The sequence below is a fragment of the Brevundimonas sp. genome (assembly GCF_041648055.1).
Lineage (GTDB): Bacteria > Pseudomonadota > Alphaproteobacteria > Caulobacterales > Caulobacteraceae > Brevundimonas.
Genome location: NZ_JBAZPS010000015.1, coordinates 1 through 44,709, shown reverse-complemented (window position 1 = coordinate 44,709; position 44,709 = coordinate 1). Strand labels below are relative to the sequence as shown.

Here is a 44,709-nt window from a genome sequence, read left to right as displayed (position 1 = left end):
ACAGAACCGCGCAGGCCAGCCGGGGCAAGATCCCGTATCGGTTACGGATGGCACATCACGGGCGAGGTCACCTGGCACAATGGCATGACCGGCGGTTTTGCGAGCTGGATTGGCTTTGATCGCGGAGGCGATCGCGCCGTGGTCATCCTCACCAACACGTCCAACTCGGTCGACAGCCTCGGGTTCAGCCTCATGGGTGCAGAATGATCGCCCTGATCTGGCTGGTCCTCGCAACCGCATTCACGGGAGCCTTCGCGGCGTCCGCCAGCAGTCGATCGCGGCTGTTCTCAGCGAAATCCCGCCTGTCTCTGGCGCTCGCCGGGCTGGACGCGGCTGTTACCCTGGTGGTGTTGCACGCCTTCGGCCCCTGGAATGATGTGTCCACCCTTTGGTGGCTGGTCCCGGTGACCATCGGAGCCTTCGGAGTGGGAGCCGCCGTCATGACATGGCCAAACCTGCCGACGCTCAGACCTGATCGTCCGGTCTGGCTCACGATCGTCTTTGGGGTCCCGCATCTGACTTTGCTGTTCGGAATCCTCGGCGTGACCCTGGCCTGATACCGATCGATGATCAAGGCGACACCACCTCCGACGAAAATCCGGGTTCAGACTTGCCCGTAGAACGTCCTGGCGTGCGATGGACGAGGGCCGGTCATGCAGGCGTATCGAGAAACCGGCCCGGCCGCCGCTCACCCTGAGGCAAGGCTTTGGATCAAATTAAAGGTGCTCCGATAGCTGATGTGTCGAACTTCTCTGTTGGGGGATAGCGGACACTGACTTGGAACGGGCCGGACGCTGCTCACCGCCAACAGCGGATCGTGGCAACACCACAGAAGGCGGAGGGTCTCCGGCCCGAGCCCTAGGCCAGGACGCAGAACGCGCATTCCCGAAGCCGCCGCGGCTGTGACTGGCCGGGACCGAGTTCAGAAGTCCTGAATTCGACGAAGTTGGTCGGACGCCGGACTGTGGTTGCCGCTGCAACGGCTCCGATGGCGGAGGTTCGGAACGGGCAAAGCCATCGCCAGCATGACGCCCAGCGGCGACCGGGAATTAGCGTTTATTGCCTGGCCGAGTTAAGAAGCGTTGCCGGAACCGTACCAAAGGAAAGTGCGAGGTCTTTGCGCTGCCCGCACAGCCTCGGCGGATGCAGATTGACTGATGTCAGACCGACCCCGATTCATTGACGGTGCCAGCGGCTACGCGTTCAAGCCGCATGAGATGCCGATCCTCCCCGGGTCGCCGGCCAATCCGGACCATCCGACGGGGCGAAAGATCGCCTATCTGGTGATCGGCGTGTTTCTCGGGCTGGTCGGCGGGGCGCAGAACGGTTTCTTGCTGGCGAACACCGCGGCGCTGCAGGGCGATATGGCCCTCACCCCGGTCGAAGCGGGATGGATCAGCGTCGCCTTCTACGCAACCTACACCTGCGTGAGTATGCTGCTCTTCCGGGTTCGCCAGGAGTTCGGCGTTCAACCTTTCGTCCGCTATGCAATGCTGGGCTTGGTCGCCGCCAACCTCGTGCAGCTGCTCGAGCCAGGCTATTCGGCGGAACTGGCGGCGCGCGCTGTCGCCGGCATCGCAGCCAGTGGTCTCTCCGCCCTCTCGATCTACTATCTGATGCAGGGCCTTCCGGCCGCCGCCCGGATCGGTGCCTTGGTCCTCGGCATCGGCCTTGCCCAAACCGCCTTCCCGCTGGCGCGGGCCATGTCGCCGTATCTTCTCATCGACGGGGATATCACTCGCGCTTTCCAACTGCAGTTCGCGCTCTCCCTGGTCGCACTCGGGGCCGTCGCGGTGTTGAGGCTTCCGCCTGGCTATCGCTCAAAGACCTTCGAGATGCTCGACCTGTTCAGCATCGCCCTGTTCATGGCCGGGGTCACCGCCTTGCTGGCCTTCCTGATCCAGGGACGCATCCAGTGGTGGGAAACATCGTGGCTGGGCGGGGCGCTGGCGATGTCGATCCTGTGCCTGGGCTGTTGTTACCTGATCGAAAGCAACAGAAGGCGGCCCATGCTCGACACGCGCTGGCTGTCGAGTCGGGCCATCCTGGCACTCGCCATAACCGGCGGCGCGGTCCGGATCCTGGTCTCCGAACAGAGCTTTGGCGCCGCGGGTCTGTTTTCGGCTCTGGGGTACGGCAATGAGCAACTGACGGGCTACTATCTGGTGCTCGCCGGAGCCACGATCGCGGGCAGCATCCTTTCGCTCGTGCGGCTGGATCCGAGGGACCTGACCCGACCCATCCTCTTTGCGATTCTCGTCATAGCCATCGCTGCGTTCGCGGATACGCGCACCGGGGTCATGTCCCGCCCGGGCGACCTCTACCTGACCCAGGCGGCGATCGGGTTCGCCGCGGTCTTTGCGATGGGCCCGGTGATGATGGAGGGAATGCTGCGAGCTCTCGCCGCGGGCCCTGCCTATGTGGTCAGCTTCATCGCCGTGTTCTCGCTGTCTCAGACGCTGGGCGGCCTGGCCGGGGTCTCGGCGCTTTCCGCCTTCCACACGATCCGTCTCAAGACCCATGTGATCGACGCGGGCGCCACGCTCACAGCCTCGAATCCCCAGCTTGCGCGCGAACTGGGCCAGGCGACGGCGCGCCTTGGAGCCACGATCTCCGACCCGGCGCTGCAGCAACAAGCAGCCGCAGCCCGCATCGCCCAGGAGGCCGGCCGCGAGGCCGCGGTGCTGGCCTTCAATGATGTCTTCTTCCTCATCGGTTCGCTCGCATCCATTGCCTTTGTCGCAGTCTTCGTGCCCTGGGCGATGAACCGTCTGCGCGGGCGAAACCCTCTCAGCAAGGAACTGGCTTTCCTCGAAACAATGCGCCCCGGGAACAAATGATGGTCAAGACCGACACGAATGAGACACCGGGCACGCCCCGGGAAGCGGCCGCACCCGAGACGGAAGGTCCGGCGGTCGAGGCGGTCGACAGCGCCGACCAGCGCGGCTGGGCGCCGAATATCTCCCGCAAGAAGCTAGGACTCGGCGCGGGCGTGATCGTGGCGGGCGTACTGGCGGCTCTTTATGCCTGGGGGCTCACCCCTCTGAACAGCGGCGCCCAGACGACGAACAACGCCTATGTCCGCGGTCAGACGACGGTCATCAGTCCGCAGGTCGCCGGCTATCTGGTCGAGGTGCTGGTCAAGGATTTTGACCGTGTCCAGCAAGGCCAGTTGCTGGCCCGCATAGACCCGGCCTCCTATCAGCAACGGCTGCAGCAGGGAGTGGCGAACACCGCCGCCCAGCGGGCGACGCTCGCCAACAGCCAGCAGAGTCTGCGCTCGGGCGAAGCGCAGATGCGCTTGCAGGACGCCACGGTCGCGATCGCCAATGCGAGCCTGGAAAAGGCGCAGGCGGATATGCGCCGGATCGATGAGCTGGTGGACGAAGGGTCGGTCTCGCTGCGCGAACGCGATCAGGCGCGCGCCGCCCTTGAGCAGGCGCGGGCCGGGGTTCGACAGGCGGAGGCCCAGCGGGCGATCGCCGCCGAGCAGTTTCGTTCGGTCCAGGTCGGGCGCGGCGCACTTGAGGCCCAGGTCGAGGGGGCGAACGCCTCTCTGGAGCTGGCGCGTATCGAGTTGTCCCGCACCGAGATCCGCGCGCCGCGCGCCGGGCGTCTCAGCGAAATATCGGCCCGTGTCGGCCAGCTCGTCACCGGCGGGTCGCAACTGATGTATCTGGTGCCCGACGATCTATGGGTGACGGCGAATTTCAAGGAAGCCCAGACGGCCGAAATGGCGGTGGGCCAGCGCGCGACCCTGAGGGTCGATGCGCTTGGCGGGGCGAAATTGAGCGGGACGGTGCAAAGCATCGCCCCGGCGGCGGGCAGCGAGTTCAGCCTGATCAAGCCCGACACGGGGGCCGGCAATTTCGTCAAGGTGCCGCAGCGGATTGCGGTCCGGATCCGGCTGGACCCCGACCAGGTGCTGGTGAGGCGCCTGGGCCCCGGCATGTCGGTCGTCGCCACGGTCCATACCGGAGGCGGTCGATGATCATGGCCCGGCTCCCCCGGCTTGCCCTGTCCATTGCCTTGCCGGGCGTGATCGCGCTCGGCGGCTGCGCGCCCCAACTGCGGCCGCTTCCGGCCGGTGTCGCGATCCAGCCGCCGCTGGAATGGCGCACGGCAGTGCCGGACCCGGCTCCTGTGGACCGCCGCTGGTGGGAAGGGTTCGGGGATCCTCAGCTGGCGGCGCTGGTCGAGCGCGCCAGAGCGGCCAATGCCGATGTCCAGCTCGCCGCCGCCCGGGTCGAGGAGGCCCGGGGCGTCGAGGCGGCGTCGCGCTCCCTCCTGTTTCCCACGCTCGAGGGCGGACTGACGGGGGGCGCACGGCGCGAGGTTTCGGCTTTCGGGCAGGGCCAGGATTCGCTGGTGGCCCAGCCGCAGTTCCGGGCCTCTTACGAGGTCGACCTCTTCGGTCGAAACCGCGCCGGAGCCGAGGCGGCGCAGGCCGGCGTCGCCGCCAGCGAGGCCACTGAGGAGGCGGCGCTTCTCTCTGTGAGCGCGGCGACCGCCACCGGCTATGTGACCCTGCTGGCGCTCGATGCGCGCCGGGACATCTTGCGCCGCACGCTTGAAGGACGGGGACTGGCCCTGAAGTTTGCGCGAGACCGCGCCGAGGTGGGTTACACGTCCGAGCTGGAACTGCGTCAGGCGGAAGCGGAGTATCAGGCGACGGCGCAGCTGATGCCCCAGGTCGAGGCCCAGATCGCGCGGCAGGAGAACGCCTTGTCCGTCCTGATCGGCGCTCCCCCGGGAGGTGTTGTGCGGGGTGGTTCGCTCGCTGCCCTGCGCCTGCCGCCTCCCCCCGCGGTGCTGCCGTCCGAGCTGCTGCGCCGACGCCCTGACATCGCGGTTGCCGAATACCGGCTGGCGGCGACGGATGCGCAGATGCGTGCGGCCCGGGCGCGCTTCATGCCCACCCTGGGCATCAGCGCGACGGCGGGTGCCGCCTTCTCCGACCTGTTGGCCGATCCGGTCGCGCTGTGGTCGATCGGCGGCAGCCTGCTGGCGCCGATCTTCAACGCAGGACGACTGCAGGGCGGCTTGGACGTCGCGACGGCACAACGGGATCAGGCGGCGTTTGCCTATCGCGAAACCGTGTTGAACGCCTTTCGCGAAGTCGAGGACCGTCTCGCGGTCCTGTCCAGGCTCAGCGATCAGAAGCGGTCACTGGAAACCCAGCGAACAGCCGTCGCTGACGCCGTTCGGCATGCCCGGAACCGGTACCGCGCGGGATACACGCCTTATATCGAACAGGTCGATGCGGAGCGGAGCCTGCTGGCGGTCGAGCTGTCACTGGCCCAGCTGAATGCGGACGAGCTGAACGCCATGATCGGTCTTTACCAGGCGGCGGGAGGCGCCCCACAGGGCTGACAGCGCTGGTTCCGACGTCGTGGCAGACAGTCGCACCGGCGATAGCCGCCGAAGGCCGACGGCCCAAGTTGCCCTCACGCCGCGGCTCCATCGCCCATATGGCTGCCGAAATCAGGCGATGGGGACGTCTGCAACGGGCGGTCAGCGGACATTGCGCTTGAGCGTGTCGTGGTCATCGTGATGATCGGAACTTGAGGCACCGGCCTCGGCAAAGGTTCTCGAATGGTCGATGCTGGTCCCAGCCAAGCGTGCCCCCCCAGGTTAACTCTGACGGCTCTCTTCCTGCGCTTTCTGCGGTTTGGCGTTTTTGCGTTCGGGGGACCGGTCGCGCAGATCGCCATGATCCGGCGCGAGTTGGTCGATGAGGAGCGGTGGATCGACAGCAGCCGGTTCAATCGGCTGCTTGCGGTCATGCAGGTGCTACCCGGACCGGAAGCGCACGAACTTTGCGTTCACATGGGCATCATGGCTCGCGGTCGCCTCGGCGGGCTCCTGGCCGGACTCGGGTTTATGCTTCCCGGTCTTGTGCTGATGCTGCTGGCAGCCTGGGCCTACGCTGAACTGGCAGGGACGTCGCCGGTTCTTGCAGCGCTTTTCGTGGGGGTTCAGGCCACCGTTCTGGCGATCATTGCCCGAGCCGTGCATCGCATCGGTGAACACATTCTCACGTCGCTTTCGCTCTGGATCATCATGGCGGCGACGGCAGTCGCCACGGTTGCGGGCGTCAGCTTCTGGATCGTCCTCCCGGCAGCAGGATTTTGCTACGCCGGTGTGAACTCAGGTCGTTGGTGGCTTGTCGTCCTCGCCTTGTCTGCGGCGACCTCGACGGGGCTCCTCACACAGTCCAATGCCACCGGGTTTGCTCCGCCGCCATCCGCAGCCATGGCGGCAACAACCCTCGCCCTTTTTCTGGCCGGACTGAAAGGAGGATTGCTGACCTTCGGCGGTGCCTACACCGCCATTCCGTTCGTGCGTGCAGACACGGTGGATCGCGGCTGGACCACAGATGCCCAGTTCTTGGACGGAGTGGGGCTTGCGAACGTGCTGCCCGCACCTCTGGTCATCTTCGCCACTTTCGTCGGATGGATGAGCGGGGGCCTTGTCGGGGCATTGGCGATCACCGCCGGTATGTTCCTCCCGGCCTTCGCCTTCTCAATGATATTCTACGAGCGACTTGAACGTGTCGTAGAGGACCAGCGGCTACAGACCTTCCTCACGGGTGTGGCTGCCGCCGTGGTTGGCGTCATCGTAGTCACCGCGTTCCAGCTTGCGGAAGCGGCTGTGGCAGACACCCCGAACCTTCTACTGACAACCGCGCTCTTCCTCGTCGGTCTGGTTGTCGTCTACTTCTGGAAAAGCGGATACAGCGCACCTGTCGTGCTTGTGACCGGGGCGATCATTGGCGCGATCTTGCTTGGGTGATGCCGCGCAGCCGCTATGGATCGAAAGCGGACATTGGGCTCAAGCCCCAAAGTAGCCGCTTGGCCCTCGCCTCGACGAAGCAGTATCTCGTGAACCGCTCGGCTTGTCCGAATGCTCTAGTGTCCCCGAAAAGCGCTAACTCCAGATCCAGGTGGTCGCGGCCGTGTAGAGCGCAATTCCCGCAACGAGGTTGAACGGGAAGGTTATGGCCAGGGAGGCGGTGACGAAGACCCCCGGATCGGCTTCGGGTGCGGCCAAACGCATGGCGGCAGGAACGGCAATGTAGGATGCCGATCCCGCCAATATGGTCAGAAGTGCCGCATCACCCAGCTCCAGCCCTGCCAGGCGCGACAACACCAGAGCGATGGCCGCGGACACCAACGGGAAACCAAGGGCAAAGCCGACGATGACGACGCTCAGCTTTCGCCCCCCTTCCATAAGTCGCCGCGCCGCTGTCAGGCCGATGTCCAGCAGGAAGAAGCAGAGTGCGCCCTGGAACAGGGATCCGACGAAAACGTCCAGCCGCGACAGGCCGGCTTGTCCCGAAATCAGACCGACAACGAAACTGCCGAGCAGCATGACCGTGGCGGCACCGACAAATACCTCCCGCAGAATGTCCCTGCGCCGTCCCAGCTCGCGCCGACCCGCACCATTCAGCATGATCAGCGCCGTCAGGATGGCCGGGGTCTCCATCAGGGCAAGGACCGCCGCCATATAGCCCCCAGCGGGCAGACCGATCGCCGCAAGGTGCTGCTGCCCGGCTGCAAAGGTCACGACCGAGACCGAGCCATAGGTCGCTGCCAGCGCGCACACAGTGGGTCCATCCATGCGGGTCATCCTGCGCAGGACCAGGATCGCGATCAGCGGCATGGCGGCGCTCAGCCCCAGACCCAGGGCCGCCGCGATGAGGAAATCATCGTTCAGGCCCGCCGCCCTGGCCTCCACCCCGCCCTTGAACCCGATGCAGAGCATCAGATACAGCGACAACGCCTTGGCTACAGGCTCCGGAACAGCCAGATCAGACCGGGCCAGCGCCGCCAGCGCTCCGATGAAGAAGAACAGTATGGCCGGTGACGTCAGCAGCGAGAGGCTGGCGGAGAGATCGGGCATGCGGGGCACCTTGCGAAAGACGCCCGGCCTATGGCTTCGTCCCCGGGCTGGCCAGTTTATTGGATTGATGGACGCTATAACGGATTCAGATGGTACGGCACCTCCGACGCGCGCCGGCATCATGGCTCCCGTGATGCCCCCGACGCGTCGTCAGCGGGCCTGGAACCGTCGCCGCGTATCCAGCAGAACCCAGCTGCGCATCAGCAGCTCCCCGACATCATAGGGTTTGAGAAGGACGTCATTGGCACCGAGTGACAGAGCCCGAAGACGGGCGTTCATGGTGGAATCGGCGGTCAGGACGAGGATGGGCAGGTAGTCGGTGTCGGACGTCAGACGCCGGAAGCTCTCCAGGAACTCGTAACCGTCAAAGCCCGGCATCATGAGGTCCAGAAGCACCAGATCAGGCGTCGTCGCGGTGAAATCGGCCAAGGCGTCGCGTGCATCCAGGCAAGTGACGATGTTTGAAAAGCCCTCGCGGCGGAAGGCGCGGTCCACAAGGCTGAGGTTGGCGGCCTCGTCATCCACCGCCAGGATACGGGCGGCTTTGATGACGGGATCATGCGGAACGATCTTCACTCGGTCTCTCCCTGCGGCAGATTCGAACCCGGCAGGGTCAAGATGAAGACCGCCCCTGACCGGTCCTCCCGGGCCCGATAGACGATGTCACCACCCTGGGCCCGGGCAAGCCCCTTGGACAGCGCCAGGCCAAGACCGGAGCCATCGACACCGCTCCAGCGCTCTGCCTCCAGGCGGTCAAATGGGGTGAACAGGCGGTCGATCAGGCCTGCGGCAATCCCGGGGCCCTCGTCAGACACGGCGATGCAGATGTCGGTCCCGCAAGACGTGCAGACGATGTCCACCAGTCCGCCACGGGCCCCGTATTTGATCGCGTTCGACACCAGGTTCAGGACGATCTGGAGGGTCGCGCGCCGGTCGGCCATCACCGCCAGATCCCTGCCCACGTCAAGGCGGATATCGACCCCCGCCGAGGCCGCCTGGGGTCCGATCAGACCCCGGACATCTTCGATAAGGGGCTGGATCGCCAGGGGTGCCGGAGCGAGCGCGTGGCCGCCGGCCTCGATCTGAGCGATGTCGAGCACCTCCTCGATCATGGCCAGCAGGTGTCCACCTGCCTTGCCGATCTGCTCGACGGCATGAGCCTGATCGTTGGTCAGCGTCTCGCGATCCATACCGAGCAACTGGTTGAACCCCAGAATGGCTGTCAGCGGTGTGCGCAGTTCGTGGCTCATCCGAGACAGAAAGTCAGTCTTGGCCCGGCTGGCGCGTTCGGCCTCGGCGCGGGCCTGGCCAAGAGCCTCGTCCGCGCGGCGGCGTTCGGTCACGTCGCGCGTGACCTTCGAGAACCCGGTCAGGACGCCGTCGTCGTCGTAAAGCGCCGTGATGACGACGTTGGCCCAGAAGCGACGACCGTCGCGGCGCAGTCGCCAGCCCTCGTCCTCCACCCGGCCCTCGCGGCGCGCGACCTCCAGTAGCCGCGCCGGGGTCTCGGCGCGGGTGTCCGCCGGATAGAAGGTCGAGAAATGCTGGCCCAGAATCTCGTCGGCTGACCAGCCCTTGATCCGTTCGGCGCCAGCGTTCCAGCTGACCACCCGGCCGTCGACGTCCAGGGCGAATATGCCGTAGTCCCGCACGCCTTCGATGACGCGGCGATATCGCTCTTCGCCCTCCCTCAGAGCCGCCTCGCGCGACCGCAGCAGGGCGCTGGCCTGCGAGAGCCGACGCGCCAGGCCCCCGATTTCGTCCCGAGCGGCGTCCGGAGTTTCGAGCGGTTCGCCGCGTTCCAGACGCTCCGCCTCCCGTTCAAGTCCGCGGACCCGCCGCACGATGCCGGTGAACAGCAGCTGTGCCGCGGCCAGTCCGCCCAGCAGACCGGCGCCCGCCAGCACGGCACTGAGAGCCCAGGTGCGTCGGCGTTCATCGTCGGCCCTGGCCTGTCGCTGCGCGAGGAGTTCCGCCTCCCGGGCCTGCATGGCTTCGATTTCGGCCCGCAGCTGATCGAGCACGGCCTTGTTGGCGATCAGGGCTCGGGTCACTTCCGGGGCCTGAAGCCCGGTCGAGGTGCCGGCATCGGGCATGGCCGCCAGCTGGGCCAGTCCGTCACGTTTCTGGATGACCAGCCGGTCGACGCGCCGAAGCCGCTGCTGGATCTCGCCGTCGCGCGCCGTGCGCCGAAGCCGGTCGAGCGTGTCAGGCAAGAGCGCCTCGGCCTTGACGTAGGGCTCCAGAAACGCACGGCGCCCGGTGAGCCGATAGCCGCGGACGCCGCTGGCGGCCTCGGCCAGCAGGGCATGGACCTCATGGATATCCCGCTGGATCGCGAAGGTCAGTCGGACCTGGGCCTCGGCCTCGGACTGCGCTCTCCCTGACAGGTGAAGGCCGCCGATGCTGGCCAGGAGAATGGCGAGCGGCAGGGCGACCACGATCAGCCCCTTGGCCCCCAGACCGAGGTCCGCCCACGCCGCTGCCAGGCCGGTTCGACGTCTCAGGCGCGTCACGACCTGGCCCGCGTTGCGAGGACGGCCGCCTGGGTGCGGTCGGTCACGTTCAGCTTGGCGATCAGCTTCTCGACATGGACCTTGACCGTGCCCGGACCGATCCCCAGCGCACGACCGATCGCCTTGTTGGTCAGCCCCTGCGCCACCAGTTCCAGCACCTCGCTCTCGCGCGGGGTCAGTCGGGACAGATCGCTGGGCGACGGGCCAGCGGATGGAGTGATTGCGAGCCGCAGCAAGTCGGTCGGCAAGGCTGTCCGGCCCGCGCCCACAGTGCGGATGGCATGCAGCAGATCTTCGCGTCCCGCATCCTTCAGCACATAGCCCGTCACGCCTGCCGCCAGGGCACTGCGCACATATTCCACCGTGTCGTGCAGGGTCAGCATCAGAACCCGCGTCTGCCCCGCCGCCAGGATGAGACGCGCCGCCTCCAGACCCGTCATCCCCGCTCCGAACCGGATGTCCAGGATGGCCAGATCGACGGCGTCCTCCGCACAGGCGGCGACCGCCGCCTCGCCTGTCGCGACTTCCGTAACGACCTCCAGGTCGGGTTCCCGGTCGATGACGGCCCTCAGACCGGCGCGGGTCAGCTCATGATCATCGGCAATCAGTATGCGCATGTCACAAACCCGCCAGAGGAATGGACGCGCGGATGCTGAATCCACCAGCGACAGGCCCGGCCTCCAGCCGTCCGGCGACCTCCGCGAGGCGCTCCTTCATGATCTCCAGGCCGAACCGTGCGGCGGACGGATCGCCTGTGTCCGAAGGGGCCGCGCCCCCGGTTGTCAGCACGGAAAGCAGTATGGAACTTCGATCCGCCGAGATCGCCAGATCGAGGCTGACCGCCGCGCCGGGTGCATGTTTGGCGGCGTTGTTGAACGCTTCCTGGCCGATCCTGAACAGCAACGTCTCCAGCCAGCCGGGCAGACGTCTGCCGAGGCCATCCGCGACCGAGACCTGATGTCCGGCGCTCTCAAGCCGGCCCGCCTCTTCCCGCAGGGCCGCGACGACGCCAAGGTCGTCAAGGCTGGGTGGGCGCAGTCCTGCTATGACACCGCGCAGATCGGAAACCGCCGTGCGGGCGATACGGACCAGGTCCTGCAGCCTTTCGGCCGCCGCCTCATTGCCCGGCGCCAAATCCAGATGAACCAGTTCGAGATGGCGATGAAGCCCGGACATGGTCTGGGCCACGCCGTCGTGCAGGTCGGCGGAGATCGCCGCGCGTTCCCGCTCCTGGGCATTGACCACGCGCGACAGCACCTGCTCAAGCTCCTTTTCCCGCGCGGCCAGTCGTTCGATCAGGTCCGCCTCCTTGCGACGCTGAAGGTCGACCGTCAGCCGGGCCTCGATCATCTCGACCAACAGGCTTAGTGCCGCCGCATCCTCCTCGTTCGCAAGCGTCTGCGGATTGGACGGGGAGGAAAACAGCAGGCTGACGCCGACACGGCCTCGCTCGGCCAGCGACTGCAGCGGGATGGCCAAACCCCCGTCAGCGACCGTGAGCCCACCCTCGACCAGCGACCCCGTCCTGAAGCCGGCAAAGCGCGCCGCCTTCACGGCGGCCGCGTCGATCGCCGCATCAAGCCCGTCGCGGTCTGCGGCGGCCAGTTCGCGGCTGACCTCGATCAGCAGTTTGAGCCGGGCCGCGCGCGCCTGGGAGTCGCGAAACAGGGTCCGGACGTCCAGCCCCGATAACGTTCCTTCTGCCTGCACCCGCCGATCCTCCACAACCGAGGCTGCTCTACCAAACCCGTGAGCCGCTGTCGTATGCCATACGGCATAGGTCACGCGGCCAGCCGTCAGGCTGATGTGCGCTTGGCCGTGAACCCGCACCTTGTCTCATCGCCGCCGTCGCGGCTCATGAAAGGACGACATGATGCGCAAGATCTTCACCGTCACCGCTGCCACCGCGCTGTTGTTCGCTGGCTCCGCGATGGCCCAGTCCAGCGCGGCCACGACCTCGGACGGAAGCTACCCCGTAGCGAACCTCAGCCCCTCTGCTGCCGCCGCCCCGATCACGATCGCCGAGGTCGAGGCTGCGCAGCGGGCCTGGGGTGCGGCCCTGGTCGCGATCTCCACCGAATACAAGACCAACGGCCAGGCCGCCGCCACCCGCCTGGCTGGCCAGGTTCTTGACGCGGCCTACGGCTACAGCCTGGGGCCCGTCGCCTTCAAGCCGACCCTGGCCCATGGTGGCACGACCTTCCGCACGACCCGCGAGGGCGCGCTGGCCTATTTTGTCGGTGGAAATCCGAGCTTCTCCGGTGACACCGGCTTTGCCCTGAAGGGCTGGCAGTCCTACCAGATCGACAACGCCGCCGTGGTCATCAATGGCACGACCGCCATCTCGACCGGCAACATCATGCTGACCAACGACAAGGGCGAAGTGACCACGGTCAACAAGACCTGGGGCTGGGTGCGTGACGCAGACGGGGCCCTGCGCATCGTCCTGCACCACTCTTCGCTGCCCTTCGACCCGGACTGAATATCCAGGAACGGCCGCGCCGGATCTGCGCGCGGCCGGAATCCTTGCTGCCTTCCAGGGGGAAGGATTTCGCCGCCGTAGATGCGGGCGCGCCCTTGCCTGCCTTTTTCAGGATTTCGCCATGCGCTGCTTCAGGACGGCCCTTGTGGCGGTCGGCTTCATGCTTGCGCTCGCCTCGCCAGTCCTCGCACAGGACGAAGCGGGCGAGCTCTGGTTCAACCCGGCCTTCGAGACATCGCTCGACGACCGCACCACCGTCGAGCTGGAAACGGCCCAGCGGCTGCGCAGCGACCCGCGCAACGACACCTTTTTCGCCCGCCTGTGGCTGAAACGTGAAGACAGCCAGGGTCGGGACTGGAACGTGGGTATTGAACAGAACTGGACCGGCCCGGACGAGCGCGAAGTGCGCCTGCTCCAGCAGGTCGGCTACGACTGGGGTCCGCTGGAGTTCCGCACAAGGCTGGAGCAGCGGTTCGTGAACGTCGACCCCCAGACGGGCTGGAGAATTCGCCAGCGGTTGGGTTCGACCCTGCCCCTGACAGGGGATGCAGACGGATGGGCTCTGACCGGCAATGCCGAGCTTTTCGTCACGCTGCGCAGTACGGAGCCCGGAGGGCAGACCGGCCTGACGGGCCTGCGAACCTTCGTGGGGTTCGAGCGCGGCCTTGGCCGCTATGACGTCAGCCTGGGCTATCTCAGGCAACAGGACATTCGGGACAACTCCGAAGACCGCATAGGCCACGCGCCATACATTGGCGTGACGGTCGACTTCTGACATCGCACAGCGTGGACCGGCCACCTGATTTCCGTCATGAAAGCTGGCGTTGCCATAACGGATCCTGATGCGATGACACAGCGGCTGGTCAACCTCGACATCGACCTTCTGCGCGCCTTCGTCACGGTGGCTGAAACAGGCCACTTCACCCGTGCGGCAGGTTTGCTGGGCCGGTCCCAGCCCGCCGTCAGCCTGCAGATCCGGCGTCTGGAGGACCAGTTGCGGTCGCCGCTGCTGGATCGCTCGGGGCGCAGCGTCACACTGACCACCGAGGGTGCGACCCTGTTGCCACAGGCCCGCCGCCTGGTGCGGCTGAACGACGAGATCCTGTCCACCCTGGGCGATGGCGACCTGGAGGGCGAGGTGAGGTTCGGTGCCCCGGAGGATATCGCCACCATCCACCTTCCGGCCATTCTCGGGGCCTTCGCGCGCAGTCATCCGCGGATCAAACTGTCGGTGACCTGCGACTACACCGCCAATCTGCTCGATCAGCTCTCGCGCGGCCTGGTCGATCTGGCCCTGATCAAGCGCGAGCCCGTCGGGCCCGAACTGGGCGTGAGGGTCTGGAGCGAGCCGCTGGTCTGGGTCGCTCTGGACGCCTCCGTGCTGGAGGTGTCGCCGCTTCCCCTCATCGTCGCACCGGCCCCGGACATCTACCGGAAGCGGGCCCTGGCGGCGCTGTCAGACGCTGGCGTCACCTTCAGGCTGTCCTTCACCTCCCCCAGCCTTGCCGGCCAGATGGCGGCGCTGCGCGCCGGCCTCGGCGTCGGCGTCCTCCCGGCAGCCATGGCCCCACGAGACCTGATTGTCCTGCGCACAGGTCTGCCGGTCCTGGCCGATAGCGAAATCGCCCTGGTTTCCGCACGTGGCGCGGGCGGACCGTCAGCTCTGCTGGCCCAGGAAGTTCTGCGCGCACTCGAGCGCGGTCCGTCTTCATCATGACGCATCGTTATGGGCTGCATCACACCTTCTGATTGGTGCGTGGGACCCTGCTCTGGCATTTTCATGAAGCACTCCGGGCCCCTCTGACGATCGTCGTGATCGTGATGTCGGTTTGCATCGGGCGCGCCCGATCCAGGGTCCGGCCAAAGACACCTCGTCAGAAACCGGACCTGGATTGCCGCCCCGTTCTTAAACGGAGAGGCTGAATGTCCATTGTACTGGAACGTCGTCTGCGAGGCGTCCATGCCCTGCTTGAAATGGCGCTGCGAGACGAGCGCTCACGCCCGCGCCCCAGCGATCTTGTGGTCGCCGGAATCAAGAAGAAGAAGCTGTCGATCAAGGACCAGCTCCTGGCGCTTGATCGGCGCACCCGGGCCACGGCGCGATAGCGCCCAGGGTCGGCTGCCGTATCCCCTCTCGGCAGTCGACCCGCACGCGCCCTTGCCGACCATCACACCTCGCGAACAGGTTCACATGCCCACCCTTCACATCCCGGCCCGGCCAGGGTCGTCGGACGCGCTGTTCGACGTCTGGACGCCCGACAATGCCATTCAGATGGACGCCGTCGTTGCGGCCTGCGTCCTCGTGGCCCAGGCCGACGGCCGGGTCACGGTCGAAGAGCGTCAGGCCATGGTCCGCCGCATGCGCACATCGCCCTTGGTCACCGTCTTCGACCTGGATGAAATCCTGAGCGCCTTCGCCGTGCTGAACCAGCGGTTAGACCACGATCTGGAAGACGGCGAAGCCCGTGCCGAGGCGGCGATTGCCGCGCTGGACAACCAGCCCACGTTCGCGCGTCTGCTCGTCGAGACGGCATGCTCGGTCGCCAACGCCGACGGCGGTTTCGATCCTGCCGAGTGGCAGGCCATCGTGCGAATCTGCGACTTGCTCAGCCTCGACCCGGCCGACTTCGATGTCGCCCCGACAGCGCAGGCCTCTCCATGAGCCTGCCTCCCATCACGCGCCTGACCGAAAGGGCATGGCACACACCGGCCACCCAGATGACGGCCCGAACAGCGACGCACCGCAGCACACCGACGGATCGTCCGGTCGATGCCCCTCACGCCCTCGGCCGGGACTGCGCCTCGCGCCAGCCCAGCCGGCACACCTTCGACATCCGCGTCTGATCGCGATCAACAGTAGAAACACGCACACATGGAATTTCTCACGCAAGACGTCCTGACCAAGCCGGTCTGGATGTGGGCCTCCTTTCTGGCCCTCGTCGTCGTTCTGCTCGTCCTCGACCTGGGCGTGCTCCACAAGAAGCACCGCGAGATCGGCGTACGCGAGAGCCTGCTGATGTCGCTGGGCTATCTGACCCTGGGCGTCGGATTCGGCGGCTGGGTCTGGTACAGCCTCGGGGCACAATCCGGCATCGAATACCTGACCGGCTTCGTGGTCGAGAAGTCGCTGGCGATGGACAATGTCTTCGTCATCGCCATGATCTTCGGCTATTTCGCCATCCCCAGGAAATACCAGCATCGCGTGCTGTTCTGGGGGATACTGGGCGTCATCGTGCTTCGCGCCATCATGATCGCGGGCGGCGCAGCCCTCGTCTCCGAGTTCGGCTGGATCCTCTACATCTTCGCCGCCTTCCTGATCCTGACCGGGATCAAGATGATCGCCATGGCCGACAAGTCCCACGACCTGGCCGACAATCCCCTGCTGCGCCTGCTCAAGCGCCGGCTGCGGGTGACCGACGAGCTTCACGGCGAGCGCTTCTTCGTCAAACTGCCGGATCCGAGAACGGGCAAACTGGCCACCTTCGTTACGCCGGTCTTCATGGCGCTCATCATGATCGAGATCGCCGACGTGATCTTCGCGGTCGATTCCGTCCCGGCCATCTTCGCCATCACGACCGACCCCTACATCATCTACACCTCCAACATCTTCGCCATCCTGGGCCTGCGCGCCCTGTACTTCGCCCTGGCGGCCATCATTCACCGCTTCGCCTATCTGAAGCAGGCTCTGGCCGTGCTGCTCATCTTCATCGGCTCAAAGATCTTCGTGGCCGACCTGATGGGCTGGGAGAAGTTTCCGGCCGCCATCTCGCTGGGCGTGACCTTCGCCATCCTGCTCGTCGGGGTTCTCTCGTCGCTGTGGAGAACGCGCCACCCGGTCAGGCCGGAGACCCTCCCATGACCCTGCGGCCCGACGATCCCCTGCTGCAAGGATACCGTCGCTTTCGCACGTCGGTCTGGCCCCGCCACGCGGAACGCTACGCCCGGCTCGCCCGGCGCCGCCAGCATCCGGGGACGGCCGTGGTGGCCTGCTCGGACGCCAGGGTCGATCCGCAGACCATCTTCGATGCCGAGCCGGGGGAACTGTTCGTCATCCGCAATGTGGCGGGCCTCGTCCCTGAGTACGCGCCCGACGGCGGCTGCCATGGCACAAGCGCAGCGCTGGAGTATGCGGTCAGAATCCTGAGGGTGAGGCGCATCGTCCTGCTCGGTCACGCCCGATGCGACGGCATCCACGCCATGATTCACGGCCCCTTGCGAAGGGCTCCGGATTTTCTCGGGCCGTGGGTGGATATCGCCGAGCCGGTCATGTGGCCCATCCCGGACCGGCAGCCCGGCCAGACGCTCGAGGAAACGATCGAGGTCGCCGCCCTTCGCCTATCGCTGGCCAACCTGCGGACCTTTCCATGGATCCTCGACGCCGAACGATCGGGTCAGATGACCTTGTCAGCCTGGCGCTTCAGCATCGCCACAGGTGAGCTCAGCGAACTGTGAAACGTGTACACCCGGCGCGTTACCGACCCGGCTTTCTGTCCATCAGCGTCGCCCTTTCCCTCAGCGTCTGAATGACGACCGGACGGGTGCCACAGGCTGCGTTGCTTTCGAAGCCGCCGACGCGCCCGGCACTGACGGTAGGCGGCAGATGGGCATGAATGTCTGGACCCGCGATGGCTCGCCTTCCCCATCCGGCATAGGCCGAGAGGCGAGCCAGGCGGCCCATTTCAACCCGCGTCATTTTTGCCAGGGTGTCGTCATGTCCACACACGCTCGAACACCGCTGTCAAAAATGATCAGACGCCTTGGCGTGCGGAGCGCCCAGCTGACTTTCGTAAGCCTCAGCCTGGCAGCCTCTCCAGTTGCGGCCGATGGGCGTGCCGGACCAGGCCCGTCCAGTTTCCAGGTTGACCGGACAGACAGCGCTTCGCTCCCGATGCAGGAAGACCCGAGCAACACGACTGAGCGGTACCGCTCCGCGACCTGCCTCGCCGACACTCAGGCGATTGTCTTGTTTGACCGGCTGGACCGCGACAGCGACGGCCGGTTGACGCGGGCCGATAGTCGCCGCCGCGAAGCCGGACGCGATCGGATCAGAGTGATCGCGTCTGATCGGCACACGCCTCGCTTCGACCTGGATGGCGATGGTATCGCGACCCGACAGGAGGTCGTCGCAGCGTCGTCGTGCGCCAGTCTGATGCGGCAAGGTCAGATGCAGACTGCAGACGAGGCATCTCGTAATGCCCAAGACCGTGAGAGGCCCGCAGATTGACGTCTGCAGATGTCCTGATTGTGGACCATGACACATCTGTGCGAGCGGCGACGGCTGAGATTCTTATGCGCCGGATCGGGTGTCGTATCACCTACGCTGACGCCGATCTTTCGCAGGTGACTCATCACTGCCAGAAACGCGCGCCGGATCTGATCATCGTGGACGACTGGTCTGGCGGTCGCCGCACCGGCCTGGCGCTGGCCCTGCAGATCCGCGTCAGTCACCCGCGCGTTCCGCTGCTTCTCGTCTATGATCGAGACTGCAGTGTCGCACTGGAAACCGTCATGGCGGCTGGCATCCAAGGGTTCGTCCTCAAGGGTACAAACCCCGATCTGCTTATTGCATCAGCCCGCGCGATCCTGGCCGGAGAGACCGCATACCCGCCAAGCCTTTTGCCCAGCGACGCTGCGGATTGATCCCATCAACCTTGCCTTTTCACCTTGCGATGGTCGAGCCGACCGTGCCCCGTGCGGTAGTCATTTCGGGTCCTTATTGCGCGGATCATCGATTCACATTGGTCGCGTGTCGCGCGCCACGTCATGATGAAGGTCGATCCGGGCCCCTCTGGCGATCACGGTGATCGCGATGTCGGATATCGGGCGCATTTGCGGTCGGATCCTGAGCCTTTCGAAGATCCTCCCCGCGTCGCTCCCGGTCAAAGGAGAGCCGCAATGGATGTTCAGTCCTTCAAGCCGATGCGCCGCTACAGCGTCCTGCTCGCTCTCAGTCGCTCTGAAACTGTTTTGCGGCTGTGGAACAAGCGGCTTCCGTCACACCAGGCTGTTGCACAGAAAACAGTCGTCTCGGGCGAGCCAGGCTCGACCTCATATCCTTCACCAAGACCACACAGGTCACAATGACCCGTAATGTCCGCTTTGGGTCGAGGCCGTGTAAAAACGTGCTGAGCTGCGGCTGGGCGGAGGTGCCAACGAGGCGCAGAGCGCCTCCTTCTCAGCCGCCACAGTCGAAGCTCCGGCACCCACGGACCTCCGCCTTTCGCTTGTCGGACGCTGGACGGGTGCGCTGGGCTACTGCGACTACCAGTCGGACCGGCTATTCGAGATTCCAGTCACCACGACCATTGAGGCTCTTCCGGATGGGGTCACCCTGATCCGCCGCTCCCTGTTCGACGACGGCCCGGACAGGCCAGTCTGGATCACCACCGTCAGCCTTGACGACCGCACCGCATCAGCAGCGACCTCGGCCGCCTTTCGCGCCGGTGGCCCGGTCGAGCCGCTTGTCGAGACCATGAACACGCGCGACTTTCGCGACGCGACCCACTGAACGATCGTCTATCGGACGATCGGCATCGATGGTGACGCGCCAGCCGAAATCCGTGTCACCGCGCCCCTCGACGGCCTGACCCTTCTGTCGGTCAAGGATGTCCGGCCGGTCGGTGCCGGCGACGACGCCTGGCCTTCCGGAACCAGACACGCATGACCCGTGACCCCGAGTAAGCCAAACAAAGGCAACAGGTCATCCGGCCGGATGCGTGCTGTGAGGGGGTAATGCGCAATCAGCGAACACATGATCACGGCGAGTAGGCGGACAGTCCGAAAGTCGCCAGCGGGTCACTCTCGGGTTCTTGCAGCGCAGTCCCGGAATGTCCGCTCCGGGTTGAAAGCGGTCTTTGACATCCTGGCGACGGCTGGTGCCGTTGTCTTCATCGGCAGGGAAAACGCTCAACCATCCAGGCGCGTACGGCCTGATTGACCGTTTGGCCTTGCGAGGCCGCCGGCACGGCTCTCATCCGGGCCACGAAGTCGTCAGGTGAAATATTCGTCGTCCCCGGGATGCAGAACGGCGGCGGGAGACCGGCTGCGCGAGCCCGAGTCTCCTCAGCTCTGGCCGCCTCGATGGAACTGGTCGTGACACTCCAAGCCCGGCGGACCGATGGGCGAAGCAGCGCGGTCGGGTTGCGCGGCGCGCCAGCAGAAATGGCGTTGTATTCCCGAACAGTCATCGCGGCTTGCGCAAAGACCGACTGCACAAGGAGGCACTGGAGGACGATTGATGTGGCGGCGATAAGCGCAAGACGGGTCATCGAAGCGGTCCTTATTCGGAGGCTTAAGACGCTACTGATGATGCGGCAGAAGCAGACGCGGACCCCGGAAAACATCCCTGCCGTGTCAGACCGCGAATGGTTGTTAGCGCAGAGAAAGCTATGCCTTGATGCGCGTGCGTCAAATGGAAAATTGGCTCGTGACGATGCCGTATCCTTGCCGTTCGCGACTCCAACGGGTGGCAACTGAGCAGCGTCCGCTTTGGATCGACAGCGGACAGGCGTCTCAGGCTGGTTACCCGAAGTCGATCCTCAATGTTAGAGTGCGGCGCACGGCGAAGGGCAGAGACCCGAAAGGGTACCAGAGGCTAATGCCGACAGCGCCCAGGGACCTGGGCACCGCCCGCGTTAAGCCTGTGCGTGGGCCTTGGCTCCGCCGTACACCCAACGTCCGCACCGGATCGAGAGCGGACGGTTCACGATGCCATGTTCCTCGTGATGGTGCTCAACTATGTCGATCTAGCAGCAAAGGAGAAAGTCTATCAGAAGCTTGCCATTTCGCCGAAGGACGGTGCGCGCCTAGGCCCTGCGCCCCCTGCCCTGGCTGCGCTCGGTGGAGACACGTTGCCGTTGGACTGACAGCACCTTGTCCAGAAACCTGGCGTGCAGCGCTGCCGTCAATCCTGCAAAGCCGGCTCCTCTGGGACGTAGCGCGGCAGACTGCCTTTCTCCGTTCTCCTCTTGCTCGCGCCCGCCATCATTCAGTCCGGAGGCGCGGAACGCCTGTTTGAAGTTATTCCGGTATTTGAGATACCCTCACCCGTGAAGCCTGCTCACCGGAATGGTCATTCGCAGCTTGAGACCATCAGGCTCCCACGACCGTTCGATCGTCGCGCCGAGCTGAAGATTCACACTCCTGTCGAGCAAGGTCGTGCCAAAGCCCGTCCTGACCGGCACAACGACATTTGCGGCTCCGCATTCCCTCCAGTCGATGACGTAGGCTTCGTCCTTCACGACCGTCGACACGTGCACCGTGGCACCAGGCATCGCCAAAGCGCCGTACTTCAACGCATTCGTCCCCAGCTCGTTGAAGATGAGCGCGAGCGGCGTCACCGTTTCCGGGCCAATGGAGTGATCCTGGCCTGAGAGCGTGAATGCGCTGGTGGCGTTGTCGAGACCATAGGGGTCGAGCAGTTCGCGCAACAAACCGTGGACGGTGTTCCCCCTGCCCTGCACACGGTCCTGGTGCTCGCCGTAGACATAGGCGACGGCCTTGCCGAGCCCGCCCAGACGTGTCCGAAGGGTGCTGGCAAATGCCCTGGACTCCGGATTCGCCCTTGCTGACAAACCGATTACACCGTCAACGATCGTAAAGAGATTGGCGATGCGGTGCGCGAGCTCGCGGGCTACCAGCGTTCGCTCGCTGGCGACGTACACCTCGCGGGAAACGTCTCTCGAAATTGCCAGGAGCGACGCGATATTGCCATCCGTGTCGTGAACCGGGGAGACCAGAACGTCCCAATGCTTGTGCGTACCCCTGGCGGTCGGACAGTCAGCCGAGAAGCGCGCGACTGATCCGGCTGCCGCCTTGGCAACCGCAGCCTCCAAGGTCGGCCGGTGAACTACGGGCCAGAGCGATGCCCAGTCAGAACCCTCGAGCGCACTGAAATCCTCTATTTCCATCAGGCAAAGGCCCTCGGGATTCATCGACGAAAGGCGACCGTCGAGCGTAAGAGACTTCAGGCAGTCAAGGCTGCTGTCGAAGGGGCCCTGCGCTTGCACAGGGTCACACCTCGTCTGCGCCATGTCAGTGTGTTCATCCAGTATCGCACTCATAGGATCCACCGCCGTGCCAAGCCGAGACCGAACATGAGGGCGCAGGGCGCCGCGAATGACGACGGTTTATTAAACCGTCTGAACGAGGGAATCCAGCGATCTGTGAGATGGACGAGTGCTACAACTCCGACGACCCCTTGGCCGGGATGGTCGATTGCTTCCGACAGTTCAGGACAAGCTGAGCCGTTTGTCGCACTGATCCCTGTATTGGAGCGTGTTCGGGCCCGAACCGGCATGGCTGACACTCGCACGCGAGCAAGTCGGCGTGCGCGTGATCGTCAGAGCAAGCACTGCCGGATCATCTGGGACGGATCCAGAACGGCCTGGGCCAAGGGCCGGGACGGAAGGTCAATCCTCACGAAACGCCGTGTGCGCGACGTTCGTAGCCGGCCTGAGGCTGCAGATCGGACGCTCTGCATGTCAGCTCTGGGAGGGAGGCGGACCTGAGGTCGGTGTCTAATAGCGGGCGACCCGTGTCCTTCGCGAAACCAAATCAGTGCCCGTTTTTTATTGTGCACCGAATGGCTGTGGCCCGTCATCAGCCTATTCCCTGATTACTTTTTCATAAATAGACCGGTCAACAACGCCTTAAAACTTACACTCTATACTTAGACGTTACAGGCTGATGCCAGTCAGAGATGAAGTTGCCCCTGGCGCATGGCGACATACACCGCCTCGCTGCGTGAGGTGACTTCCAGCTTTCGGTAAATCGCCTTGACGTGATTGCCCACAGTCAGGGGCGATATGCCAAGCGAGCGTGCGGCTTCCTTATAGCTTTGCCCGCGAGCGAAAACGGTCAGGAGTTCGACCTCCCGGCGCGTCAGGCTCTCTGCCGCGACGGCCGGAGGCGACTCCTCAACGTCCGACTGGCGCAGCCGATCCAGCAGGTAGACGGCGGCGGACGCGCTGATCGGGGCACCGCCCATCAGGGTTACATGGATGCCGTCCAGAATGGTTTCCGGCGCGCTGTCCTTGAGCAGATAGCCGTCGGCGCCTGCCCGTAGAGCCGCCACCACGGTGTCGCGATCCCCGAAGGCTGTCACCACCAGAACCTTGCAGTCCTGGGCCGCCTTCAGCGTCCTGATGAAATCCAGCCCGCTGCCGTCGGGAAGCCCGATATCGGTCAGGACCAGATCGACGTTTCGCTCGAGAATGGCCTGCGCTTCCGCGATGGAGCCCGCCTGGGTGTCCAGCGCCAGACCGGGATCGCTAAGGATGATCTCGACGAAATGGGCGGCCACATTCACGTCGTCCTCGAGCAGGGCAATGCGTCTGGGCTCGGTCATGACCTGTCCGGAGTGGCATTGAGCGGCAGGACGAGGACGATCGTTGTGCGATTGGCCTCGCGGTTGCTTTGGAGGCTGGCTCCGATAGCGGCGGCCCGCGACTGCATGTTGCGCAGTCCATGTCCGGATCTGGCCGCGTCACCCATCCCGTGAGGTCCATTGTCGCTGATCGACAGGCGGACGCCGCCGTCAGGCTCGGGTGCCACCACAATCTCGAGACGGTCCCCGCCAGAATGCTTGAGCGCATTCGTGACGGCCTCTTGCAGGATGCGGAAAACCTGCAGGACAGCCCGGGGCGGATAGTCCGGCAGGGGCGTATCAAGCAGGGTCGTCCAGGTGAAGGCAAAGCCGGCACGCTCGACAAGCGGACGCGAGCGTTCCTGAAAGGTGGTCAGGGCGGACGCCAGGGATTCACCGACGGAGTCCATGGAGTCGATCATCAGCCGCATCTCGTCGATGACGGATTGCAGGCCCTCGGCCATAGAGGCGGCATCGACCTTGCCGCGACGGGCGGCGAGCAGCATGCCCATCAGTTGACTGCCCAGACCGTCGTGCATGTCGCGCATGATGCGCCGCCGCTCCTCCAGATGCGCCTGCTGACGGAACAGTTCGCTCTCGCGGGCGCGGGCTATGGCCAGCTCCGCCTCGCGCGCCTCGAGCGTTTCGGACAGGTAGGTGTTGAGGCTGACCGTCGACTGGAAAAGGCGGAAGTTGCGCTGAACAAAGGCCACGATCAGTGCGAACAGCAGGACCGGCGCAGACTGGACGACATACTGCCCTGTGTTCAGGCCCAAGTGCTGACCCAGGGCATCCAGCACGATGCAGACGGCGATGATGCTCATCAGCGCCGCTTCCAGAAGCCGGGTTTCACCTGAACGAAACGCGTGCCAGCCCAGGCGTACCAGCACCCCGGCCCCGAGCGCCGTTGTGTACCAGGTCCAGATCTGGGCCGGGACATCGAACCCTTCCGGCATGGGCCGATAGACGAGCCAGAAGATGCTGATCAGGACGAACACCAGCCAAGAGGCCACCACGACCCGTTGCAAACCGCGTGAAGGCCGCCCCGTCCAGGTGTCGACAAAGCCCAGCAAGGACGCTGACAGCAGGCTGTTCAAGCCGAAGAACAGGACCATCCGCAGCGTCCCGCCGATCGGCTGATCCAGAACAAGGGCATAGGCCGCCAGGCCGGTCCAGGTGAAGCAGACCGTGGCCAGCCAGCCAGCAAACAGACGATTCTCCGCGCGCCAGAACAGGAGCACGGCGAATAGCCCCAGAAGGAAGGTGGTCCAGCCCGCGATCAGGAAATAGTCCCCCTGCTGCCACAGCCGGCGTGCGGCCCAGGGCTGGACCTGATCGATCGGGGCGAGGATGGGGGGATAGAGGTCGGTGTAGGGATAGCCGTCGCGCACGATCACATAGGCGATGGTGTTGGAGCCTGCCCTCAACAGTCCCGACGGGATGCGAACGACCTTGCCCTGCTGACCCTGGAAAGTCTGGCGACCGAACTTCAGGCTGCCGTCGGCGACCACAATCGACCCGTTCACAGCAACCAGCATGTTGTCGACCTGATGATAGGTCAGCATGCCCAGCCCGCGAGCCGGTACGGCCTCCAGGTCGAAATTCATCTGCAGGGAGGCATAGACCGGCTCGCAGCACAGGGTGTGGGGCAGGTTCACCGGGGAATGCGCCGCGCCCTCGGCGGCCTCCAGGGACGGGACCTCAAGTGAGGCTATGCGTGCATTGGTCAGCTCGATCTTGTCGAGGTCTCGCGAGGGAGGAATCGACAGAAGCGGCTGGTAGACCGCAAACCAGAACGCCGCCTGGACGACGATGACGGTGATCGCAATCCGCGTCAGGCGCTGCAGACGATCGGTATTTCCAGCCATGCCCCCCCCAGCTTTAATCCGACACCCCCGCCGCGACCCGTTGGTTTGCCAATCACGGGCGACCCAAGCGCAACAACCGATGTTCGGCGACCGCCATATACGTGGTGGTAGCCATACGGCCAAGCTGAGTCCTATCAAGGCCATAGTCGACATAACGTCGCTCCATGAACCTGCTGAGGATCCATCATGAAAACCATCGCACTAGTCGCCGCTTTGGCCACGCTTGTGGCTGGACCCGTTGCCGCCCAGAACGCCGGGCTGACCGCAAACTATGGCGAGATCAGTCTGCGCTCGGGCTTCACCCCCGACCCCTACCGCGTCCAGGTCACGGCCGGCGGTTCTGTGAATGGCGGTGCCCTGCCCGGCTCGTGCACGGGCATGATCAGCGAGGCCCCCGATTTCGAGGTCAGTTATTCCGCCGGCAGCCTGCCGCTGGTGTTCCGCACGCTGTCGTCGTCGGACACGACCCTGATCATCAATGGCCCGGATGGCAGCTGGTCCTGCGATGACGACAGCTACGGCGACGGGGACGCCGAAGTGCGCTTCAACCGGCCCCAGAGCGGCACCTATGACGTCTGGATCGGCACCTTCGGCGGCGGCACATCGTCCGCCACGCTGCTGATCACCGAAACGCCCTGACGGCGGTCGAGCGGGGCTGGCCATGAGGCCAGCCCCGCCTCCGCGACCCAGCAACATCGTCCATTCGGAGGGCTGTCATGCCTCGAAACACAACCGTGGTGACGCGGCGCAACTACCTGCAGCGGCTTGGGGACAGCCTGGTCGGCACGCTGATCGGCATCGTCCTGATCCTGGCCAGTGTCGCCGTTCTCTTCTGGAATGAAGGGCGCGCCGTCGAGGCAAGCCGCGGTCTGGCTGCCGGCGAGCGCGTGGCTATCGCCTTGTCCCAACCGACCGTCTTGCCGGCGAACGAAGGCAAGCTGGTGCACCTGACCGGTCCGGTCGTCACCACTTCGACCCTCACCGATCCGGACACCGGGGCCGTCTTCCCCGCAGCCCTCGGGGTGCAGCGCAGGGTCGAGATGTTCCAGTGGATCCAGACCGCGTCTTCGCAGACCCAGGACAAGCTCGGGGGCACTCAGGAGACCACGACCACCTACAGCTATGCGCCCGGCTGGAGCGACACCCCCCAGGACAGCTCGACCTTTGCAGAGCCCCAGGGACACGCCAACCCCACCTTTGGCTTCCGCTCCCAGGCCTATTTCGCTGCCGACGCCAGGCTGGGTGGATTTACCCTTTCACAGAATGTGCTCGAGCAGGTCCCGGCTGAAACGCCCATACGCCCAGAAATCATCCCGCAAGGCTGGACGCAGACAGAGGCAGGGCTTTATCGCGGCACCGGCTCCGCCGCTTCACCCAGAATCGGCGACATACGCGTGACCTATCAACAGCTGCCATCCGGCACTGTCATGTCCGCTCTGGGGGAGCAGTCGGGCGGTGAGTTGGCGGGATGGACGCCGCCAGGGAGCCGTTACACCCTGCTGAAGGCACGGGCGGGGTCGTTCTCGGCGGCCGCCATGTTCGCCGATCAGAAGTCCAGCGAGGGGCTTGCGACCTGGGTCCTGCGGGGCGTCGGATATGGGATGGCGATCGTCGGCTTCCTGATGCTTCTGGGTCCCCTGTCTGCGCTTGCGAATGTCGTGCCCTTCATAGCCACCCTGCTGGGAACGGTGTCCGGGTGGATAGGGTTCGTGCTGGCCACAGTTATAACCGTGGGCACGATCGCCCTGGCCTGGCTGGCGGTGCGTCCGGTCCTTGCGATTGGCCTGCTGGTCGCCGGTCTGGGTCTGTGGCTGGCCGTGCGGATGCTTGGTCGAACTCCGCCGGGCCTTTCCAAGGGCTCAATATCCCAGCGGCATTGACGGGGCAAAGGCGCGCTCCGGCCCGGGATGGAGGGATGGGTTGGATCGCAGCCTCTGGCCTGCGCCATGACCTGCCCCGAAAGCGGCAGACTCTGCCAGTCGTCCTGGTCGCTCGATTGGCTCTGTCACCAGTCTACCGCCATAACGGTCGCTCGACACGCCGGTTCTTCGTGATGTGGTCCCTGCCATGCTGCGTCGGACCAAGAGGAGAAGGGTCTTGCCATGGCATCGATAAGGACGCCGCGGGCTGAACAGGCCGCTGTCGATCCCCCCCAGATCGCTGAACCGAGGTCCTTTGGACGCTCCAGTGGCTGTCCCTTCCAGATTGCGACCTTGCGTCAGAGCCCTGCGGCTGTCTCAGGGCCGTTTATCGAACCTGAACAGGCGCTGGGCCTGAGAGGTATTGCCCCGCTTGAAGACCCCGTCGTCCAGCAGATGATGAGCCGGACGGAACATTGAAGCCCAGGCACTCCCCGTCATGGCGATGCCTGGAATAGACCTGCTACAACACGCAGGCCAACCCCTCAGGCAGCGGCACCTCGTGCGGCAACGCCTGGCCGACCTGCTTCAACCGCGAGACTGAGACCAACCCGGTGTGTCGTCGGTAAGCTCTTTGGACCCTGGAACATGCCGCAGTCGATCAGCAGGCGCCGGCCGGCGAGCTCAAGCAGCATGCATGAGCCGGTGACACATTCGGCCGCACCGTGAAACGTGAGGCGGGCGGTCATGTCGGCGGCATCCTCACGGGCATGCTGGATGAGGGGGTCGGGGACCATCACGGCCGACATGTCAGTGGGCCATCAGAAGACTGGGCCCGCTCACGCGATGAAGCAGGCTGCGCGTGGCTCCCCCGAAAAGGGTCTCCTGCAATCGGGAATGGCCCCAGGCCCCGGCGACGAGCAGGCCAACCTGCTGCGCCTCGGCCATGGCTGCCATCGCCTCCCCGTCCCTGGGGCCTTCGACCAGTGTCAGGGTCCCCGACCCGACACCGTGAAGCTTCAGATAGGCATTGAGGCGGTCCACATCGGGATCGGCGACCGTGCGGTCGAGGGTCCTTTCGCACTGCAGGATATGGATCGCACTGGCCATAGCCAGCAGCGGCAGGGCAGCCCGCACGGCCCGGCCCGCTTGAGCGCTCCCGTCCCAGGCGATGGCCGCATCACCGGACAGCGTATCCGGATCGCCCCGGGCGATCAGGATCGGAACCCGGTCACCGAGCAACGCCTGGCTGACCAGATGATAGGCACCCCCCGCCTGCACCTCCTCCTGGGACAGGATGACCAGATCGCACAGCGGCGTCTGTCGGGACAGCGCCAGATCCGGCCTCAGCCCCCGGGAAAGCACGCAGAGCCTGGGGACACCCTCGCCCTCGCCATAGACGACATCGACCGCATGGGCCGCTTCGCGCGCCGCCTGCTCGATCTGGCCCTGAAGACCTCGCTCCGCAGCGGCGAGCTCCGCGACGGCCTCGGGCAAAAGGACGGCTCCCAGCGTCAGCCCCATGGCGACCGTATCGGCTGCCGCGTCCGGATAGACAGGCAGCACATCGGCATGCGCCCTGTGCTGACCGGCAATCCAGGCTCCAAAGTCCAGGGCCGTCCGGTCTTCCGGGCTCCCCGAGGCGAGGACGAGTATGCGTTTAAGACTCATGAGGCGTCTCCCTTGGGAAGGGCTTGTCGGCGCTTGTCAGCCCGGCCGCCTTGATCGACATCAATCGCTCAGAAGAGGTGGGAGACCGAGCCTGGCCCGGCCCGCCCTATCGAGAAGACTTCCGCGTCGCTCCGCCCGCCGGCCACGCCCACGGCGGAAATGATCGCGGGTCGGAACCGCATGACGGCCACCGCATCACCGGAAGGACAGTAGACATGGAGCCCGGGATAGCGGGCGATGACGGCGCGATTGATCCGCTCGATCTCGGCGGGATCCGTGACCTCGGACACATGTCCGCCCATGGACAGGCCGACCCCGTCGCCCTGCCCTCCGCCCTTGAGCCTGATGGCGATCGACGCCCGGGGATTGGCCTGAAGGTTCGCGAACTTCTGGCTTTTCCGGGCAATCACGAAATACAGGTTCAGGCCTTCATGCGTATAGCCAACCGTCGTCGCCTGGGGCCATCCGTCGGGACGGATGCAGGCGAGCGTCATGAGCGTCTCGCGTCCCAGCAGATCGGTGACCGCAGAGACGGCACGGCTGGACATGGGCGGGGGCGTCACCTCGGCCATCAGGGTGTCCTCGCCCTGAGATCATCGAGATAGGCCATCAGGTCATCGATCTCGCCGGCCCTGAAGGTAAAGGACGGCATCGCGGGATGGGACGTCACCAGACCATCCGCAAAGCCCGCCCGCAGGGGCGTGGCGTCGGGTAGCGGGCTGGCGCCCGCCGGCCCGATGGCGTGGCAGCCCGAACAGGCGTGGACCAGATAGCGATGACCGCGCTCGACCGCAGCGAGCCTTTCATCGGGATGATGAGCCTTCGTCGCGGCAGCCTGCGGGCCTTCCGCGCCCATGGCAATGCAGACCAGTCCCAGGGCGGCAGTCCAGCGTCGAGGCATGAGGCGTTCTCCAGGACCCCATCATGCCGTGCAGCCCGTCCCGTCGCCTTGATCTTCGTCAATGCGCTGCGCGTGCTGGCTGGCTTTCCTGTAAGGCAGGAGACTGTCCATGACCTACGCCAGCCTGCTCGTCACCCTGGAGGACGGGGAAGACAGTGACCGCCGCCTGGATCTCGCGTGCGACCTCGCCGGAGCGTTTGGCGCTCACCTCATCGGCTTCCGCTCGAGTTCGATCGGCATGCCGCTCACCGACTCCCTCATGGACGGTGCGATGACCGGTGAACTCCTGAGCCTCTACCGCGACATGGCCGAAACCGAGGTCCAGAAGGGGCGGGCCCGGTTCGAAGCACTTGTAAAGGCCAAAGGGCTGGACGGAGAATGGCGCGGGCGTGTCGGCTATCCTTCAGACCTCTGTTGTCAGACGGCCCGTGCCGCCGACCTGTTGATCCTGCCCAGCCACAGCCCGTCGGCACCCCACCACGCTCCGGAGCCGGTCGGTGTTCTGATGGGATGTGGTCGTCCCGTCCTGATCACGCCGTCCAACCGGTCATCCCCGCCATTCGGAGCACCGGCGCTGGTGGCCTGGCGGGATAGCCGGGAGGCCCGCCGCGCACTCATCGCCGCCCTTCCACTGCTGCAGCGGGCCGCGGGGGTGACGGTCTATGCGGTCTGCGACCCGGATCGGACCGAAGAGGTCGAGGCCGAACTGGTGGATGTCTGCACCTATCTGGCCCGCCACGACATCATCGCCAGGCCGGAGGTCGCGCTCAAGGGCGATACGTCCATCGGCCGCCAGATCCTCCGCGAAGCGCTGGCCTTGGAAGTCGGGCTGATCGTCGCCGGGGGCTATGGCCACGCGCGGCTCAGGGAATGGGCCCTCGGCGGCGTCACCCGCGACCTGATCGAGACCAGTTCCATCTGCCTGTGCCTTTCCCACTGAAGGATCGATCCATGCCCTCTCGCCCCCGACACATTCGCCTGGAGCTGGCCCGAGAACCCGGTCATCCGCACGGTGACGCCCATATCGGATACGACATCGTCGCCTTTCTGGACGAGGACGGCCGGCTGGACCTTCCAGCGTGCCGGGCCAACCCAGAACGGTGCCATGTGCGCCGGTTCATAAAGGACGCCACCGTTGCGACAGGGCGGCTGCGCCATACCCACGGCGATCGATGGATCCTGGATTTTCCGGGTGGCCCCGATGAAGACGCCACCGGGTTCCGACTGGGCGAGGAGCGGTTCCTGCCCGGAGAATATGTCTCCATCATCGGCGGTGACGGGTCGACCCACACCTACTGCGTCGAACGCGTCGCGGACGCCTGAGCCATGGAACGCCGCCACATCCTCATCCTCAACGGTCACCCCGACCCGGATCCCGCCCGCTTCTGTCACGCCCTCGCCGCCGCCTATGCACGGGGAGCCACCAGCGCGGGGCACACGGTTCACAGGATCAACCTGTCTGACCTGGATTTTCCCCTTCTGAAAACACGCCAGGACTGGGAAACGGGCCAGCCCTGCGAGGCCATCCGTGCCCTGCAGGATAACCTGGGGTGGACCGAGCATCTGGTTGTCATCTACCCCCTGTGGCTTGGCACCATGCCAGCGCGGCTCAAAGGCCTCCTCGAGGAGACGTTCAGGCCGGCCTTTGCGTTTGGTGGTGAGGCCGTGACCCCGCGGGCGGGTCGTCTCAAGGGCCGCTCCGCCCGCGTGATCGTCACCATGGGCATGCCGACCCTTGTCTACCGGACAGTGTTCAGGGGCCATTCTCTCAAGGCGCTGAAGAATGGCATCCTGGGGCTCGTCGGGTTTGGCCCCGTTCGGGATACGGTCCTGGGCTCCATCGAAGGCCGGACCGACCATGAACAGCTGCTCCGGCGCGTACAGGATATGGGCGCTCTCGCCCGGTAGGCCTGTCATACCTTGGAGAACACTGGCTGTGGCAGCAGGGCCTAGTCGCTCATTGTCCGAGGGCAGAACGGCGGAGCCATCTGGCTGCGCGGCCCCTCTATCAGTCGCATCCTGTCAGTCAAAATGAAGACCTGACGTCACCTGGCTTTCACATCTGAGGACAGCCTGTTGTGCGGCAGCCGCGTCGGCCCTTGAGGAAGATCCATACCCTTTTGTCGAGGATTGCTCCGCTCGCCCGGGGAACAGACGATCGCGCCCTGCCCCGTCGGAGCCTAGGCCGCCAGCAGCCAGGGCCCCGGCCAGGCTTAACGAGCCGGCGTGGACATCGGAACAGGTCCCATTGTCGTCGGTTCCCCGCTCATGATTGTCCCCTGCAACCTGATCATCTCTATGATTCCGCTGATAGGCCCACGACTGCAACGGCTTGCCACTAGCCAGTGGACGATACGAACTGGCCCTTGAAGCGCTTCAGGCGCGCCACAACGACCACCGCTTCAAGTCTACGGAAATCCCGTTCCTGCTGAGCGACTTGTTCCACGCGCACACTCAGCGCTCAGCTGGCATCAGCTCAGCGCTCCCGGGAGGCGGTCTGCATCCCCGGTCCTCAACACATCACCCGTGCAGGCGCTCAGTCCAGCGCGACGACGTCAGGCACGGCCGGGGCATCGGCGTCAACGCGCTTCAGCCGCTGAACGGCCGCTGACAACTTTGCCCGCATCTGGGCTCGGCGACGCCACGGGCGCAGACTGTCAGCGGCCGAGATGGGATCACCCAGATGATACTGGGCGATAAACGCCGCCGCGAAGCCGAGACTTTGCGAGCGAAGCGGTCGCAGCCGGTTACGACCTGACGCAATCAAAGCGTCCAGGCCTGCAACGACGCCGTCTGCCGTCGCGCGCTCGACGTCCTGGTCCTTGCAGCCAAGCCAGTGCGCCAGAAGCCTGTTGCGGAACACCCTGACGCAGCTCACGCCTCCCCCGTTACCGGCGGCCCTGGCATCCAGGGTCAGGTCGCACTCGCTGTCGAAGCCCTCCGATCGATTGTTCAGATTGCTTGATCCCAGGCGTATGAACCGGTCGTCGATGATGGCCAGCTTGGCGTGCACGATGATGATCTGGCCATCGGCAGTCACCGGACTGAAGGCTCTCAGACGACCAAACCGATCAGCAGCCTCAAGCCTCTTGAGAAAGGCTGACCTGGTTTTATCCATTGTCATCTGGTCGAACCAGCTCGGCGAATGGCCGGTCGAAATCAGGATCACCTCCGGACCGTCGGCCTCCTCAAGACGCTGTGCGAGCGCTTCGGCGACGATCGGCGACGTAAAATACTGGTTCTCGAAATACAGCGTACGCTGTGCACCGGCGATCGCTGCGAGCATCGCCGTCTCTCCCTCGCGGCGTTCCGGGAACGCCTTCCACAGTGCCTGTGTGCGTGAGATGCCGACATCAACGTCGCGGAAGTCCGGCGCGACATGTTCAGGCCAGATGTCGACCGCCGACGGCGACAGCACAGACAGGCGGTCCCCTGTTGCCCTCTCCCACCGTTCCCGGAACAGGTCCCCCAGGGTCCTGGCAGGCGGGCCGTCGACCATGGCCATGACTTCATGCCGACAGTCGTAGCAGGGCGTGCCCCTGGAGGTCTTTGCGCGCCGCGGGTCCGGGTTCAGGTGTTCGGGTGTGTCCCAACGATCCGGGCCGATATCGCAGCTGCCGCAAAAGGCTACGGCGTCATCGATGATCACGGCCTTCTGGTGGTGTGAAGCCCCCAGGGGAAGTGATCCGTCGAGACGGAAATGGATCTGGGTCCTGGCAAAAAAGCGCCGACTGCGGAGAGGGAAAAATCGCTGGGTCGCGGCCACCGGTAGGGCTGACTGCCAGCAGAGAATCCGGATGTCGAGATCCGGTCGGGCCTCGGCCAGATCTCTCAGGAACGGACCTATTCGCAGCGGCTCTGATCCATGGCCCGTCGGCGTGTGGTCGAGAATAGTATCTGGATCAAAGGCCCAGTTGAGAAAGTAGATTGACCTCGTAGCCCTGGACATGGCCGCCCTGGCCGCCGCCAGATAGGGTTCCATATCGACGAGCAAGGCGGCCCGCGGCGCTGTCTCTACCCGCCAACACGTCGTCCCGGCCTCAAGCATTGGCTATCCCCTCCGCATCGATGCGTCCTGCCGGCTCGTGATCCGGGTGCAGTCGGATCAGGGGATGCCGGTCAGGATGGCCGATGGTGGTGCCCGTGTAGCCGGGCGATGGCTTGCCGCAAAGTCGGGATATTGAGCCCGGACGACCGGTCCCTGGAGCGCGTCTGCTGGAGGGACGTCGGCTGGCGGCGATGGACGCGTCGACTTTCGCCGGGGTAACCCCTGTTCGCTGCCGCCCGACGACGCGCGCCGACATGTGAGTGACACGCCCTCCCCTGGTCCGTGGAACACGGCGAAGGGTCGTTGCCCGCAAGGTGCCAAACGCTCTCAGGGTCCTCACCGCTGCTCGGCCACCCACGTGAGTATTGTGTTCACCCGTCCGCATTCGGCAGGGCGATCTTGGCGAATTCCCGCAGCCTATTGGCCCCGCTTGCTCGCTAGCACCGTTCCGGACTGCACCCCCAAAAAGACGTGCCGCAGGGCGCTCAAGTCTTGCAGCGGGTCGGCAGCGTAGACATTGAAGGTCGCCTCCGCACCTTCCACGAACTCGCCCATTGTCCGATCCGGGAACATGGCACGCGCAGTGCCGGCAGTGGATAGCCGCAACAGCTGCTCGCGCGGCATGATCCCCAAAGCGTCCACGTAGACTATTTCGTCGACGACCGAGCCCATGACGTCGTCGCTACCCATGGCGATCGGGACGCCAGCGGCGACAAGACGGGTCAGGTTTTGAATCTGCATCGCCCTCAGCGCCCCGGCACGCTCGGGACGCCGCTGCATGGCGTGCCGTGCAGCCCCGGCAGTGGTGATGACGATCGTCTTGCGGTCAGCCGCTGCGCTGATGGCCGCGTCGGAAATACGGTAATCATCGGCCGTCATGTTTTCGGCGATACGGTAGCCTGGCAGATGCGCGATGATGTCGGCGCCAATCTCCACCGCCAGGGCGAAATCTGCGGCGCTGTCCACATGTGCCGCGACACGGACACCTGCGAGGTGCGCGCGCCGGACGATTTCCCGGGCTACAACAGGGTCCAGGCCCCGATAGCCGAAGGTCGACCGGTCCTGGAGTTCGGCCGCCCGGCGTTCGGAGTTGATCAGGATGACCTTGATCAAGCGCGGCGAGCGCTCGAGCACCGCCGGCCAGAGGGCGTCGAGGTCTTCCACCGTGTCGACCGGATCATAGCTCTGGTGGACCTCTTCGACAGAGATGTCCTCTCCCATCTGGGCCGAAGACGCTAGGGCAATACCAAGCGGATGACCGTCCGATCCCGAGAAACAGGCGTCGGTGAACAGAACCTCCACGTTTCCGGGGTTCTGCAGGAAGCCGGCGAAGGCCATCGTCTGGTCCGGGCGCGAGCACATCTGCACAGAGTGATAGACGCCGGCCTGCAAGGTTCTCTGGTTAGAAAAGGCCGCGAAGGGGCCGTTCTGGAAGTTGTGATTGTGGGCATCGATCAGACCGGGCAGCACGTACTTCCCCTGCAGATCAAATGTGGCATCGACCTGCTCTGGCCTGTTCCTGGTCATGCGACCGTCGACAACGTAAAACTCGTCCGGTGTGAACCGCTCGCCATCAAACCAGCGGCCGTTTTCGAACGCCATTGCCGGGGGCCGTACGCCGCTCTGGGATTGCGCCAGCACCGGGACGGCGAGGCAAAGTGATCCCACGCCTGCCATCAAAAGCTGAAGGGTGCGACGCACGTGGGGCTCCGGGTTAATGTGTATCGAAAAGAGCGCTGATTTGAGCAGCGATCGAGCTACCCGATTCTAGCCGTTCAGGAAATCGTTGAAGGAAGGCCAGGCGCGTTGCGATCGGTACGACGGCTGGAACGTCGGTGAGAGACCGATCGAACCCCCGCCCCTTTCCCCTTGGCTTGCAAACAGGGGGAGGCCTCAGCCCGGACACATGCCTGTCAGCCCACGGAGGGATTCCAGTGCCACAGGATGCTGGTGACAACTGCTAAGATAGCCAACGGCGGCTTACGTCACCCCATCGATCCTCTCTGTGACAATGCCTGGGCAACGGGCCGTGCTTCGCTGCACTGTACGATCGGACACCAGACCTCCCACAGGCAGCCCCCCCCCCCACAGTCTAGCCTGGCAACATCATGCCGAAGGCTCTCGTCCTTCAGCTTGGCCGATGCCTCTTCCGCGAAGACCCCGATATGCCCATAGCGCTGGGGCTGCGAGCGTTACGGTCATCAGGATGCCCGTCGGCGCTTGGATCAGTGGATTGAACCGATCTTGCACATAGAGGATCGCTACGGCGGCTGCCGCGGTTTGATTCAGAGCTCCATGCATCAGGGCGGGGGCCAGGACGGTGCCGCTCGCTTCCCGCGCCCTGGTGAAGAGCACCGACAGGGCGATGCAGATCAGCGGGAACAAAAGGGTGCCTGTGAACCGTGCATCCTGATAGTTGTAGCCCAGCAGCAGAATGGCGGGCCAATGCCATAGCCCCCAAATCGCACCGCCGACGACTGCACCGAACCGTCCAAAAATTTCGGTCAGCCGCGGTGCCATATACCCCCGCCAACCGAGCTCTTCACCAAGCATCAAGGGCAGATTGACGATTGGGCCGACAAGGCCAGTGATGACCAGGGCCAGGGCGATCTTGACCGACGGCGCAAGGTCGATCGGCAGCATCACGTGTGTCACCGCTTCTTGCACCGGAGCGCGCAGCGATTCGAAGAGGAGCAGGCTCAAGCCGACCGATAGACTGGTCAACGCACTCATGGCCGCCATGGCGGCCAAGGCTTGCTTCCAGCCTCGCATCTGAAGGCCAAGCCCGTCCTCTCGGCGAATGGAGCCCCGCTGCACCTTGGTCATGATCAAGGCCACCACTGCCGGCGTCATCATCATGAGCAAGGGGGCGGCTGGAACGACCGCCAGGCCTCCCTGCCGCCAGGCCCAGTAAGCAATCACAAGGGCACCGAGCGCCGTAGCGGAGACGAAGATGGTCACTTCCAGGCAGGCACGCTTCATAACAAGTATCCTTGTATTGCAAGGTTGGGGTGCAGGGCAGGCATCAGGCTGCGCACTGGTTAGGTTGAGGGGGACAGCGATCTCTTGAGCAGGTGCCAGGCGACGAAGCCGGCAATCACACCTATGGGCATGCGCCACCAGCCCAGCACCTCTGACGCCGCCGGGACGGTCGAAACGCCGAGCAGTACCTGCCCGTCAGGATACCTCAAAAGGCCGACATGCAGCGGAAGAAAGGGGCTGAGGACAGCGATCGTGACCAGGGTCACCATCAGGACGGCAAACGCCAGCTGCAGGCCAGCGACAAGGCCGCCTCTGCCGCCGATTAACACGCGACGCCAAAGGCCGGAGATTACGCGGTGCTTGGCCCACCCTTGCAGGCCCGCCGAAATGTCATCCGAAGCGATCAGGCTCGCCAGCATCACTGACGGCTCTCCCAGCTGGATGCAGGCAAGGCGCACGCGATCCAGTTCATCGCCGGGCAACCGCTCGATGAGGTCGTCCAAATGCTGGATCAGCTCCTGGCGCAGATCGCCGACGACCGTGTCCTGGATTCTGGACAGCGAGCGATCAAGTCTTTGAAGGTAATCGGCGTACAGCGATCTTGCGGCGGGGCTTGCGAGAGACCTGTTCATTCGGGTGCCTCTCCCAATTCCTGCATGGATTGGGCGAGCCGCGACCAGCGCGTCCACATCTCGACCAGCATCCGGCGCCCCTCATCGGTAATGCGATAGTATTTCCGCGGCGTGTCTGTCGCCGACGCCGCGGACCAGTAGGTCTGAGCCCAACCGTCTTTCACGAGCCGGATCAGCAGGGGATAGAGGGTTCCCTCCGGAACATCCAATCCAGCCGCACGCCTCAGAGTGTCGACGAACTCTATCGCGAAACGATCCCGATCCCGCATTGCGAAGAGGATCGCCATTTCCAGCACGCCCTTGCGCAGCTGCGTTTCCCAGTTCTGAGCCGGAGAGCGATCCATCCGCGCTCGGTAACGCAATGGACCTTGTTATGCAAGGGCAACGACTGAAACGTTCGCCGCACGCACTCAGCCAGCACCGTCTTGATCTCAACCGGCGGCGGGCGATGTCACCCTCACCTCAGGAGCCCTACCAGTGAAGGCTCCGGTGGCGGCCTCCGGGCCGTTGGCCAAACTGGAGCTTGAGGCTATGGACAGACGACAGCATCTACTCGGGGTTGGAGAGCGAACTTGGCGAAAACGCAGCATGGCTTTGGACGCGTCCGCTCGAAGGCCGAACTCTGGGCTGGAACGGGCGTCGTGCTCGTTCTTGCCTTCTTCCTGATCAGCGGGGCCGTTGCCTACCTCAACGTCCAGGGCTTGCGCGCCACCAGTCAGAAGGTGTCGGGAAGCCATACTGTGCTGGTGGCCATCGATAAGGTCCTGTCGACCGTGCAGGACGCCGAAACGGGACAGCGCGGATATCTTCTCACCGGTCAGGACCGTTATCTTGAACCGTATGAGGACGCCGTAGCCGCCATGGACGGCCATCTTGCGACGCTCAGCGCGCTGACGTCTCGCGACCCGGCGCAGCAAGCACACCTCACGGAAGTCAGGCGTCATGTCGGCACCAAAATGGCGCAGCTGAGCCGTGGTATCGCAGCGCGGCGTGCAGGCGGCCTCGAGGCGGGCGTCGCGATGATCGAAACGGATCGCGGCAGGACGGCGATGAACGCCATACGGGAGGGCCTGGCCAGCATGCGGGCCGACGTTGCGCAACAGCGGCGACAGTGGCTGTCCGAGATGGAGACCGCCTACCAGACCGCCCTGCTGACCGGCATCCTGTCCGCCCTGCTTGGTGCGGCCCTCACCGTCGGCGTGTTCCTTCTCATCCGCCGCAGTACGCGCGAACGCGCGCAGCGGGAATGGCTCCAGGCCGGACAGGTCGGGCTTGCAGAAGCCATGAGCGGCGACAAGACCATCGAGGCGCTGGCCGACGGCATCCTGGCCTTCCTGGCTCGATATGTGGATTTCCAGGCTGCGGCGCTCTTCAAGGGCGAAGGGGGCATTTTCCGCCGTGTCGGCACCTTGGGTGTGCCCTCAGACGCGCCAGTGCCGACGGAGTTCCGACTGAAGGAGGGCATTCTGGGCCAGGTCGCTGCCGATGGTTCGTCCGTCCTGCTCACGGATGTCCCCGAAGGATATCTGACTATCGGATCTGCACTGGGACGGGCCGATCCCCGTCATCTTGTCATCGCCCCCGCGAACGCCGATGGCGTCACCAACGCCGTCATCGAGTTGGGCTTTATCCACGCCCCGGAGCCCCAGGTGCTGCAACTGCTCGACGACAGCGCGGCTGCAATTGGCGTCGCCCTCAGGTCGGCGCGATATCGTCTGGACCTTCAGAACGCCCTCGAAGAGACCCAGCGCCAGTCGGAGGAACTGCAGGTGCAGAGTGAGGAGCTGCGGGTGTCCAACGAGGAACTGGAGGAACAGGGGCGCGCGCTCAAGGAATCCCAGGTGCGGCTGGAACAGCAGCAGGTGGAGCTTGAGCAGACCAACAGCCAGCTGGAGGAGCAGGCGCAAATCCTCGAGGGACAGCGCGACGACCTGGAACGCACCGGCGCCGACCTGGCCGTCAAGGCCCGGGAGCTCGAAGCGGCCAGCCAGTACAAGTCCGACTTCCTCGCCAACATGTCCCACGAGCTCCGGACGCCTCTCAACTCCCTGCTGATCCTGTCGAAGCTTCTCGGCGACAACAGCGACGGAAACCTGTCCGACGAGCAGGTTCGCTATGCCCGGACCATTCAGTCCTCCGGCGACGATCTTCTGACCCTGATCAACGACATCCTCGACCTGTCCAAGATCGAGGCCGGCCATGTTCAGATCCGTCCCGAGTCGGTTTCGGTCCAGCGACTGGCCAGCGACCTGCGTCAGATGTTTCAGCCGGTTGCAGACCAGCGTGGCCTGAACTTCACGATTGATGTCGCCAAGGGGACGCCCGATCTGGTCGAGACGGATCGTCAGCGGCTGGAACAGATTCTGAAAAACCTGCTTTCGAACGCCTTCAAGTTCACGGAGAAGGGTAGCGTGAAGCTGAGGCTGGCACCCGGGGACAGGGGCCTGGATTTCTCGGTGAAGGACACCGGCATCGGCATCTCGCGCGAGCAGCAGAGCAGCATCTTCGAAGCCTTCCAGCAGGCCGACGGCACGATCAGCCGCAAGTACGGCGGGACAGGTCTGGGGCTCTCGATCTCCAGGGAACTGGCGCGGCTGCTCGGCGGCGCGATCACCCTGGAAAGCAAGCCCGGCAAGGGAAGCACCTTCACACTCAGCACGCCGCTGGCCTACGACGCGGCTCAGGTCGCTTCGCGCGCGCCCTTCGCCCCCCACCCCGCCGCGCCCCCGGCCACGCCGGAGGCTCCGGAATCCCCACCCGCTGCCCTGCCCCGCACGGTTGAGGACGATCGGGACGGGCTGGTCACCAACCGGCGCACCCTGCTCGTCGTCGAAGACGACGACCGGTTCGCCGCCATCGTCCGTGACCTGTCGCGCGAAATGGCGTTCCAGTGCCTTGTGGCCAGCAATGGCGAGGACGCGATCAAGCTCGCCAAACAATACCGGCCAAGCGCCATCGTCCTCGATGTCGGCCTCCCCGACCAGTCCGGCCTGACGGTCCTGGACACGCTGAAGCGCGATGACGACACCCGCCATATTCCGATCCATGTGGTTTCGGCCGGAGATCATGCCACGACGGCGCGCGCGCTCGGCGCGATGGGGTATCTCACCAAGCCGGTCAAGCGCGAGGCGTTGGCGGATGTCCTTCGGGCGCTGGAGGAGGACCTGACCCGGACCGTTCGACGCGTCCTGATTGTTGAGGATGACGCCGTCCAGAGAGAGGCCATGAGGGCCCTTCTCTCGAGCGGCGGTGTCGAGACGGTCGGGGTTGGCACGGCGGCGGAATGCCTTGAAACTCTCGAACAGCAATCCTTCGACTGCATGGTCGTGGACCTGTCCCTGCCCGACGCCTCCGGCTTCTCATTGCTGGAGGCGCTCAGTCTGGACGGACAGCGGGCCTCTCCACCGGTGATCGTCTACACAGGCCGCGACCTGACGGCGGATCACGAACAACAACTGCGCCGCTATTCCAGCTCCATCATCATCAAGGGTGCCAAGTCGCCGGAGCGCCTGCTGGATGAGGTCTCGCTGTTCCTTCACCAGGTGGTCGCAGACATGCCGGCCGAGCAGCAGCGCATGATCCAGAAGGCGCGCAATCGGGACGCCGTGCTGGAGGGACGGCGCATCCTCGTCGTCGAGGACGATGTCCGGAACGTCTATTCGCTCACGAGCGTGCTCGAACCCCGAGGCGCCACCGTGCAGATCGCGCGCAATGGCCAGGAAGCCCTCGACGCCCTCGACGCAACCTCCGGCACCGCATCCACCATCGACCTGGTTCTGATGGATGTGATGATGCCCGTCATGGACGGGCTCACCGCAACGCAGCGAATCCGCAGCGATGGACGATGGGGCAACCTGCCGATCCTGATGCTGACCGCCAAGGCCATGCCGGACGACCAGGAACGCTGCCTTGCCGCGGGAGCCAACGACTATATGGCCAAGCCCCTGGACGTCGACAAGCTGCTCTCGCTCGTCCGCGTGTGGATGCCGCGCTGAACCATGCCCGACACCCTCGAAGATCTCGAAATCCGGCTCCTGCTGGAGGCTCTGTTCCAGCGCTATCATTTCGACTTCCGCCACTATGCCCGGGCGTCGATCAAGCGAAGACTGATCCAGGCCCGCGACCAGATGGGCTACCCCACGCTGACCGCGCTACAGGACGCTGTCCTGCACGACCCGTCGATGGTGCCACGGCTGCTCGGCTATCTGACGGTGCAGGTGAGCGAGATGTTTCGCGACCCGACCTATTTCAAAGCCCTGCGCGAGACGGTGCTTCCGCATCTGCACACCTATCCGTCGCTCAAGGTCTGGATCGCGGGGTGCAGCACGGGCGAGGAAGTCTACTCCCTTGCCATCCTCTTTCGTGAAGAGGGGCTGTATGAACGCACCCTCTTCTATGCGACCGACATCAATCCCGACGCGCTGCGCGCGGCGCAGGCCGGGGTCTATACTCTCGACCGGTTGCGGAAGTTCACTGAAAATCACCAGAAGTCGGGCGGGCGTTCATCCTTGTCTGACTACTATACGGCGGGCTACGGGCGGGCCGTCTTCGACCGCAGCCTCACCTCCAGGGTTGTTTTCTCCGATCACAGCCTTGTCTCGGATGCGGTGTTCGCCGAAATGCATCTCATCTCCTGCCGCAACGTGATGATCTATTTTGATCGGGTCCTGCAGGACCGCGCCATCGGCCTGTTCAAGGACTCCCTGCCACGCGGGGGGTTCCTCGGGCTCGGCTCGAGGGAAACTCTGCGGTTTTCGACCCACGCTGCCGATTTTTCCGAGTTCGTTCCTGAGCAGAAACTCTACCGCAGGCTCGGTTCGTGACTGCCACAGCAAGGCGCGCGGTGGTTATCGGCGCTTCCGCCGGTGCCGTGCAGGCACTCTTGACCATCCTTCCCACCTTGCCAGCAGACTATGCCCTGCCTGTTTTGATCGCCGTCCATGTCCCCCCGGATCGAGGCAATGGTCTGGTACCTCTGCTGCGCGCGAGCTGCGCCCTTGCAGTGGTGGAGGCAGAAGACAAGGAAACCGTCCGTCCGGGAACCATCTATTTTGCGCCTCCCGATTATCATCTACTGGTTGAACGGGAGGGTGGGCTGGCCCTGTCCTCGGATGAGGCGGTGAACTACTCCCGCCCTTCGATCGATGTGCTGTTTGAAAGTGCCGCAGACGCGTATGGAGACGGCCTGGTCGGCGTCATACTGACGGGTGCCAACAACGACGGTGCCGCTGGCCTGAAAACCATAATGGACTCAGGGGGCGAAGCTTTCGTCGAACGCCCGTCAGAGGCCTATGCATCAACCATGCCCGAAGCCGCGCTCAAGGCCTGCCCAGGGGCTACGGTCATGAGCTTGCTGGAGATTGCAAGATGCCTGAGGGAGATCCAAGCCACATGACCCCCCACGACAGCCCGATAAAGGTCCTCCTGGTCGATGATCTCGAGGAAAATCTTCTCGCACTGGAGGCCCTTCTCCAGCGCGAAGGCATTCACCTGGTCAAGGCGACGTCTGGAGATCAGGCGCTCGAACTGCTTCTTGCCGAAGACGTCGCCCTGGCGCTCCTGGACGTCCAGATGCCTGGCATGGATGGATTCCAACTGGCGGAATTCATGCGCGGCAACGCCCGCGTACGCCATGTTCCCATAATCTTCGTCACAGCGGGAAGCGCAGAGCAGCAGCGCCGGTTTCGCGGGTATGAGGCCGGGGCAGTCGACTTTATCCAGAAGCCGATCGAGCCGGATATCCTTAGAATGAAGACGGAGATTTTCGTCGAACTCTACCAGCAGCGTGAGCGGGTCAGACGGCAACGCGACGAGCTGGACGCGCATGCGATGGCGTTGAAAGCCGCAGATCAGCGCAAGAACGAGTTCCTGGCCGTCCTGGGGCACGAACTGCGCAACCCCATCATGGCCCTGAATGCCGGACTGAAGCTGCTTGAACGTGCCGGAGAGCCGGGCGACGCCGCCAGCCTCCGGGAGCGGATGGCCATCCAGGTCTTCCACCTCTCGCGCCTGGTCGAAGATCTGCTCGACGTTTCGCGGATTGACCAAGGCAAGATCGCCCTTCGCCTCGAGCGGGTCCTGCTGAAGACTGTGCTGGACTCAGCGATCGACACGAGCCGGCCCAAGATCGACGCGGGCGGGCATGTCTTCACATTTGAAGAGCCGACCGAAGACCTGTGGGTGAGCGCCGACTTCACACGTCTTTCGCAGATCGTCAGCAATCTGCTGACCAATGCGGCCAAATACACCCCGTCGGGCGGAGCGATCCAACTGCGAGCGATCGCCGGCCCGGACTATGTCGAAATCGCAGTCTCCGACAATGGCGTCGGCATTTCCGAGGACATGCAAGGTCGGGTCTTTGACCTGTACACCCAGGTGAACCGGCCAGACAATCGCCCTTCCGAAGGGCTCGGCATCGGGCTCGCCCTTGTTCGCCAGCTGGTCGACCTGCACAAGGGCGACATCCGCGTCGAAAGCGGCGGCGCCGGTGCAGGCAGCTGTTTTACCGTACGGTTGCCACGTTCGGCTTGAACGATGGGCATGGCAGGCCTGTCCAAGTCGACGTGATGCCGCGACCGAAGTCTGATGCGCTGGAAGGTCGAATTCACCCACAGCGAACCGGCCGCACTGGTTTTCGAGCCGACAAACGGCTCAGCTTTGGCTAAGTAGACAGCCTTCAGGTCAGTCTCAGGGAGGCGGGAAATGATCTCAGCGATTGAGCGCGCTTTCGAGCATGCGCGGTCGGGCAAATTCACGAAGGCCCGCGATATTGATCGAGTGATGAAACAGGAGGGCTACACCCACGCCGAAATTGCAAGCCTGGGCTTGAAGTCGGTCAGACGCGACCTGCTCAAGGCGTGCAGTTCAGCCACGGCCTGTCCGGCCACCCATGCATCGCCGCTAAACCCGGAAACTTGACGCCAAGTCGGTTCTCGACAACCTTGATTGAGGGGGCGATGCACCGCCGCCCGGGCGGCTCGGCATGATCAGTCTCGCATCTGGCCATGGCCGAGCTGCTCAACTCTCCCCGCTGGCAAATCGTCCTGTCCTGGACGTCCTTATCGACGGCCCCCGCCAGGCCGCGAGAATCAAGCTTCTTGAGCACAACGAAGCTGCCGGTCCAAAAGAAGCATCGGTGTCGATGAGGGGACCTCTTCCCTGGTGATGGCTTCCCGCAGCAGGGCACCCATCCCCTTGCGCTTGGCGAACCAGCGCTTGCGCAGCTTTACGATCTCCGTCTCGGCCTCGACCTTGTCGAGACCCAGCCAGCGCGCTGTCCAGCGGTATTCGAACGGAAGGGTGCCCAGCGCATCCAGCAGGCCCGGCCGGGTCGCCGACGGCAGGCCGCGCAGCGCCACCACCTTGAGCCATTGACCGCCGAGGCGCGGGGCAACCCCGCCGATCAGATCGTCGTCGGCCAGCCAGGCGTCGAGGAACATCGGCGTTTCCGGCGTCCGCACCGCATAGGCACGACTCGAA

Annotated in this window: 42 protein-coding genes and 1 pseudogene; 25 read left to right on the top strand and 18 right to left on the bottom strand. The window is 64.6% G+C overall.

Annotated elements, in window-relative coordinates:
* From WC585_RS16635 to chrA, 6 genes are all read left to right on the top strand, one after another.
* A partial coding sequence (locus WC585_RS16635; RefSeq protein WP_373259082.1) for a serine hydrolase occupies positions 1-207 on the top strand: 207 nt, incomplete at its 5' end.
* Positions 204-557 carry a hypothetical protein gene (locus tag WC585_RS16630; RefSeq protein ID WP_373259080.1) on the top strand — a complete coding sequence of 118 codons (354 nt, stop codon included), beginning with the start codon at positions 204-206 and terminating at the stop codon, positions 555-557. The genes WC585_RS16635 and WC585_RS16630, both read left to right, overlap by 4 nt.
* A gap of 600 nt (positions 558-1,157) precedes the next feature.
* Positions 1,158-2,840 (top strand): MFS transporter, encoded by a 1,683-nt coding sequence (locus WC585_RS16625; protein ID WP_373259078.1) that lies wholly within the window; start codon positions 1,158-1,160, stop codon positions 2,838-2,840.
* Positions 2,840-3,991, top strand: a complete 1,152-nt coding sequence (locus tag WC585_RS16620; protein ID WP_373259076.1) for an HlyD family secretion protein — start codon at positions 2,840-2,842, stop codon at positions 3,989-3,991. Before WC585_RS16625 ends, WC585_RS16620 begins: the two co-directional genes overlap by 1 nt.
* A gap of 2 nt (positions 3,992-3,993) precedes the next feature.
* The gene (locus WC585_RS16615) at positions 3,994-5,373 is read left to right on the top strand and encodes an efflux transporter outer membrane subunit (protein WP_373259074.1); all 1,380 of its coding nucleotides are present in this window, start codon (positions 3,994-3,996) and stop codon (positions 5,371-5,373) included.
* A 222-nt stretch (positions 5,374-5,595) separates the two neighbouring features.
* Complete coding sequence (chrA, locus tag WC585_RS16610) at positions 5,596-6,795, top strand: chromate efflux transporter (RefSeq protein ID WP_373259072.1); 1,200 nt, start codon at positions 5,596-5,598, stop codon at positions 6,793-6,795.
* Between the two features lie 135 nt (positions 6,796-6,930).
* On the opposite strand, the gene WC585_RS16605 is transcribed toward chrA, so the two are convergent.
* The 5 genes from WC585_RS16605 to WC585_RS16585 form a co-directional block, all read right to left on the bottom strand.
* Positions 6,931-7,905: a sodium-dependent bicarbonate transport family permease gene (locus WC585_RS16605; protein ID WP_373259070.1), complete on the bottom strand. Its 975-nt coding sequence runs from the start codon at positions 7,903-7,905 to the stop codon at positions 6,931-6,933.
* Between the two features lie 150 nt (positions 7,906-8,055).
* Positions 8,056-8,481, bottom strand: a complete 426-nt coding sequence (locus WC585_RS16600) for a response regulator (RefSeq protein WP_373259068.1) — start codon at positions 8,479-8,481, stop codon at positions 8,056-8,058.
* Positions 8,478-10,421 (bottom strand): PAS domain S-box protein, encoded by a 1,944-nt coding sequence (locus WC585_RS16595; RefSeq protein ID WP_373259066.1) that lies wholly within the window; start codon positions 10,419-10,421, stop codon positions 8,478-8,480. The genes WC585_RS16600 and WC585_RS16595 overlap by 4 nt, the downstream gene beginning before the upstream one ends.
* A complete protein-coding gene (locus WC585_RS16590) occupies positions 10,418-11,038 on the bottom strand; it encodes a response regulator (RefSeq protein ID WP_373259064.1) in 621 nt (206 codons plus the stop codon). Before WC585_RS16590 ends, WC585_RS16595 begins: the two co-directional genes overlap by 4 nt.
* A gap of 1 nt (position 11,039) precedes the next feature.
* Positions 11,040-12,131: a sensor histidine kinase gene (locus WC585_RS16585; RefSeq protein WP_373259062.1), complete on the bottom strand. Its 1,092-nt coding sequence runs from the start codon at positions 12,129-12,131 to the stop codon at positions 11,040-11,042.
* A gap of 160 nt (positions 12,132-12,291) precedes the next feature.
* On the opposite strand from WC585_RS16585, the gene WC585_RS16580 reads away from it, so the two are divergent.
* From WC585_RS16580 to WC585_RS16540, 9 genes are all read left to right on the top strand, one after another.
* Positions 12,292-12,903 carry a phosphoribosyl-AMP cyclohydrolase gene (locus WC585_RS16580; protein WP_373259060.1) on the top strand — a complete coding sequence of 204 codons (612 nt, stop codon included), beginning with the start codon at positions 12,292-12,294 and terminating at the stop codon, positions 12,901-12,903.
* Between the two features lie 121 nt (positions 12,904-13,024).
* Positions 13,025-13,678: a DUF2490 domain-containing protein gene (locus WC585_RS16575; protein WP_373259058.1), complete on the top strand. Its 654-nt coding sequence runs from the start codon at positions 13,025-13,027 to the stop codon at positions 13,676-13,678.
* Between the two features lie 72 nt (positions 13,679-13,750).
* On the top strand, positions 13,751-14,620 hold the full coding sequence (locus WC585_RS16570) for a LysR substrate-binding domain-containing protein (RefSeq protein ID WP_373259056.1): 870 nt from the start codon (positions 13,751-13,753) through the stop codon (positions 14,618-14,620).
* 206 nt (positions 14,621-14,826) lie between these two features.
* Positions 14,827-15,009, top strand: a complete 183-nt coding sequence (locus tag WC585_RS16565; protein ID WP_373259054.1) for a DUF465 domain-containing protein — start codon at positions 14,827-14,829, stop codon at positions 15,007-15,009.
* Positions 15,010-15,094: 85 nt separating this feature from the next.
* Positions 15,095-15,565: a tellurite resistance TerB family protein gene (locus WC585_RS16560; protein ID WP_373259053.1), complete on the top strand. Its 471-nt coding sequence runs from the start codon at positions 15,095-15,097 to the stop codon at positions 15,563-15,565.
* The gene (locus WC585_RS16555) at positions 15,562-15,747 is read left to right on the top strand and encodes a hypothetical protein (RefSeq protein ID WP_373259052.1); all 186 of its coding nucleotides are present in this window, start codon (positions 15,562-15,564) and stop codon (positions 15,745-15,747) included. The genes WC585_RS16560 and WC585_RS16555 overlap by 4 nt, the downstream gene beginning before the upstream one ends.
* Before the next feature lie 28 nt (positions 15,748-15,775).
* Positions 15,776-16,762, top strand: a complete 987-nt coding sequence (locus WC585_RS16550; RefSeq protein ID WP_373259050.1) for a TerC family protein — start codon at positions 15,776-15,778, stop codon at positions 16,760-16,762.
* Positions 16,759-17,355 (top strand): carbonic anhydrase, encoded by a 597-nt coding sequence (locus WC585_RS16545; protein ID WP_373259049.1) that lies wholly within the window; start codon positions 16,759-16,761, stop codon positions 17,353-17,355. The genes WC585_RS16550 and WC585_RS16545 overlap by 4 nt, the downstream gene beginning before the upstream one ends.
* A gap of 792 nt (positions 17,356-18,147) precedes the next feature.
* Positions 18,148-18,543 carry a response regulator gene (locus tag WC585_RS16540; RefSeq protein WP_373259084.1) on the top strand — a complete coding sequence of 132 codons (396 nt, stop codon included), beginning with the start codon at positions 18,148-18,150 and terminating at the stop codon, positions 18,541-18,543.
* Between the two features lie 1,247 nt (positions 18,544-19,790).
* On the opposite strand, the gene WC585_RS16535 is transcribed toward WC585_RS16540, so the two are convergent.
* The 4 genes from WC585_RS16535 to WC585_RS16520 form a co-directional block, all read right to left on the bottom strand.
* Complete coding sequence (locus tag WC585_RS16535) at positions 19,791-20,171, bottom strand: hypothetical protein (protein WP_373259048.1); 381 nt, start codon at positions 20,169-20,171, stop codon at positions 19,791-19,793.
* A 774-nt stretch (positions 20,172-20,945) separates the two neighbouring features.
* Complete coding sequence (locus WC585_RS16530; protein WP_373259047.1) at positions 20,946-21,965, bottom strand: PAS domain-containing protein; 1,020 nt, start codon at positions 21,963-21,965, stop codon at positions 20,946-20,948.
* A 632-nt stretch (positions 21,966-22,597) separates the two neighbouring features.
* Positions 22,598-23,251 carry a response regulator gene (locus WC585_RS16525; protein ID WP_373259046.1) on the bottom strand — a complete coding sequence of 218 codons (654 nt, stop codon included), beginning with the start codon at positions 23,249-23,251 and terminating at the stop codon, positions 22,598-22,600.
* Positions 23,248-25,137: a sensor histidine kinase gene (locus WC585_RS16520; protein WP_373259044.1), complete on the bottom strand. Its 1,890-nt coding sequence runs from the start codon at positions 25,135-25,137 to the stop codon at positions 23,248-23,250. Before WC585_RS16520 ends, WC585_RS16525 begins: the two co-directional genes overlap by 4 nt.
* A 186-nt stretch (positions 25,138-25,323) precedes the next feature.
* On the opposite strand from WC585_RS16520, the gene WC585_RS16515 reads away from it, so the two are divergent.
* Together WC585_RS16515 and WC585_RS16510 are read left to right on the top strand one after the other, a co-directional pair.
* The gene (locus WC585_RS16515) at positions 25,324-25,776 is read left to right on the top strand and encodes a peptidase S1 (protein WP_373259043.1); all 453 of its coding nucleotides are present in this window, start codon (positions 25,324-25,326) and stop codon (positions 25,774-25,776) included.
* 77 nt (positions 25,777-25,853) lie between these two features.
* Positions 25,854-27,017 (top strand): TMEM43 family protein, encoded by a 1,164-nt coding sequence (locus tag WC585_RS16510; RefSeq protein ID WP_373259042.1) that lies wholly within the window; start codon positions 25,854-25,856, stop codon positions 27,015-27,017.
* Between the two features lie 789 nt (positions 27,018-27,806).
* Here the strand turns inward: WC585_RS16510 and WC585_RS16505 are convergent.
* From WC585_RS16505 to WC585_RS16495, 3 genes are all read right to left on the bottom strand, one after another.
* Positions 27,807-28,667 (bottom strand): universal stress protein, encoded by an 861-nt coding sequence (locus WC585_RS16505; protein WP_373259041.1) that lies wholly within the window; start codon positions 28,665-28,667, stop codon positions 27,807-27,809.
* Between the two features lie 68 nt (positions 28,668-28,735).
* Positions 28,736-29,239: a pyridoxamine 5'-phosphate oxidase family protein gene (locus tag WC585_RS16500; protein WP_373259039.1), complete on the bottom strand. Its 504-nt coding sequence runs from the start codon at positions 29,237-29,239 to the stop codon at positions 28,736-28,738.
* Positions 29,239-29,568, bottom strand: coding sequence for a cytochrome c (locus WC585_RS16495; RefSeq protein ID WP_373259038.1), 330 nt, complete (start codon positions 29,566-29,568; stop codon positions 29,239-29,241). The genes WC585_RS16500 and WC585_RS16495 overlap by 1 nt, the downstream gene beginning before the upstream one ends.
* Positions 29,569-29,677: 109 nt before the next feature.
* Between WC585_RS16495 and WC585_RS16490 the strand changes: the two genes are divergently transcribed.
* From WC585_RS16490 to WC585_RS16480, 3 genes are read left to right on the top strand one after another with little or no spacing between them, the layout of a single operon-like run.
* On the top strand, positions 29,678-30,508 hold the full coding sequence (locus WC585_RS16490; RefSeq protein ID WP_373259037.1) for a hypothetical protein: 831 nt from the start codon (positions 29,678-29,680) through the stop codon (positions 30,506-30,508).
* An 11-nt stretch (positions 30,509-30,519) separates the two neighbouring features.
* Positions 30,520-30,891 (top strand): hypothetical protein, encoded by a 372-nt coding sequence (locus tag WC585_RS16485; RefSeq protein ID WP_373259035.1) that lies wholly within the window; start codon positions 30,520-30,522, stop codon positions 30,889-30,891.
* Positions 30,892-30,894: 3 nt separating this feature from the next.
* Positions 30,895-31,476 (top strand): NAD(P)H-dependent oxidoreductase, encoded by a 582-nt coding sequence (locus WC585_RS16480; protein WP_373259034.1) that lies wholly within the window; start codon positions 30,895-30,897, stop codon positions 31,474-31,476.
* Positions 31,477-32,104: 628 nt separating this feature from the next.
* Here the strand turns inward: WC585_RS16480 and WC585_RS16475 are convergent.
* From WC585_RS16475 to WC585_RS16455, 5 genes are all read right to left on the bottom strand, one after another.
* Positions 32,105-33,217 carry a phospholipase D-like domain-containing protein gene (locus WC585_RS16475; RefSeq protein ID WP_373259032.1) on the bottom strand — a complete coding sequence of 371 codons (1,113 nt, stop codon included), beginning with the start codon at positions 33,215-33,217 and terminating at the stop codon, positions 32,105-32,107.
* An 816-nt stretch (positions 33,218-34,033) separates the two neighbouring features.
* Entirely contained in the window at positions 34,034-35,317 is a 1,284-nt protein-coding gene (locus WC585_RS16470) for a hypothetical protein (RefSeq protein ID WP_373259031.1), read from the bottom strand.
* 405 nt (positions 35,318-35,722) lie between these two features.
* Complete coding sequence (locus WC585_RS16465; RefSeq protein ID WP_373259029.1) at positions 35,723-36,598, bottom strand: CPBP family intramembrane glutamic endopeptidase; 876 nt, start codon at positions 36,596-36,598, stop codon at positions 35,723-35,725.
* 59 nt (positions 36,599-36,657) lie between these two features.
* A complete protein-coding gene (locus WC585_RS16460) occupies positions 36,658-37,101 on the bottom strand; it encodes a hypothetical protein (RefSeq protein WP_373259027.1) in 444 nt (147 codons plus the stop codon).
* Positions 37,102-37,226: 125 nt separating this feature from the next.
* Positions 37,227-37,574 carry a PadR family transcriptional regulator gene (locus WC585_RS16455; protein WP_373259025.1) on the bottom strand — a complete coding sequence of 116 codons (348 nt, stop codon included), beginning with the start codon at positions 37,572-37,574 and terminating at the stop codon, positions 37,227-37,229.
* Between the two features lie 228 nt (positions 37,575-37,802).
* Between WC585_RS16455 and WC585_RS16450 the strand changes: the two genes are divergently transcribed.
* The 5 genes from WC585_RS16450 to WC585_RS16430 all read left to right on the top strand — a co-directional run bounded on the left by WC585_RS16450 (position 37,803) and on the right by WC585_RS16430 (position 44,148).
* The gene (locus WC585_RS16450; protein WP_373259023.1) at positions 37,803-41,225 is read left to right on the top strand and encodes a response regulator; all 3,423 of its coding nucleotides are present in this window, start codon (positions 37,803-37,805) and stop codon (positions 41,223-41,225) included.
* A 3-nt stretch (positions 41,226-41,228) separates the two neighbouring features.
* Positions 41,229-42,053, top strand: coding sequence for a protein-glutamate O-methyltransferase CheR (locus WC585_RS16445; RefSeq protein WP_373259021.1), 825 nt, complete (start codon positions 41,229-41,231; stop codon positions 42,051-42,053).
* A complete protein-coding gene (locus tag WC585_RS16440; RefSeq protein ID WP_373259020.1) occupies positions 42,050-42,625 on the top strand; it encodes a chemotaxis protein CheB in 576 nt (191 codons plus the stop codon). The genes WC585_RS16445 and WC585_RS16440 overlap by 4 nt, the downstream gene beginning before the upstream one ends.
* Positions 42,622-43,761, top strand: coding sequence for an ATP-binding protein (locus WC585_RS16435; RefSeq protein ID WP_373259018.1), 1,140 nt, complete (start codon positions 42,622-42,624; stop codon positions 43,759-43,761). The genes WC585_RS16440 and WC585_RS16435 overlap by 4 nt, the downstream gene beginning before the upstream one ends.
* A 171-nt stretch (positions 43,762-43,932) precedes the next feature.
* Positions 43,933-44,148 carry a hypothetical protein gene (locus WC585_RS16430; protein ID WP_373259016.1) on the top strand — a complete coding sequence of 72 codons (216 nt, stop codon included), beginning with the start codon at positions 43,933-43,935 and terminating at the stop codon, positions 44,146-44,148.
* Positions 44,149-44,318: 170 nt separating this feature from the next.
* Here the strand turns inward: WC585_RS16430 and WC585_RS16425 are convergent.
* Positions 44,319-44,709: pseudogene (locus tag WC585_RS16425) on the bottom strand (hypothetical protein); the annotation flags it as partial.

What these genes read in the sequence shown, in the direction of transcription:
- WC585_RS16495 (WP_373259038.1), bottom strand. Translation starts at nt 29,568, where the DNA reads ATGCCTCGACGCTGGACTGCCGCCCTGGGACTGGTCTGCATTGCCATG.
- WC585_RS16490 (WP_373259037.1), top strand. Translation starts at nt 29,678, where the DNA reads ATGACCTACGCCAGCCTGCTCGTCACCCTGGAGGACGGGGAAGACAGT.
- WC585_RS16545 (WP_373259049.1), top strand. Translation starts at nt 16,759, where the DNA reads ATGACCCTGCGGCCCGACGATCCCCTGCTGCAAGGATACCGTCGCTTT.
- WC585_RS16580 (WP_373259060.1), top strand. Translation starts at nt 12,292, where the DNA reads ATGATGCGCAAGATCTTCACCGTCACCGCTGCCACCGCGCTGTTGTTC.
- WC585_RS16430 (WP_373259016.1), top strand. Translation starts at nt 43,933, where the DNA reads ATGATCTCAGCGATTGAGCGCGCTTTCGAGCATGCGCGGTCGGGCAAA.
- WC585_RS16560 (WP_373259053.1), top strand. Translation starts at nt 15,095, where the DNA reads ATGCCCACCCTTCACATCCCGGCCCGGCCAGGGTCGTCGGACGCGCTG.
- WC585_RS16525 (WP_373259046.1), bottom strand. Translation starts at nt 23,251, where the DNA reads ATGACCGAGCCCAGACGCATTGCCCTGCTCGAGGACGACGTGAATGTG.
- WC585_RS16455 (WP_373259025.1), bottom strand. Translation starts at nt 37,574, where the DNA reads ATGGATCGCTCTCCGGCTCAGAACTGGGAAACGCAGCTGCGCAAGGGC.
- WC585_RS16615 (WP_373259074.1), top strand. Translation starts at nt 3,994, where the DNA reads ATGGCCCGGCTCCCCCGGCTTGCCCTGTCCATTGCCTTGCCGGGCGTG.
- WC585_RS16575 (WP_373259058.1), top strand. Translation starts at nt 13,025, where the DNA reads ATGCGCTGCTTCAGGACGGCCCTTGTGGCGGTCGGCTTCATGCTTGCG.
- WC585_RS16515 (WP_373259043.1), top strand. Translation starts at nt 25,324, where the DNA reads ATGAAAACCATCGCACTAGTCGCCGCTTTGGCCACGCTTGTGGCTGGA.
- WC585_RS16500 (WP_373259039.1), bottom strand. Translation starts at nt 29,239, where the DNA reads ATGGCCGAGGTGACGCCCCCGCCCATGTCCAGCCGTGCCGTCTCTGCG.
- WC585_RS16530 (WP_373259047.1), bottom strand. Translation starts at nt 21,965, where the DNA reads ATGAGTGCGATACTGGATGAACACACTGACATGGCGCAGACGAGGTGT.
- WC585_RS16535 (WP_373259048.1), bottom strand. Translation starts at nt 20,171, where the DNA reads ATGACCCGTCTTGCGCTTATCGCCGCCACATCAATCGTCCTCCAGTGC.
- WC585_RS16625 (WP_373259078.1), top strand. Translation starts at nt 1,158, where the DNA reads ATGTCAGACCGACCCCGATTCATTGACGGTGCCAGCGGCTACGCGTTC.
- WC585_RS16520 (WP_373259044.1), bottom strand. Translation starts at nt 25,137, where the DNA reads ATGGCTGGAAATACCGATCGTCTGCAGCGCCTGACGCGGATTGCGATC.
- WC585_RS16435 (WP_373259018.1), top strand. Translation starts at nt 42,622, where the DNA reads ATGACCCCCCACGACAGCCCGATAAAGGTCCTCCTGGTCGATGATCTC.
- WC585_RS16510 (WP_373259042.1), top strand. Translation starts at nt 25,854, where the DNA reads ATGCCTCGAAACACAACCGTGGTGACGCGGCGCAACTACCTGCAGCGG.
- WC585_RS16465 (WP_373259029.1), bottom strand. Translation starts at nt 36,598, where the DNA reads ATGAAGCGTGCCTGCCTGGAAGTGACCATCTTCGTCTCCGCTACGGCG.
- WC585_RS16570 (WP_373259056.1), top strand. Translation starts at nt 13,751, where the DNA reads ATGACACAGCGGCTGGTCAACCTCGACATCGACCTTCTGCGCGCCTTC.
- WC585_RS16485 (WP_373259035.1), top strand. Translation starts at nt 30,520, where the DNA reads ATGCCCTCTCGCCCCCGACACATTCGCCTGGAGCTGGCCCGAGAACCC.
- WC585_RS16550 (WP_373259050.1), top strand. Translation starts at nt 15,776, where the DNA reads ATGGAATTTCTCACGCAAGACGTCCTGACCAAGCCGGTCTGGATGTGG.
- WC585_RS16555 (WP_373259052.1), top strand. Translation starts at nt 15,562, where the DNA reads ATGAGCCTGCCTCCCATCACGCGCCTGACCGAAAGGGCATGGCACACA.
- WC585_RS16480 (WP_373259034.1), top strand. Translation starts at nt 30,895, where the DNA reads ATGGAACGCCGCCACATCCTCATCCTCAACGGTCACCCCGACCCGGAT.
- chrA (WP_373259072.1), top strand. Translation starts at nt 5,596, where the DNA reads ATGGTCGATGCTGGTCCCAGCCAAGCGTGCCCCCCCAGGTTAACTCTG.
- WC585_RS16605 (WP_373259070.1), bottom strand. Translation starts at nt 7,905, where the DNA reads ATGCCCGATCTCTCCGCCAGCCTCTCGCTGCTGACGTCACCGGCCATA.
- WC585_RS16445 (WP_373259021.1), top strand. Translation starts at nt 41,229, where the DNA reads ATGCCCGACACCCTCGAAGATCTCGAAATCCGGCTCCTGCTGGAGGCT.
- WC585_RS16565 (WP_373259054.1), top strand. Translation starts at nt 14,827, where the DNA reads ATGTCCATTGTACTGGAACGTCGTCTGCGAGGCGTCCATGCCCTGCTT.
- WC585_RS16620 (WP_373259076.1), top strand. Translation starts at nt 2,840, where the DNA reads ATGGTCAAGACCGACACGAATGAGACACCGGGCACGCCCCGGGAAGCG.
- WC585_RS16590 (WP_373259064.1), bottom strand. Translation starts at nt 11,038, where the DNA reads ATGCGCATACTGATTGCCGATGATCATGAGCTGACCCGCGCCGGTCTG.
- WC585_RS16630 (WP_373259080.1), top strand. Translation starts at nt 204, where the DNA reads ATGATCGCCCTGATCTGGCTGGTCCTCGCAACCGCATTCACGGGAGCC.
- WC585_RS16505 (WP_373259041.1), bottom strand. Translation starts at nt 28,667, where the DNA reads ATGAGTCTTAAACGCATACTCGTCCTCGCCTCGGGGAGCCCGGAAGAC.